The sequence below is a fragment of the Paracerasibacillus soli genome (assembly GCF_042432965.1).
GTDB lineage: Bacteria > Bacillota > Bacilli > Bacillales > Amphibacillaceae > Paracerasibacillus > Paracerasibacillus soli.
Window position 1 is genome coordinate 66,690 of sequence record NZ_JBHLWL010000016.1, and the last position, 43,431, is coordinate 110,120.

At 38.1% G+C, this 43,431-nt stretch carries 42 protein-coding genes, 2 tRNA genes and 1 other annotated feature (1 of these 45 cut by a window edge); of the genes, 15 read left to right on the plus strand and 29 right to left on the minus strand.

Features of this window, described 5'->3' with window-relative positions:
* The 10 genes from ACFFIS_RS04750 to ACFFIS_RS04795 form a co-directional block, all read right to left on the minus strand.
* Positions 1–338 carry the 5' portion of a hypothetical protein gene (locus tag ACFFIS_RS04750; RefSeq protein WP_390186367.1) on the minus strand. It extends 160 nt beyond the left edge of the window, so only the first 338 of its 498 coding nucleotides appear in the window; its start codon is at positions 336–338; its stop codon lies beyond the left edge, outside the window.
* Positions 256–474 carry a hypothetical protein gene (locus ACFFIS_RS04755; protein WP_320380822.1) on the minus strand — a complete coding sequence of 73 codons (219 nt, stop codon included), beginning with the start codon at positions 472–474 and terminating at the stop codon, positions 256–258. The genes ACFFIS_RS04750 and ACFFIS_RS04755 overlap by 83 nt, the downstream gene beginning before the upstream one ends.
* 165 nt (positions 475–639) lie before the next feature.
* Positions 640–963 carry a hypothetical protein gene (locus ACFFIS_RS04760; protein WP_390186369.1) on the minus strand — a complete coding sequence of 108 codons (324 nt, stop codon included), beginning with the start codon at positions 961–963 and terminating at the stop codon, positions 640–642.
* A gap of 571 nt (positions 964–1,534) precedes the next feature.
* Positions 1,535–2,167, minus strand: a complete 633-nt coding sequence (locus ACFFIS_RS04765) for an HNH endonuclease (protein ID WP_320380820.1) — start codon at positions 2,165–2,167, stop codon at positions 1,535–1,537.
* Between the two features lie 22 nt (positions 2,168–2,189).
* On the minus strand, positions 2,190–2,321 hold the full coding sequence (locus tag ACFFIS_RS04770) for a hypothetical protein (RefSeq protein ID WP_320380818.1): 132 nt from the start codon (positions 2,319–2,321) through the stop codon (positions 2,190–2,192).
* 202 nt (positions 2,322–2,523) lie between these two features.
* Positions 2,524–2,739, minus strand: a complete 216-nt coding sequence (locus ACFFIS_RS04775; RefSeq protein ID WP_320380816.1) for a helix-turn-helix domain-containing protein — start codon at positions 2,737–2,739, stop codon at positions 2,524–2,526.
* Positions 2,736–3,545 carry a hypothetical protein gene (locus tag ACFFIS_RS04780; protein ID WP_390186373.1) on the minus strand — a complete coding sequence of 270 codons (810 nt, stop codon included), beginning with the start codon at positions 3,543–3,545 and terminating at the stop codon, positions 2,736–2,738. Before ACFFIS_RS04780 ends, ACFFIS_RS04775 begins: the two co-directional genes overlap by 4 nt.
* Positions 3,546–3,587: 42 nt before the next feature.
* Positions 3,588–5,465, minus strand: a complete 1,878-nt coding sequence (locus tag ACFFIS_RS04785) for a hypothetical protein (protein ID WP_390186374.1) — start codon at positions 5,463–5,465, stop codon at positions 3,588–3,590.
* Between the two features lie 940 nt (positions 5,466–6,405).
* The gene (locus ACFFIS_RS04790) at positions 6,406–6,687 is read right to left on the minus strand and encodes a hypothetical protein (protein WP_320380811.1); all 282 of its coding nucleotides are present in this window, start codon (positions 6,685–6,687) and stop codon (positions 6,406–6,408) included.
* A 175-nt stretch (positions 6,688–6,862) separates the two neighbouring features.
* Complete coding sequence (locus ACFFIS_RS04795) at positions 6,863–7,111, minus strand: hypothetical protein (RefSeq protein ID WP_320380810.1); 249 nt, start codon at positions 7,109–7,111, stop codon at positions 6,863–6,865.
* Positions 7,112–7,253: 142 nt separating this feature from the next.
* Here ACFFIS_RS04795 and ACFFIS_RS04800 point away from each other — a divergent pair, with 142 nt between their 5' ends.
* Entirely contained in the window at positions 7,254–7,487 is a 234-nt protein-coding gene (locus ACFFIS_RS04800; protein ID WP_320380809.1) for a helix-turn-helix domain-containing protein, read from the plus strand.
* Positions 7,488–7,680: 193 nt separating this feature from the next.
* On the opposite strand, the gene ACFFIS_RS04805 is transcribed toward ACFFIS_RS04800, so the two are convergent.
* From ACFFIS_RS04805 to ACFFIS_RS04825, 5 genes are all read right to left on the minus strand, one after another.
* Positions 7,681–8,220: a DUF3102 domain-containing protein gene (locus ACFFIS_RS04805; RefSeq protein ID WP_390186407.1), complete on the minus strand. Its 540-nt coding sequence runs from the start codon at positions 8,218–8,220 to the stop codon at positions 7,681–7,683.
* 272 nt (positions 8,221–8,492) lie between these two features.
* Positions 8,493–9,083: a recombinase family protein gene (locus tag ACFFIS_RS04810; protein ID WP_390186377.1), complete on the minus strand. Its 591-nt coding sequence runs from the start codon at positions 9,081–9,083 to the stop codon at positions 8,493–8,495.
* Between the two features lie 593 nt (positions 9,084–9,676).
* A complete protein-coding gene (locus tag ACFFIS_RS04815; RefSeq protein WP_320380807.1) occupies positions 9,677–10,438 on the minus strand; it encodes a helix-turn-helix domain-containing protein in 762 nt (253 codons plus the stop codon).
* Between the two features lie 164 nt (positions 10,439–10,602).
* On the minus strand, positions 10,603–11,622 hold the full coding sequence (locus ACFFIS_RS04820) for a tyrosine-type recombinase/integrase (protein WP_320380806.1): 1,020 nt from the start codon (positions 11,620–11,622) through the stop codon (positions 10,603–10,605).
* A gap of 143 nt (positions 11,623–11,765) precedes the next feature.
* Positions 11,766–11,838, minus strand: a tRNA-Arg gene (locus ACFFIS_RS04825).
* A 217-nt stretch (positions 11,839–12,055) separates the two neighbouring features.
* Here ACFFIS_RS04825 and ACFFIS_RS04830 point away from each other — a divergent pair.
* Positions 12,056–12,703: a deoxynucleoside kinase gene (locus ACFFIS_RS04830; RefSeq protein ID WP_320381512.1), complete on the plus strand. Its 648-nt coding sequence runs from the start codon at positions 12,056–12,058 to the stop codon at positions 12,701–12,703.
* Positions 12,704–12,735: 32 nt separating this feature from the next.
* The gene (locus ACFFIS_RS04835; RefSeq protein ID WP_320380805.1) at positions 12,736–13,425 is read left to right on the plus strand and encodes a deoxynucleoside kinase; all 690 of its coding nucleotides are present in this window, start codon (positions 12,736–12,738) and stop codon (positions 13,423–13,425) included.
* A 272-nt stretch (positions 13,426–13,697) separates the two neighbouring features.
* Here ACFFIS_RS04835 and ACFFIS_RS04840 read toward each other — a convergent pair.
* The 4 genes from ACFFIS_RS04840 to guaB all read right to left on the minus strand — a co-directional run bounded on the left by ACFFIS_RS04840 (position 13,698) and on the right by guaB (position 18,714).
* Positions 13,698–13,790, minus strand: a tRNA-Ser gene (locus ACFFIS_RS04840).
* Between the two features lie 135 nt (positions 13,791–13,925).
* The gene (gene serS, locus ACFFIS_RS04845) at positions 13,926–15,200 is read right to left on the minus strand and encodes a serine--tRNA ligase (protein WP_320380804.1); all 1,275 of its coding nucleotides are present in this window, start codon (positions 15,198–15,200) and stop codon (positions 13,926–13,928) included.
* 223 nt (positions 15,201–15,423) lie between these two features.
* Positions 15,424–15,645: a binding site (T-box leader), on the minus strand.
* Between the two features lie 51 nt (positions 15,646–15,696).
* Positions 15,697–17,025 carry a serine hydrolase gene (locus ACFFIS_RS04850; RefSeq protein ID WP_320380803.1) on the minus strand — a complete coding sequence of 443 codons (1,329 nt, stop codon included), beginning with the start codon at positions 17,023–17,025 and terminating at the stop codon, positions 15,697–15,699.
* A 213-nt stretch (positions 17,026–17,238) separates the two neighbouring features.
* The gene (gene guaB / locus ACFFIS_RS04855; protein ID WP_320380802.1) at positions 17,239–18,714 is read right to left on the minus strand and encodes an IMP dehydrogenase; all 1,476 of its coding nucleotides are present in this window, start codon (positions 18,712–18,714) and stop codon (positions 17,239–17,241) included.
* 178 nt (positions 18,715–18,892) lie between these two features.
* On the opposite strand from guaB, the gene ACFFIS_RS04860 reads away from it, so the two are divergent.
* Positions 18,893–19,843, plus strand: a complete 951-nt coding sequence (locus tag ACFFIS_RS04860) for a YaaC family protein (RefSeq protein WP_390186380.1) — start codon at positions 18,893–18,895, stop codon at positions 19,841–19,843.
* On the opposite strand, the gene ACFFIS_RS04865 is transcribed toward ACFFIS_RS04860, so the two are convergent.
* The 8 genes from ACFFIS_RS04865 to dnaA form a co-directional block, all read right to left on the minus strand.
* Positions 19,840–20,934 carry an HD-GYP domain-containing protein gene (locus ACFFIS_RS04865; protein ID WP_390186381.1) on the minus strand — a complete coding sequence of 365 codons (1,095 nt, stop codon included), beginning with the start codon at positions 20,932–20,934 and terminating at the stop codon, positions 19,840–19,842. The genes ACFFIS_RS04860 and ACFFIS_RS04865 overlap by 4 nt on opposite strands.
* 126 nt (positions 20,935–21,060) lie before the next feature.
* Complete coding sequence (gene gyrA, locus ACFFIS_RS04870) at positions 21,061–23,601, minus strand: DNA gyrase subunit A (protein ID WP_390186383.1); 2,541 nt, start codon at positions 23,599–23,601, stop codon at positions 21,061–21,063.
* A 54-nt stretch (positions 23,602–23,655) separates the two neighbouring features.
* Positions 23,656–25,578 (minus strand): DNA topoisomerase (ATP-hydrolyzing) subunit B, encoded by a 1,923-nt coding sequence (gene gyrB, locus ACFFIS_RS04875; RefSeq protein ID WP_390186409.1) that lies wholly within the window; start codon positions 25,576–25,578, stop codon positions 23,656–23,658.
* A 30-nt stretch (positions 25,579–25,608) separates the two neighbouring features.
* Positions 25,609–25,887: an extracellular matrix regulator RemB gene (gene remB, locus ACFFIS_RS04880; protein WP_320380797.1), complete on the minus strand. Its 279-nt coding sequence runs from the start codon at positions 25,885–25,887 to the stop codon at positions 25,609–25,611.
* A gap of 50 nt (positions 25,888–25,937) precedes the next feature.
* Positions 25,938–27,050, minus strand: coding sequence for a DNA replication/repair protein RecF (gene recF / locus ACFFIS_RS04885; RefSeq protein WP_390186384.1), 1,113 nt, complete (start codon positions 27,048–27,050; stop codon positions 25,938–25,940).
* Between the two features lie 57 nt (positions 27,051–27,107).
* Positions 27,108–27,326 (minus strand): S4 domain-containing protein YaaA, encoded by a 219-nt coding sequence (gene yaaA, locus ACFFIS_RS04890; RefSeq protein WP_320380796.1) that lies wholly within the window; start codon positions 27,324–27,326, stop codon positions 27,108–27,110.
* Between the two features lie 266 nt (positions 27,327–27,592).
* A complete protein-coding gene (gene dnaN / locus ACFFIS_RS04895; RefSeq protein ID WP_390186386.1) occupies positions 27,593–28,726 on the minus strand; it encodes a DNA polymerase III subunit beta in 1,134 nt (377 codons plus the stop codon).
* Positions 28,727–28,912: 186 nt separating this feature from the next.
* Positions 28,913–30,256 carry a chromosomal replication initiator protein DnaA gene (gene dnaA, locus ACFFIS_RS04900; RefSeq protein ID WP_512700591.1) on the minus strand — a complete coding sequence of 448 codons (1,344 nt, stop codon included), beginning with the start codon at positions 30,254–30,256 and terminating at the stop codon, positions 28,913–28,915.
* 768 nt (positions 30,257–31,024) lie between these two features.
* On the opposite strand from dnaA, the gene rpmH reads away from it, so the two are divergent.
* From rpmH to ACFFIS_RS04925, 5 genes are all read left to right on the plus strand, one after another.
* Positions 31,025–31,159 carry a 50S ribosomal protein L34 gene (rpmH, locus tag ACFFIS_RS04905; protein WP_320380795.1) on the plus strand — a complete coding sequence of 45 codons (135 nt, stop codon included), beginning with the start codon at positions 31,025–31,027 and terminating at the stop codon, positions 31,157–31,159.
* Positions 31,160–31,273: 114 nt separating this feature from the next.
* On the plus strand, positions 31,274–31,618 hold the full coding sequence (gene rnpA, locus ACFFIS_RS04910) for a ribonuclease P protein component (protein WP_320381510.1): 345 nt from the start codon (positions 31,274–31,276) through the stop codon (positions 31,616–31,618).
* 97 nt (positions 31,619–31,715) lie between these two features.
* On the plus strand, positions 31,716–32,492 hold the full coding sequence (gene spoIIIJ / locus ACFFIS_RS04915) for a YidC family membrane integrase SpoIIIJ (protein ID WP_320380794.1): 777 nt from the start codon (positions 31,716–31,718) through the stop codon (positions 32,490–32,492).
* The gene (gene jag, locus ACFFIS_RS04920; protein WP_320380793.1) at positions 32,489–33,109 is read left to right on the plus strand and encodes an RNA-binding cell elongation regulator Jag/EloR; all 621 of its coding nucleotides are present in this window, start codon (positions 32,489–32,491) and stop codon (positions 33,107–33,109) included. The genes spoIIIJ and jag overlap by 4 nt, the downstream gene beginning before the upstream one ends.
* A 320-nt stretch (positions 33,110–33,429) precedes the next feature.
* On the plus strand, positions 33,430–33,591 hold the full coding sequence (locus ACFFIS_RS04925; RefSeq protein ID WP_320380792.1) for a YozQ family protein: 162 nt from the start codon (positions 33,430–33,432) through the stop codon (positions 33,589–33,591).
* A gap of 24 nt (positions 33,592–33,615) precedes the next feature.
* Here the strand turns inward: ACFFIS_RS04925 and ACFFIS_RS04930 are convergent, their stop codons facing one another.
* Together ACFFIS_RS04930 and ACFFIS_RS04935 are read right to left on the minus strand one after the other, a co-directional pair.
* Positions 33,616–34,497, minus strand: a complete 882-nt coding sequence (locus ACFFIS_RS04930; RefSeq protein WP_320380791.1) for a sensor histidine kinase — start codon at positions 34,495–34,497, stop codon at positions 33,616–33,618.
* Positions 34,498–34,512: 15 nt separating this feature from the next.
* The gene (locus tag ACFFIS_RS04935; RefSeq protein WP_320380790.1) at positions 34,513–35,214 is read right to left on the minus strand and encodes a LytR/AlgR family response regulator transcription factor; all 702 of its coding nucleotides are present in this window, start codon (positions 35,212–35,214) and stop codon (positions 34,513–34,515) included.
* 176 nt (positions 35,215–35,390) lie between these two features.
* Here ACFFIS_RS04935 and ACFFIS_RS04940 point away from each other — a divergent pair, with 176 nt between their 5' ends.
* The 6 genes from ACFFIS_RS04940 to noc all read left to right on the plus strand — a co-directional run bounded on the left by ACFFIS_RS04940 (position 35,391) and on the right by noc (position 43,314).
* A complete protein-coding gene (locus ACFFIS_RS04940; RefSeq protein WP_390186391.1) occupies positions 35,391–36,137 on the plus strand; it encodes an ABC transporter ATP-binding protein in 747 nt (248 codons plus the stop codon).
* On the plus strand, positions 36,130–37,296 hold the full coding sequence (locus ACFFIS_RS04945; RefSeq protein WP_390186394.1) for an ABC transporter permease: 1,167 nt from the start codon (positions 36,130–36,132) through the stop codon (positions 37,294–37,296). The genes ACFFIS_RS04940 and ACFFIS_RS04945 overlap by 8 nt, the downstream gene beginning before the upstream one ends.
* A gap of 456 nt (positions 37,297–37,752) precedes the next feature.
* On the plus strand, positions 37,753–39,129 hold the full coding sequence (mnmE, locus tag ACFFIS_RS04950) for a tRNA uridine-5-carboxymethylaminomethyl(34) synthesis GTPase MnmE (RefSeq protein WP_390186396.1): 1,377 nt from the start codon (positions 37,753–37,755) through the stop codon (positions 39,127–39,129).
* Positions 39,130–39,204: 75 nt separating this feature from the next.
* Entirely contained in the window at positions 39,205–41,106 is a 1,902-nt protein-coding gene (mnmG, locus tag ACFFIS_RS04955) for a tRNA uridine-5-carboxymethylaminomethyl(34) synthesis enzyme MnmG (protein ID WP_390186398.1), read from the plus strand.
* A 97-nt stretch (positions 41,107–41,203) separates the two neighbouring features.
* Positions 41,204–41,920 (plus strand): 16S rRNA (guanine(527)-N(7))-methyltransferase RsmG, encoded by a 717-nt coding sequence (gene rsmG / locus ACFFIS_RS04960; RefSeq protein ID WP_390186401.1) that lies wholly within the window; start codon positions 41,204–41,206, stop codon positions 41,918–41,920.
* Between the two features lie 554 nt (positions 41,921–42,474).
* Positions 42,475–43,314 carry a nucleoid occlusion protein gene (gene noc / locus ACFFIS_RS04965; protein WP_320380786.1) on the plus strand — a complete coding sequence of 280 codons (840 nt, stop codon included), beginning with the start codon at positions 42,475–42,477 and terminating at the stop codon, positions 43,312–43,314.
* The last annotated feature ends 117 nt before the right edge of the window (positions 43,315–43,431 follow it).

The window sequence follows — 43,431 nt, forward strand, 5'->3', positions numbered from 1 at the left end:
GCTTTAATCTCCGCGTCTGTTTCGCCTTCGACGTGCGATAGATAGCGTTCTATCTGCGCGTCTGTATAATTCACCGCTCGCATTTCCTGCCGCTTTTTATCCGCGATGCTATCCGCTCGATATTGCGCGAGTTTGTCGTCCAGCGCTTCAATTTTCGTCTGATAATGCGCGATTTCCCGCTCGACTTCGAGTTCTTCCTCCGAATATATTTCTTCCTCGGCCGTTTCTTGCTCGGTCTGCTCGACTTCCTCCGTTTTATCCTTTTGTCCGTCTGCTAAATCGTTGTAGAGTCGTTCGGTATCCGTCTGTTTCGTCTGCTGCTCGTTCATTTCTAGCAATATCGCTCATCTCCTTTTCAAATTGCATTATAAATAATTCGAGTTCCAATTCTTTAATACGCTCGTTTAGTTTGTTTACGCGAGTACTAATCAATTGCGATACTTCCTCGCGTGTGAATAGACGCTCTTTAGTCATCGCCCCACACCCGCTCGCCCGGAAATATTCTTAATCGAGGCGGCCGCTCTCTCTCGATGGGTATGCCGTGCTTGTTCCGCGGAAGTTTATCCGTCCAATGCCTGCGCGGCTTGCGTCGTCTTTGTTTGCGTTTATTGTTTTTATTAATCGTAAATCATCCTTTCATTATCCTATTTTATATACGTCAACATTTTCTGTAACTACGATACCGCCTCGCGTAATGTAGCGTGGATTCTCGTAGGTGAATCGCCGAATATCCGGCTGCAATTCCCTTGCGACTTGCTCCGCCTTTGCCTTGCCGCCGCTAGTTCCGCGGGCGATTGGCTCGAACATCATCGTCGCTAATATCCAATTATCGTGGGTATCGTATATGATATAAGCCGTTTTCATCGGGAAAATATCGAAGCGTTTGCCGCTGATTCGCGTTCGCTTATATAGTTGACCGTTTGCGTCTTGTTCAATACAATATACGCCCGAATATCGAATCAACTTTGCTTTCCCGCTTTGTATCGCGCGTATACGCTAGATAGTCCGTATTTTTTAATAGATTCGTCGCTCATCTCGGTCAGCTTATATAAAAATATATCACCATGTTTATAACCTCGCTTATCCTTAGGCGGTTTAATTCGCGTTACACCCGGCTCGACTTCCGCTCTTTTTAGCCTAGGATATTCCTCTGCCGCTTTTTTAGCGTGATAGTTATTCCGAAACTTGCTTATTGCGATTACCTCCCCTTTTCAGTTAAAATATCGTACCGTACGGGCGTCTTTTATGACTTTAAATAGTCCGCTAGTATAATAGGTATCTAACGTAACAAAACGCCTATAAACCGCCTGTATGACGCCTTTTTATTTATCGAAGTATATCCGTATCTGCCCCGCTGATGCTGTGCCGGTAGCCTCGATTATACGGCCTTCGTCGTCCTCGTATGTTCTTACGTCGTGCGCTCGTTCAACTATGCGCCTAATATGCGGCGGGTAGGTTGAGTAAATGCGCCAAAGTCTGTCGATAGGATCATAGTTGTATATCGTTTCTTGTTCTTCTCGGGAATAATAAGACATTAGCTCGCTCTCCTCGACATAAATCGCTTGTTAGTCTCTTGTCGAATTGTTTCTAGCAGTTCTTTATCGTCAAACAACCCGCTCATATCCTCGTGTGCGTACTTGATATAGTCGAGCAAAAAGCTATTGATAACCTCTTGAGTAGGCTGTCCACTCGTTAAGGATATAAAATACGTAAGCATCGCGAAGTTTTCGTCCCCTATTTCTGCTCTTTTACGAAGATAAAACTCAAAAAACGGCTTATCAGATTTAGATAGGTTACAAGAAGCGCATGCGAGTACAAGGTTGCTAATATGATGACTGCCGCCCGCGCTCGTCGCTATTACATGATCTACGTGATGACTACGCCCAGCTTCATCTTCGGATTTGCCGCAATAAATACACTTTCCGTCAAACGCGGCGAATATTCCTCGTAATTGTCGTAAAGTAACTTTTAAAGGCTGCCCGTCCTGCTCCGCGCGATATTTAAGCCTGGCGTATAACGTACGTGCCTTATCGTTTAAACCGGACTTACACGCCTTGCAGCGCGTTGTTATTCCGCCCTTCACTCGCTTGTCTACCTCGAATAAGTCTAGCGCTTTTTCTTCGTTACATAATCGGCATATTCTCGTTTCAATCTTTTTATTCTCCATCTCTCATTCGCTCCCTCGATTTTTATAATTCAAGTTGTTGCATTAGCTCTTTTAATACCGTTCTAATCTCGCTGTTTACGTGCGTTTTTCCTGCTCGCTGGACCTCTGCTAAAGCTCGCAATGCTTCAATTAATTCTGCTGTTCTATCGCTCATTGCTCACTCACTCTCCTTTAAAGCTTCGATTTCTTTCAAATTATCCAACGCTAAACAAGCGCTAAGATATAAAGCAATAGCTATTATTATTACAATCATTCGCTCGCTCACTCCCTCAATTTATTTCCCCGCTTGACTTCTCGCACGGGTTGACGTATTATTAAAATTGGGTAATACTACACAATAATTCTGAGTATAAAAATTAAACAGATAAGGATTGTTGCCTACGTTGATACTCGATAAACTCTCCCGTGACCTCAAATCGATGAGCTAGTTTAGCTCTAATATTTGCGGATACGTCACGTTTTCCGTTTTCCAAGTCACTAACTGTCGCCAAAGAGACGCCTAACCACTCCGCGTATTCGCGCATCGTCATATTTTTGTATCTTCTAATGTCGGCAAATGTTTGGTTATTCATGATATTTTATCCTCCTTTTTAATTTGTTCACTTTTAGCCCTAAAAAATAACGGGCTTACTTTAATTTCTGAACTATCCCTCTTAATAGTAACGGGTTTATAATGTCGGATTACCTGCGTTTCTGCATCGATTTCTTTGTTTTGTTTATAATGCGCGATGTCGTTCATATCTTCTCGTGCCCGATCACGCTTTCCTCCGCACTCTTCTTTATATTTGAACCTGGCAAACATTCCCGCGCTTTCTTCCATATCGAACGCAATCTCATATTTCTCGTAGTTTTTTTGACTCGTATCCTCTCGAATATCCTTATAAGCGTATGGGGGCAAATACGTTCCTGTCTTTTTAAATCGTATCTTCGCGTTGGCCTCCATGCTTCTACACGTGCTTTTCGGACAATACCATTGATTCTTCCGCGTCGGCTTAAATACGTTCTCGCAAAAACGATACTTGCATTTCCGGTAACGCTTCGCATATGCCTGCGCCTCATCTGCCGTAAACAGTCCACGTTCATACTTCGTAAGTATATCGTCAAATAAATCGGGCTTAGTATAGTACGCGCGTTCTACGTGTTGTCGCTCTAGTTCCTCCCAATCTTCGCGAGTATACGTTTTCCACTCCTCACGCTCGATATTTTCGGCAACGAATGCCCAGGTATCCGCTAATATATCAATTTCATTTTTACTCGGAGTATTTTCCGCCAAATATGCGTCTGTGTCTTGTCGTAGCTGCTCGACGTCTACCCTGCGCGCGCGACGATGCTTCATTCTTAATTTATATAACGTCATTTTTTTGTTTTGTTGTTTCATTCCCCATATCCCCTTTTAGTTGAATTTTGGTTGATAGTCTTTTCAATCCTTTTGATAGAATGTTTTTTCTCTAGTTATCCCGTACTTTTTCATAGCTGCTCTAAACTTTGGCGTATCTACTTGGCGTCTAAACGTGCGCGAGCTTATATCTAACTCTTTATAAATAGTCGATTGCTTTACGCGCTCGCCTCGGTCCATCCCGGCAAAGTAGTCGATAATCTCATCAATAGCCGTCTTTTTACCCGTCAATTTTTCGATAGGCTCATACTTTTCAAACTTAGCAAGCGGGTAATGGTCGCGAACAATGTCAACCATCTCTTTATCGCGATTAAACAAGTAAATCGTAACCATATCCGGCTTTCTTCCTGCCCGAAGTCTATTAGTCTCTTGTACGAGATTAATAGCGATGTCAGTCTTTTTATACGCCTCTGTATATTCGTCCTTGAATGTTAAGCCCTCCGAAGTCGAGATATGACCACGTTTCAACTGCATTCCCAACCTATCGCCTACTACCGCCTGCGAAGCGGTTGTATAGTAACTTGTCCCCTTGAATAACGTACCGATATAAATAGCGTTATTACATTCGACATAATCGTTACTCCCCCGCCCACCGTCGAAATGTTTAACCATTGCTTTCCCCTCGGCAATTTCCTCACTCAATTCTTCCGTTATTTGCTCGACATTTTCCTTGTACGTAACGACTAGCGTTTTATCGCTCTCATGTTCCGTTATGATTCGCTTAGCCATTTCGATAACACGCTCAACGCTTTGCGCGGATTGCCTAAGGGCTGTTCTCGATAAGTTATAACTGTCGCATACTCGAAATAGCACGTTACTATAATCGAGTTCATCCTGCGGCTTTACGACGTAGAAATCATCGCTTAAATATTCCGGGTCAGTTGCGCCCGTGCCATCGAGAATATACGTATTAAACAACGTGTATTTATAGTGAATCGTATGCGTATTCGTTACAATGCCGATTCCGTTATACTCACTGTACTCTCCGCCTGTATTAATGACGCGCTCGACCGCCCGCAGCGTAGCCATCTGCTCATGCCCGTAAGCCTCCGCGAAATCCCTAACAAGTCTAACCGGCATTTTAAAACGTCTATCGACCGCCGGAAATGCTCCCGCCTCAATCTCCTGTCCTTCTAATTTCGCTCGAACCTCCTCCACTATCTGCCGAACGCGATTATAGTAAGACTTTAGTTTTCCTTTGTTATCGCGACTAATCTCTAAAACATCGCTCATAAACTCGTTCAAATTACGCGCTGATAAAGTATGCGATAATACTAGCGACGGCTTTTCGTCTATTAATAGTAATGACCGGCGCTGCAATTTGCCTGCATCCGTTTCAAACGACGTAAAACTTTCGAGATTATCCCGTAGTGACTGACGTTCTAGCTGTTTCGTAGTCATTAGTAGTACGTTGTATTCTCGTTGATTGACGAATTGATCCTCGTAATCTAGCCGACTATGTACCTCTTTATCGTAGCCCTCGATTAAATAAGCTCGTTTTATCCCGCAGGCTTCGTTTATCTCATCGCGTAACTCCTTTAAATCGTCTAGCCTTTCCTTGACAACTACCGCGCCGAACGTGTCCGGAAAGTTAGCACACATTACACGAAGAAACATCGACATCATAGCCGACTTGCCGAACGCAGGCGGTGCGGCGATAATAACGGGCTTGTCGATACGTCTATCCCGTAGCCATGTGTTAAATGTCATCGTCGCAAACTCCGATTGACTAGGCGTAATATTATGTGCGTTATATACGGAAGTTAGTTCGTTTTTCCATTCGTTAGTAATCGCGGCTGCTAACGGCTGGATAAACCTCGCTTCCTGCGTACCTACTTCGATAAAGTCTACGATTCCCTTTTCCTGCCTAAACTTCGTCGATACTCGATTAAACTTATCCATTCTCCATATCCCCTTTTAGTTGAATTTTGGTTGAAATGTTTACGGATTAATACCGCGTTATTCCGTTATCTATAAAAAGCGGACATATCGCTATATAAGGTCTATATAGTAAAGTGTCCACTTTTTTATATAGAAGCGTTCGAGTTATGCGGTTTGTGCATAATCTCGATATGTTTTAAGGTTTTAAAAGGCGCGCTAATACGTTAAATACTTAAAAAGATACCGAATCGAGCTATCGCTCTCTCGGGTCTATGTAATAACAAATACTAATATCGAATATTAAAGATCTCCGAAAATTAATAGTAATAACGGTGTCGGCGCCCTCTCTTGTTATAGATATTCGGCGGTCTTTCTTTCTCGAATAAGGCGATAAATCCCGCGCCACTAATCCGTAGACATTCGCATAATATCCCTAAATGCCGCATCAAACTCGGGCGTATTCTCGAACTTAACGACGACCTTGCCTTCGTATTTGCGCGATGTAGCCAGGTCAACGACTGGAAAGCCTCGGTTAATTAGTTCGCGAGCTACTCGGAAACTTAGTACATTACGTATCTCCAACTACTCCCACCCCTTCTTTTCTATCGTTTTTCTTACAAATAAAAAAAATTATAAGCGAACAAGCCCGCGAGCCTGCCGCTTTATCATTAACGACTTTCCCCTCTCATATTAAGAGAGGAACTAAACGCCCTTTTCACAGTACCCCTACGGGTATATTTCGATATTTCTTTCAAATTAGTTCACAATTCGGACACAATTGACGGTATTTGCGATGCCTCTACTTATATATTCGCCTCAAAAACGCAAGTGGGGAGTTTTTCGCGGAATTAATCGAATAAAAAAGAGAAGCGAATATTCTCGCTCCCCTTTTCCGACTGTTGGCGCAGTCGATTTATATTTTAATAGCTTAGTCGGCTCGTCCTTATTATAAATCCGTTTACTATAATTTATTTTTCTGTATTACGTTTAATAATTCGATTGCCGTCGCGTCCCCTATCCGTTCAAATATTTCCGCAACTTCCGGCGTCCACAGAAATTCTATTTCACCTATGCCTGCGAACTCTAGCGCAGCCTGCCCGCTGTTGAATAGTATTAACGTAACCCCTTCCGAGATTCTAGCTTCCTTGCGCTCCGTTATATCGCCGAAGCGATCGATTTCTCTGTTAATCGGATAATCCGTTAACTGCCCCGTCAAATTAAAGTCCTCAATCGTTTTATACATATTAATTACGCCCCTTTTCGATTTGTTTGATTCATGTTATAATATCGATTATTAGCTTGGTTATTGCTCGCGGGCCTGTTGGCGCAGTCCCGCGGGCTTTTCGTTTTATACTCCGCGATGCCTCTTGCGATGAATAGCATCGCTATGTAAGCGATTATGAACGCCTGCAAACTAATCATGATATCGCCTCTCTGACATATTCGATCATAAACTCCTCGTCGCTCATATCCCAATAGTTATTAATACATTTCTCCGCGATAGGCTCGGGCAAGCCGTGCATTCCAACGAAGAACTCGCGAAATAGGATTAACCTAATTTTTCGTAATTCCGAAGCGTATTCGTCAAATAACGCCTCATCGACGGCATCAATCCTCTCATCTACTAGAAGCCCATCATATTCGGCTAGTGCTTGTAATGCTGTCATACTATAACCTCCTTTTTTGATTACGTTTAACGTAACTAACACTTATTATAATTACTCTAAACGTAATTGTCAACCGTATATTTACGTTTTCCGTAATTTAATGATAAACTCAACGTAGAGTATATTGGGGAGGTAATATAAAATGAATAAAATTATCGTAATTAGATTAAAGGAAGTTTTAACGGAACGCGGGCTAGAACAAAAACAACTAGCGGAAATGACGGGTTTGACCGAACGTACTATTAGTGAGTTAGTAAATAACAAAACGTTACGCTACCCTAAGAGTGCCTTAGAGAGTATCATTAATGCACTAGATATTACGGATATAAACGATATAATAACATTAGTAGATAAAAATAATTCGGAGGTTATTTAAAATGTCAAAATTCAATATCGATGCAATCAAGCCTGCAAATCAATTAGGCAAAGTGAATATCGAGGGTTTTATGAACAGTTCTCTATACAAAATAACGATCGATCAAAGAACACACGCAGTAGATACTATCTATGTCGATAATAAAATCGCATATGCTGACAAGGGTATTGTACTAGAAAAACCGATAGCGAAATCAATTAGCGATGAGGATATGCGCGTAATACTTGAAATGATAACCACGCAAGTGCGTACTATCGAGAGTAAATAAAAAAGCGGAATGGTCCGGCTCCTTCTCCGCCAGCTTCTCGTTCTCCTTTTCGAGCCGTTCCCTTTCCGACCGCTCTGCCTTCAACTGTCGTTTGAGCTCGCGCAACTCCCGAACGGTCATATCCTCGGGCTTCTTCGTCGTGCCGTCGCCTATATCGTGTTCGACTTCGCGCTGCTCGGGCGGTAGCGTAGCTATTTGGTAAAGCGCTTCGATTCCGATATTATGCGACGTCGCATATTTTGAATCCGTAAACTCACTCGCTATCTTCATAAGCCTTGTCGCTAATGTGCGGTCAATTCTAACTGATTCGAGCCACTTACTGAACTCCCCGTGCGCCAAGTCGTTCTCCTTAACGTGTTTCAACCTTCGTCCTATCTCGAAAATGGCTTCGCCTGCTACGCGCTGATAGGCGTTGATTTCTGCGGTGATTACGTTTTGATTATCGTTTAATTGCGCGAGAAATATCGGCTCGTCTGCGGCTGGCTAACGTTGATATGACGCAATCGGACTATGCCAAACGAATGTCCGGGGCGGAAGGGCAGTCGGTATAGCAACTGGCAGTGTGAACGGAAGGGATCGCCTAGCCCCTCGACTTTAAAATTTCGGCGGAAAATAATTTGATATATCGATTTAACCAAAGTGAAAAATTTTTGTCCGCAATTTAGACCCACCAGGGGACGAAGCCACTCGCCGACCACCCCGGGGGCCTTCACGAAAATAAAAAAAAGACGAGCGCCTTATTTCGCGCCCGCCTTCTTCTCGCTTTCTTCGTTGATTATTTTATATATTGTACTGCGTCCGATGCCGTATTCATTCGCGATGTCTTTTGCGCTTTCTCCGGCTTCAAATAACGCTTTTACTTGTCGCTTAATCTTGTCGTCTATTGCCGGTCGTCCGCCCGTCCTTCCTCGGCGCCTAGCTGCGTCTAATCCTGCGCGCGTACGCTCGCTTATGATGTCGCGCTCGAACTCGGCGAATACCGCGAGCATGCCGAACATAGCCTTGCCTATTGACGTCGTAGTATCGAGTTTATCCGATAAGCTAACGAACTCAACTTCTCGATTATTCATTTCGTCAGTTAATTCGTAAAGTTCTTTAGTCGAGCGAGCTAAGCGGTCTAGCTTATATACCGCGAATACGTCGCCCCTCGTCATAGCCTTCATAGCCCCGTCTAGCTGCGGCCGTACTCTGCGCGATGATACCTTATCTACGTATAGCACTAGCGCCTTGCCCTGCGCCTCTGCATAGCGTTCTAGCGCGTCCACCTGCATAGCCTCGTCTTGTCCGTCCGTGCTTACACGCACATACCCGATTATTCTATTCGTCATAATTACCGATTCCCCTTCCGTCTACTTCCCATACGTTTAATATAATTCCAAGTATAGACGAGTAAATAGACGAATGCAAGCGAAACGATCGGCTATAAACGTTAATTGCTCGCTAGTCCGTAAAGTGTACATAAAACAATCGTTAAATAGACACGTGTTTATAGCGGAGGGCGTCCGCAACGCTATTCCGCATATATACGTTTTGGGTACTAATAACTTATTTATATAGGGGAGTAGCGTATATCTAGCGGATTAGACGATCGGATATAGGCGCAAGCTAACCCCGTGAGTTATCGGAGGGCGTCCGCGGTGAACGCAAAGGCTGATATTCGGCGATTATAAAGCGTTAGAGGGGTCGCGCGCAAACCCCTTGCGGCTCGTGTTTGTTGCGAATAGTTAGCGCTATTTTACCGAGTAATACCGAGTATAAAACGGCTCTAATCGTGCATTAGCGAGCAATCCCAAGCCCGCATCACATTTCGGCATAATTCCGCCTATATTCGTAGTGTCAAGTAAAAGTACCTTACACCTACGCATTCCGCGCTATTACAATTCGCATATTCTAGCGCTCGGCATGCGCCGGTATTCGGCGATTATCCTAAACGCAACATTTTCGCATTAATCTGTCGACTAATCTCCGCGCTCAATCGCTCCCATGCCACGTATAACAATCCGCGCATGCTGCGAACCTTGCCCGATTTATGCAGCCTTACGACGTTATAGAAGGCGTCTATATAGCGCTCTGCATACGTTTCTAGCGGTATACGGCGGTCAATACGGGCCTTTGCTCGCAATAGTATGCCGTATGTATCGTATAAGGCTTGACCGTCGAAAAACGGCTCTAATGCGCTATAAATGGGCGCAGGAATAGCGTTCTTTAGTCCGCGTTTGATAATATTATCGGCGGAAGGTTTCGGCTGCTCTGCCGTCTCTTTATATGTATTATTTGTATTAGCTTTAGCGGATGTTTTTATGCCGTGACTTGCTGCCGTGTCTGGCTCGGCGTTTGCCGGCTTTATTACGATAATATTAGTCGATTGCCTGCGGTCGCCTTTTATGCGCTTAGTTTCGTGCTGCTCGATGATTCCTAGCGCTTCTAAACGATTGCATGCTCGAATAGCCGTCCGCCTGCTCTTATAGCCGGCTTGCTCCGCGATCTTCTGCTTCGATAGATAGCATACGCCCTTATACTTGCAGGCATAGCGACTGATTGCGTCGAGTATGTCGCGCTCGGTCTGCGATAGTTCATGCGCCTGCTTATGCGCCTTTATAGATTCGTTCATTTCTTCGACGGATTCAAACGACTGTAACGCCTTATATGTCGACTCTGTTTGCGATAAATATTCCTTGTTCATTTTCGATAAGCCTCCCCGATTAGAAGGCGACAACGGAATGTATGTTCTATTTTATGAGCGTGCTTAAATAATCCTTGACCGTCCGCTCATTTTTCGATATGCTTTAAGTATTCGGTGTGCATATCGGAGACGTATTCGCGTTTCCGTTGTGCCTTTTTTATTGTTTATTTTCGATATTTAATACGTCGCCTAGCGATTGGGCTAAACTCCGCATGCTTTGTCTTTAAATCTTCGTCGGTTAGTTGGATGTATTTTCTCGTAGTCGATATATCCGCATGGCCTGCGATTCTCTGAAGCGTGAATATATCCCCACCGTTCATAATGTAATCGCGGCAAAACTGATGCCGTAGCCCATGCGCACTTATTGACTTATCTATTCCCGACCGTTCTTTATAGATGTGCAAACGCCGTCTAAAGCTACTAGGCGAATACCTCTCACCGAAATTTGATACGAATATATAAGTCGTCTCGAAGTTCGCCTTTACTTCCGTTATAAGCTCCATTAACATGCGAAGCACTTGGTTCGATAACGGTAAAATGCGCGGCTTTCTGTTTTTCGTCTTACTCCCCGGCAAATAGATTGCGCGGCTTTTAAAATTGACGTCCTCCATCTCTAACGCAAACATTTCGGACGACCTTATACCTGTATCGAGAATTAAGAACATACTAACTAAATCGCGAAACTGCGCGTATAGTCGTATATCCGGCACGCTCAATAAACGATTAACTTCCTCGTCGGTCAAAGGCTCGAATGTATCTTCGTCAACTCGCATTAACTTAATTGCTTGCGCTGGATTCTTGTCGATAATCTCCTCTGTGTGTAGCGTATTAAAAAACGCTTTTAGTAATCGAATACGAATATTGACCGTATATGGAGATAATCCTATTTCGCCTGTCTTTTTATTCGTGTGTTTGGTCGATAAATAAATCACATATTCGCGGATCATTCCGGTTGAAATATCAGTTATCCGCTTTACACCCGGGTTATGCACGCCTAGCCACTCGATAAATAATCCGAATAGACTACGATATTCACTCAATGTCCGAGGTCTTAGCCCCTCCGCTTGCTTAGTCGAGTAAACGAAGTCTAATGCGTCATGTAATGATAAATCGACGCTATTATTTGCTGATAATGACGGCGCAGACCTTGTCCGAATAATCGGCTTTCCCTTCCGCTTAGACAACGCAAAAAAGCCCCCTTCCATTCGATTATGAACGGAAAGGGGCGTAACTAAATCACCCGCAAACTATGCGATTAGACTGTGTGCTTACCGTAATGGCTTTACGGATAAATCAACGCCCTAAATAGCGTCGTATCAACGTTTAACGCCCCCGGCAGGATTCGAACCTGCGACACACGGTTTAGGAAACCGATGCTCTATCCCCTGAGCTACGGAGGCATATAATAAATAAATTACTTATTTATTTCATCATCTTTGGCCATTATTCTTCGCCAAAAAACAACATTATTATTATACATGAAAATGCAATATCTTAAAAGTAGAAAAAAATGCTACCCTTTTGCCAACCCTTTCATAATTTTTATCATGGTACATCCTTCCTATATGTGATAAAATTAAAACCATCTGTTTACTGTTAGTAGAATTGGAGGATAAGATTATGGAAGTTCCTTTTATCGCCATTGAAGGGCCGATAGGAGTAGGTAAAACATCGCTTGCCAATAAGCTTGCTACTCATTTTGGCTTTCATCTCTTAGAAGAAATTGTCGAGGAAAACCCATTTCTTGGAAAGTTTTACGATAATATTGAGGAGTGGAGCTTTCAAACAGAAATGTTTTTCTTATGTAATCGATATAAACAATTAGAAGATATTCAAACGAAATATTTACAAGTAAATAAACCGGTTATCGCGGATTATCATATATCGAAAAACATGATTTTTGCAAAACGTACATTGCAAGAAGAGCAATTTGAAAAATATGAGCAAATTTATCATATCTTAACAAAGGATATGCCAGTTCCAAACATGATGATATATATTCATGCGAGCTTAGATACGATTCTAAAAAGAATTCGACTACGTGGCCGTGAAATTGAGCAAAACATTAAGGCTACTTACCTTGCTCAGTTATCTCAGGATTATGAGCAGTTTATGAATGAATTTGAAAAAATTCATCCAAACATTCCTGTTGTTCGTATTGATGGTGATCAATTTGACTTTGTTTCCAATCAGGAAGATTTAGAAACAATTATTGAAATGGTACGTACTGAATTACACCGTGTCACGTTAAATACTGCAAATTAACAATACACCTACTCATAGGAGGACATAAAGTCATGAATCTTAGAGAAAAGTATAACATACCTGGTGATAGTATTATTACAATCGCAGGTACAGTTGGGGTTGGTAAGTCAACTATGACAAAAGCACTTGCCTCAGCATTAAATTTTAAAACATCATTTGAAAAAGTTGACACAAATCCGTACTTAGAAAATTTCTATCAAGATTTCGAACGTTGGAGTTTTCACTTACAAATATACTTTCTAGCTGAGCGATTTAAAGAACAAAAGAAGATCTTTGAATATGGTGGTGGCTTCATTCAAGACCGATCTATATATGAAGATACTGGTATTTTTGCAAAAATGCACTATGACAATGGTACGATGTCTGAGGCTGATTATGAAACATACACGAACCTTTTTGAAGCAATGGTCATGACGCCATATTTTCCACATCCTGACTTACTTATTTATTTAGAAGGTAGCTTAGAAGATGTGCTAGATCGCATTCAATTACGTGGTCGTGATATGGAAAAGACCACGCCAATCTCGTATTGGGAAGAAATGTATCATCGTTATGAAAATTGGATTAACAGCTTTAACTCATGCCCTATCTTACGAATTAATATTGCAGAATATGATCTACTTCAAAAGGACTGTTCAATTGAACCGATTATAGCAAAAATTTCCCGTTCCATTGAGCACTCAAGAAAATGGAAGTCCAAACAATTAATCAATGTAAAATAATGCTGTTCATGCAATTTAAAAGGCCGTATGAAATCAAGTATCCTAATCTTGACTTCATACGGCTTTTTTTAAAGCTTGTTTATATTTTTTTAAAAGGCTGTTTTAGACATTTCGCTGCTGAATCGTTAATTTCCATCGTAACAAAAAGGCTATCGTAATGTTACGACGAAGTTTAGTTCACGTAGATTTAAAGCAATACAAAAAGGTAAAAAATAAAGCCACTCTATGAGCAGCTTTATCTTATCTCCAAAAATTTATGCGCTTTTTTAAAATGGAGGAGGTAGAGGGATTCGAACCCCCGCGGGCTATTACACCCCTGTCGGTTTTCAAGACCGATCCCTTCAGCCGGACTTGGGTATACCTCCGTGACAACATTTAATAATATATCATGGTTTATATTACAAAGTCAACTTGTTTCCCAAAGAAGCACAATTCAATATTTTTGTGAAACTAAGGGACGCTTCCTAACTATATTTTAGCTAAAAAGCGTCCTTTCATTACTACTTTATGATGCTCTTTCCGCCCATATACGGACGAAGTACTTCAGGGATTACAATTGATCCATCTGCTTGCTGGTAATTTTCTAAAATCGCTGCAACAGTACGTCCAACTGCTAAACCAGATCCATTTAATGTGTGGACAAATTCAGGCTTTCCTTTAGGCCCACGACGAAAGCGAATATTTGCTCTTCTAGCTTGGTAATCTTCAAAATTTGAACAAGAAGAAATTTCACGGTACGTATTTTGATTTGGTATCCATACTTCAATATCATATTTCTTCGCAGCAGTAAAGCCAAGATCGCCCGTACACATACTCAATACACGATACGGTAACTTTAATAATTGTAATACCTTTTCAGCGTGTCCCGTTAATGTCTCTAACGTTGCATATGAATCTTCAGGTTTCACAAAATGAACAAGCTCTACTTTATTAAATTGATGTTGACGAATGAGTCCCCGAGTATCGCGTCCAGCTGATCCTGCCTCTGAGCGGAAACAACCACTATAAGCACAATATTTTCTAGGTAAGTTTTCTTCCTTTAAAATCTCATCGCGATAATAATTTGTAACCGGAACTTCTGCGGTTGGAATTAAAAAGTAATCCCAATCTGCTAATTTAAATGCATCCTCCTCAAATTTTGGTAGTTGACCTGTTCCAGTCATGCTTGCTCGATTCACAATATACGGTGGTAGCATTTCTTCATAACCATGCTCATCTGCGTGCAAATCCATCATAAAGTTAATTAATGCACGTTCTAGTCTTGCGCCTAATCCGGTATAAAATGTGAAGCGACTTCCCGTAACTTTTGCTGCCCTTTCAAAGTCAATCATATTCAAATCTGTCGCTAAATCCCAATGTGCCTTTACATCAAAGTCAAACTGAGGAACCTCTCCCCATTTACGTACTTCAACGTTATCATCCTCATCCTCACCGATAGGTACACTTTCATGTGGTATATTTGGGATAGATAACATTATATGGTGGAGGTCATCTTCAATTTCACGTAATTGGTGATCAATCTCTGAGATTTGATCGCCTACCTCACGCATTTCCTTAATAACAGACTCTGCATCTTTTCCTTCCTTTTTAAGGATAGGAATTTGTTTCGATGCTTCATTTCGCTTCGCCTTTAATGTTTCTGTTTCATTAATTAATTGGCGGCGCCTTTTATCCAAATCTCCAAACCGTGATAAATCAGATAAATCCTCACCACGATGTTGCAATTTCGCTTGAACTTCTTCAAAGTTGCTTCTTAAATATTTCATGTCTAACATATACTTTTCCTCCTATCGTTATTTTACTTTCATCAATCATTTGGCTGTATGACCGCATGCTGTCCCCGCAGAAGTTCATCATGGGCCTGTAAAAGGTGTAGTGTGTTTCTTTTAGATCATTCTTCTAATCCTTCTAGACATTAGTACTTAGGTCTAACACAACACATCTTCTTGATAAATGCAGCCTTTATTTAAATACAAAAAAACCCCCATCCCTGTATATAACAGGGACGAGAGTTGTATTCCCGCGTTGCCACCCTAATTGAAGATACGTTACGAGTATCTTCCGGCTTCATCGCATAACGGTGCGTCACCGGGTTTACTTACTTTGATTTTCCGTAAACCAGTTCAAGGATGGATTCATAGTAACCATTCACCGATTTCCACCAACCATCGGCTCTCTATAGAAAGATTCACTATTACTAGTTCCTATCATAACCTTTTGCATTTAATTACTACTATCATACGCAAATTTTGAGCTACTTGCAAATATTAATTAGAACCAGCCTTTTACCATATCTACAATAGATGAAAAGATATTTACAAAGAAATCACCAATTGCCCCTAAAGTAAGCATAAACCAATTATTTTTTTCAACTGATTTTGTTGCGACAAGGTCTACTTGATGTTTTCCTTTTTCAGTAATGTAACCAAGATCTTTACCATCATAGACAAGTTCTGCTGTTCCAACTTTTTCGCCTTTTTTAACAGGTGCTACAATATTACCTTCTTTATCAAGCTTCTTTTTATCGAATTGATAAGAAATACTATATTTCTCATCTTCTCCCTTTTTAATTGGGATTTTAAATGCATCACTAAGTGCAACATCTACTGTTTTGCTTTTCCCTTTTGATACATTCAACGTAGATTTACCTTTCAATTGGTAATCAGCTGGAAATAGTGTTTTTTCTTCAAAGTTCGCAAAACCATAATCCATTAATTTCATTGTTTCCTTAAAACGGGCATCTTCACTTTTTGTCTTCATTACAACAGAAATAAGACGTTTTCCATTACGTTTAGCGGTTCCTGTAAAACAATAGCCAGCTAAATCTGTATATCCTGTTTTTAAACCGTCAATACCTTCATAATAGTATTGTTTAAAATTCACACTGTTATGTGGCAACATCCAGTTCCAATTATCGATTGTTTTATCGTCAAATGTTGTTTGTGGAATGCTGGAAATATCTAATGCATGTGGAAAATCTTTAATTAAATGAAATGCAAGTAATGCTGCAGAGCGAGCTGATAATAAATTTGTTCCATCTGGTTCTGTTCCTTCAGGGTAATCTTTCCCTAATGAAGTATTTTCTAATCCAGTGGCATTTACAAATTTAAAATCAGGTAACCCCATTTCTTTACCTTTATCATTCATCATTTTAACAAATTCACCTTCAGAACCAGCTACTAGTTCTGCCAGTGCAATGGTTGTTGCATTATCTGAGTTAATTGCCATTGCATTATATAAATCTTCAACTACGTAGTCTTTGTCTTGCACAAGACCAATACCTGAAAAGGCATTGTTAGCTGAAATCTTATACGCGTAATCACTAATTTGTGTTGGTGTATCCCAACTAATTTTACCAGAAGCTATCGCTTCTAAAACGAGATATTCAGTCATCATTTTTGTCATACTAGCTGGTGGTAGTGCTTCATCTGCATTTTTTGCTAGTAATACTTTACCTGTTTCCGCATCAACTAAAATAGCTGATTCTGCTGCTAATTTTACGTTTGCTTGCGCGTGCGCTACATTTGGATGATGTTGGAAAATTGTCAGCATCATCGCAACAACTAATACGAGTGATAGTTTCTTATATAAAGGTTTCAATTGTTTTTACCCCACTTTATGTTAAATATCATCATTTATTCTATTTCTCACTTGTTCATTTAAGTGTAATTTTAAATAACACAGGTTTTCCACATTGTCATCAAAAAGAGAGTTGCCTTAGTTATTTTACCACAAAGGCAAGAAAAAAAATAGATAGGCTACATCACCTATCTATAAAAAAAAGATAATAATCAGCCTCGTAATGTGCGTCTTTTATTGCTGTACAGAATAATTAGGTGCTTCTTTTGTTATTTGTACATCATGTGGATGACTCTCACGTAATCCAGCATTTGTAATGCGGACAAATTGTGCGTCATTTTTTAAATCCTTTACTGTCTTTGTACCACAATAACCCATACCTGCGCGTAAACCACCAATTAGTTGGTGAACAATATCTGCGATTGGGCCCTTATAAGCAACTCGTCCTTCAATTCCCTCAGGAACAAGTTTTTTTGCATCGTCCGTATCTTGGAAATAACGATCTTTTGAACCTGCCTTCATGGCACCAACAGAGCCCATACCACGGTATACTTTATATCTTCTACCTTGATAAATTTCAGTCTCACCTGGGCTTTCAGATGTTCCAGCAAACATACTACCAAGCATCACAGCATTTCCACCAGCAGCAAGTGCTTTTACAATGTCACCTGAGTATTTAATGCCACCATCAGCGATAATCGGTATGCCATGTTTCTCTGCCTCTTGCGCACAGTCAAAAACAGCTGTTACTTGTGGGACACCAACGCCTGCAACAACACGAGTTGTACAAATAGAACCTGGACCTATTCCAACCTTTACAATTGTTGCCCCCGCTTCAATCAGTGCCTTTGTAGCTTCCGCTGTTGCTACATTACCGGCAATAATATCGAGCTCAGGGAACTTTTGACGAACAAGTTTTACTTGCTCAAGCACACCTTTAGAATGTCCATGTGCTGTATCAATCACGATAACATCAACACCTGCTTCAACTAACTTTTCGATACGTTGCATGGCATCACCAGTGACACCAACTGCCGCACCTACCAATAGTCTCCCTTGGGCATCTTTTGCGGCATCTGGGAATTCTATTACCTTTTCAATATCTTTTATTGTAATAAGCCCTTTTAATATGTTTTGTTCATCAACAAGTGGGAGCTTTTCAATCTTATGCTGTTGCAATATTTTTTCTGCCTCTTGCAATGTCGTTCCAACAGGGGCAGTGATTAAATCTTTACTTGTCATTACCTCATGAATTGGTATAGAAAAGTCTCGAATAAACCGCATATCACGGTTTGTGATAATACCAACAAGTTGTTGTTCATCAACAGAATTTACAATAGGAACACCTGAAATGCGATATTTACTCATGAGATGTTCAGCATCATACACCTGATGGTCCGGTGTTAAGTAAAATGGATTTGTGATAACGCCACTTTCAGAACGTTTTACTCTGTCAACTTGTTCCGCTTGTTCCTCAATCGACATATTTTTATGGATTATTCCTAATCCACCTTGTCGTGCCATAGCAATTGCCATTTCAGCTTCCGTAACAGTATCCATACCAGCACTAATCAATGGTACATGTAGGTTTAGTTTTGGAGATAACTGGGTATGTACAGATACATCTCTTGGTAATACTTCAGATTTAGCCGGAATTAACAAAACATCATCAAATGTTAAACCTTCTTTTATAAACTTATCGTTACGCATGGGAATCCTCCTATTTCATGATTCAATATTCATAAATTCTTCTATTTTTGACAAACCTATACACGAATTGTCTATTCTAATTAGAATACGTGAAACGACCTCTTTTTTCAATACACACGTATTAAAGAAAAGGAATACTACAGTTGCAAATCTTACGAATATTTGAGGCGATGTATGAATGAATATACAAGCTATTAAAAGTCTATATACTTACTTAGAATCCCAACAAACTGCGCAACAGTTTTTACATCATTGCTACCAAAAGCTGCCCGATGTTGATGCAGATGTCAAAAGCTATGAAAATTGTACAACGTTTATGTATTATTTGCGTCATGGGAAGTTATTTTACGAAAGTGGCCAAGTGCAACATATTGCTTTAAAGCCAATTTTACTTTTTTACGGTATGGCCCATTTATTAAAAGCATGTTTAATAACAAAACGTCCGGATTATCCCGAGTCCACAACAATATTAGCACACGGTGTCTCGACAAGAAAACGAAAAAAACGTGATTACAATTTTCTACAAGACGAAGTAAAGTTACAACACAATGGACTCTTTCGTTACTTTTCAGAGCATCTTTTTCAGGTTACAACATTTCCCTTTGAAAAGATACAGATGGAAAGCTTACTAAAACTTATTCCCGAATTAACAACATTATTTCACTTCCATCAAGATGAAAGTATGGTTCATGTAGGGAAGATGGGAGATGACACTTTACGGTTCCCTACATCACTTTTAGACCAATATCACTTAACTGAAAAGGCATTTATTCAACGAATTAAACCTTACCTAGGCGTAATGATTAATCAAACAAGTGATAAAAAATCAATGATATTGCAGCTCAAGCAACCTTTGAGAGACTTTAAAGGCCCCTTTTTCTTTAATCTTCATGAACAAATATATTTCCCTGCAAATCGGGATCATTTTATCCCGTTACATGAAGTGATGATCCATTACTTACTTCTATACAACTTAAGTATGCTCAGTCGATATGAAGCAGAATGGTGGGGCGATTTAATTGTTACTAAATCTGATAGTGACTATCCTTTTATTGAGCAGTTTTTAGAAACGACTGCAAAAAAGATTCCTATCCTTTTAGGTCGGGAACTTTTTTTGATGCTTGATTAAGATATTACCTTTTCAATATAAATGGTTGGTTGCTCTTTTAACGAAATAATTTCCTTTGTTTCCTCTAACGCAATCATAGGGCGAGTCGGATATTGCTGATCAATAAAAATAATTTTTCCAATCGCACCATTTGATAATTTAACCTTTTCTCCTATTGAGAGGTTTGTTATATATGTAAGCAAGGTCCATACAATAGCCGGGTCATATTTTGCATATTTAGCTTGCTCAAGCGTTCTTGCAACAGAAAGGGTTGGCTGTTTTTCCGTATGTATGCGATTACAAGCCATTGCGTGATATGTATCGCATACTGCAATAATTCTTGCATAAGGATGTATTTGCTCTCCTTTTAATCGCAATGGATAACCGCTTCCATCTGTTCGTTCATGATGTTGTAAAACTGCTAATTTTACACCTTCTGTTATGAATGGTAAATCTTTAATAAACTGATAAGAATATGTTGGGTGTTTCTCCATTTCCATTCTTTCTTCCAACGTTAATGATGCTGCCTTATTATAAGTGCTCTCAGTAATCTTTGCCATTCCAATATCTGATAAGAGACCTGCAAGTCCAACTTGAAGCCATTTTTGCTTTGTATAGCCCATTTTCATTGCAACATATGCTGATAGAACAGAGACAGCGACACTATGATGAAATAGATATTCCTTTTTCGTCGCATATTGATATAAAGTTGGTATGGCGGACTCTTCACTTTCAACTTGTTTCAACAATGGCATAATGAGCTCTCGTACAGCATGGAAATCAGGTATATTATAATTTTGCCATGATATAAAGTACTTTTTATACTGTGCTACTACTTCCATATAATGTTCATGGAAGGCTGTAGTAGGAAGTGATTCTTTAGACTTACTTTCTTCCTGCTTCACATGATTAGAGGCATGGACATTTACTTTATTTTCCACCTGTGCATCATGATATTCAACTTGTACTTCCTCTATCAAAAACTTTTTCAATATCTTAATATGTAAGTCAGTTAATATTGTACCTTGCTTCATAATCGGATCGTTTGTTTTCCCCTTTACATCATGTAATAACGTGTAACCAGGTGTTAATTGAGATGGATGAACGCGCATAAACTCTCCCCCCATTGCTTATTATAATTTATTGGTATAGGTATAAAGAACTAGTTTTAGACGATAAATAAAAACCTCACTCCTCCCTGTCTGTTGGAGAAGGTGAGGTTTTTATTGATTCATCCATTAATCTTCTTGTGTTTCATCCTCTGTTGACGCTTGCTCTTGTTGATCATGCGTTTGTTCATCTTCAGGTGAATGGGTAGAATCCACTTCACTTTCTTCTGGTTCTTCCACTTCCTTTTCAACCTTTGCAACAGTGGCTACTTCTTCATCGTCTTGTAAACGTATCAAGCGTACACCTTGTGTATTACGCCCTGTTTGTGAGATTTCCTCAACCGGGATACGAATTAAGACACCACCAATTGTAATGAGCATAATATCCTCATCACCATTTACAGCTTTTACAGTTACGACATGCCCTGTATCCTCATTCAATTTACATGTAAAGATTCCTTTACCGCCACGATTTGTAAGACGATACTGATCTTCCGGTGTTCGTTTCCCTACACCTTTATTCGTAACGTGCAAGATTTGCATATCTTTTTCTACAATATCCATAGAGATTACTTCATCATCGCCCCGTAAGGAAATGGCTCTTACCCCTGCAGCAGTTCTCCCCATTGATCTCACTTGTTCTTCCTTAAAGCGAATAAGGTATCCAAGCTTCGTACCAATCATCATATCCTTTTGGCCATCCGTTAGGCGAACAGCAATTAACTCATCACCTTCACGCAAACCTAAGGCAATCAATCCGCCACGGCGAATATTTGCAAACTGTGATAACTCTGTACGTTTGGACAATCCATGCTTCGTTGTGAAGAAGAAGAACGAGTCATCCGTAAACTCACTAACAGAAATAACCGCATTGACCCATTCGCCTTGTTCAACCTGTAAAATATTGATGATTGGAATTCCCTTTGCAGTTCGGCTAAACTCCGGAATTTCATAACCTTTTAAGCGATACACCTTTCCTTTATTTGTAAAAAATAGGATTGTATCATGTGTTGAGGTCGGAACAAGCTGTTCTACAAAGTCGTCATCATGGGTTCCCATTCCTTGAATACCACGTCCGCCTCTACGTTGCGTACGATATGTGGAAGCCGGAAGTCGTTTAATATATCCGCGATGCGTCAATGTGATGACAATATTTTCCTCAGGGATTAATTCTTCATCTTCAAAGAAGTCAACTCCACCAAGTACAATTTCAGTTCTACGTGGGTCACCAAATTTCTCCTTGATTTCAATAAGTTCTTCCCGAATAATTTCTAATACTTTTTCTTCATTTGCCAAAACTTCTTTTAGTTCCGCAATAAGCTTAATTAAATCATTGTATTCATTTTCAATTTTATCACGTTCTAATCCTGTAAGGCGTTGCAAACGCATATCTAAAATAGCCTGTGCTTGCTTTTCACTTAGATTAAAGCGTTCTATTAAACCATTTCTTGCGATTTCTGCCGTTTTTGAATTACGGATTAATGAAATTACTTCATCGAGATGGTCCAGTGCAATACGCAAACCTTCTAAAATATGTGCACGCGCCTCAGCACGGCGTAATTCAAATGCTGTTCGACGTTTAATAATAATAATTTGATGGTCTAAGTAATATTGAAGACTTTGTTTAATATTTAGAACTTTAGGTTGCCCATCAACTAGTGCGAGCATATTAATACCAAATGTTGTTTGTAAAGCAGTATATTTATACAAATTATTTAAAACAACATTTGCATTTGCATCACGGCGCACTTCCATTACAATCCGCATTCCTTCACGGTCTGATTCATCGCGTAAATCTGTAATACCTTCAATACGCTTTTCGCGAACATGCTCTGCAATTTTTTCAATTAACTTCGCTTTATTCACTTGGTACGGTAATTCCGTAACAATGATTCGTTCTCTACCACTCTTTTGTTCCTCAACTTCTACCTTAGCTCGGAGCGTAATGGATCCTCTACCTGTTTCATAGGCTTTACGGATTCCGCTTCTCCCCAAAATTAATCCAGCAGTTGGAAAGTCTGGGCCATATAAATGGTTTTCCATAATTTCCTCAATCGTTATATCTGGATTTTCACTTATAGCTAATACCGCATTTATTGTTTCATTTAAGTTATGAGGAGGAATATTCGTTGCCATCCCAACCGCGATACCGTGTGCACCATTCACTAATAAATTTGGGAAACGTGATGGGAATACGACCGGTTCTCGCTCTGAGCCGTCATAGTTATCCTGATAGTCTATCGTATCTTTATTAATATCACGTAATAATTCCATTGAGATTTTTGACATTCTAGCTTCTGTATAACGCATAGCAGCAGCTGAATCACCATCAACAGACCCAAAGTTACCATGTCCATCTACAAGCATATAACGATAACTAAAATCTTGTGCCATACGGACCATCGCATCATAAACTGCAGAATCACCGTGTGGGTGATACTTACCAATTACTTCCCCTACAATACGGGCTGATTTTTTATATGCCTTATCAGCGTGCATACCTAAATCATTCATTGCATATAATATTCTTCGATGAACCGGTTTTAAACCATCACGTACATCTGGCAAAGCACGAGACACAATAACACTCATTGCATAATCCAAAAATGACGTACGTATTTCTTGGCTAATATTCACCTCTTGAACATTAGGACGTTGTTGATCTTCCATAAATTAAACCTCCTGTTTAGAAAAGCTGACACACCTGATGAAATTTCATCATCATTAAACATCTAAGTTTTTCACATATTGAGCATTTTCCTCGATAAAGTTACGGCGTGGTTCTACCTTATCTCCCATTAATATATCGAATGTATGATCAGCATCAATTGCATCTACTAATTCCACCTGTAACAACGTTCTTGTCTCCGGTGCCATCGTTGTATCCCATAGTTGTTCTGCATTCATCTCCCCAAGACCTTTATAGCGTTGGAGTCCTGGTTTTGGCGCTGCAGGCAACTGCGCTAAAATCTCATCTAATTGTTTATCATCATATGCATAACGTGCAGTTTTACCTTGTTGTACTTTATAAAGTGGTGGCTGCGCAATATAAATATATCCGTTTTCAATGAGTGGTCGCATAAAACGATAGAAAAAGGTTAGTAACAACGTACGGATATGTGCACCATCAACATCTGCATCCGTCATAATAATAACTTTATGATAACGTGCTTTTTCAATATCAAATTCCTCACCGATTCCAGTACCTAAAGCTGTTATAATCGTACGGATCTCTTCGTTAGACAAAATGCGGTCAAGCCGTGCTTTCTCTACGTTAAGTATTTTTCCTCTTAATGGTAAGATTGCTTGGAAATGACGGTCTCTACCCTGTTTTGCAGAACCACCTGCTGAGTCACCCTCAACAATATACAATTCACTTATTTTTGCATCTCTTGAGGAACAGTCTGCTAATTTCCCTGGTAGACTAGATACTTCTAATGCACTTTTTCTACGTGTTAAATCACGAGCCTTCTTAGCTGCTTCACGGGCCCTAGAAGCCATCATTCCTTTTTCAACAATTATTTTTCCAATCGTTGGATTTTCAAATAGGTACTTTGAAAAAGCCTCACTGAAAGCAGCATCTGTCACCGTACGCACTTCACTATTACCAAGTTTTGTTTTAGTTTGTCCTTCAAATTGTGGGTCTGGATGTTTAATAGACACAATAGCTGTTAATCCTTCACGTACATCGTCACCAGATAAATTAGTCTCATTTTCCTTCAACAAGTTACTCTTTCTAGCATAATCATTGATGACGCGTGTTAAGGCTGCTTTAAAACCAGACTCGTGTGTTCCACCCTCATGTGTACTTATATTATTCGCAAAGGAATAGATGCTACTTGCAAAGCCTGCGTTATATTGTAAAGCAATATCGACTGTAATTTCCTGTTCGATATTTTCCATAAAAAACGGCTCATGCAATACTTCTTTTGCACGGTTAATATATTTTACATACTCACTAATTCCGCCTTCATAATGGTATATTACTTCTTCTTCACTACCAGGACGTTTATCTTGTAACGTAATACGAATACCTTTATTTAAAAATGCTAATTCACGCAAACGTTGACTTAAAATATCAAAATTATATGTTGTTGTTTCTGTAAAAATCTCTGGGTCAGGCCGGAAATGAGTAGTTGTACCGTTATAATCCGTCTCATCGATTACTTTCAATTCACTTGCTACAATGCCTCGTTCAAAACCGATATAATAAATTTTACCGTCACGATGAACATAAACATCTAAATTAGTAGAAAGCGCATTTACAACAGAAGCACCTACACCATGCAGACCACCAGAGACCTTGTAACTACCGCCTCCGAATTTTCCACCAGCGTGTAATACCGTCATAATAACTTCAACGGCTGGTTTACCCGTTTTCTTTTGAATATCTACGGGGATACCACGTCCATTATCTTTAACCGTAATACTATTATCCTCTTCGATTATCACGCGAATATGATCACAGTATCCTGCTAAGGCTTCGTCTATACTGTTATCTACAATTTCCCAAACTAAGTGATGCAGTCCACGTTCACTCGTTGAACCGATGTACATACCCGGTCTTTTTCTTACCGCCTCTAGTCCTTCTAATACTTGAATCTGATCGGCATTATACGATTCTTCATTGATGATTTTTTCTTCCATTGCCATTTTCCCACATCCATTTCTAAACAATTATCCGATTTCTAGTTCATCTGAATAATCTTCAAGTTTACTTATAGTTGAAATCATCGTTGCGCGTTTCTTTAAGGTTGAAACAGATAACGTACTAAAGAAAATATAATCTGTCGTAATGACAACAGATTTTGCCTGTTCTTTATTTCCAATTACTTTAGATTCATTTCCCTTAATCATCTCTTCCATAATGCTTGAGGATAGAATGACTTGGTAATCAATAATGGAAATAATACTGTCTGACCGAATGACGTTGCCACTTCCTATATGAATAAACATCCTTTTTCCCCCTAAGTGACGTTGTGTTCAGTACTTACTTTGATTGATTTTTAATAATGGACTTTCCCATCTTCCACACGATATATATCAGCTTGACTTATCGTTTCGTGATGTATACCGTCAATGCTTGTCGTTGTAACAAAAGTTTGTACGCGATCTTGAATTGTATTTAATAAATGGGATTGTCGATAGTCATCGAGTTCACTCAATACATCATCTAGTAACAAAATAGGATATTCTCCAATCTCATTGCGAATTAACTCTATTTCTGCAAGCTTTATAGATAATGCAGTTGTACGTTGCTGACCTTGAGATCCATAGGTTTGAACATCCATTCCATTCACATAAAAAATGAGATCATCTCGATGTGGACCTACTAATGTATTACCACGTTCAATCTCCTTATCTTCAATTTCCCTAAACTTTTCCATGTATATATGTTCTATTTTCTCCCTATTTGCATCTTCTAATACTTCAATCGATGCAGAATACTTGATTTCAAGTTGTTCTAACTTTCTACTGATACCATAATGAATAGGCGCTGCCCAGCTTCTTAATAGATCAAGAAAACGAAATCTTCGTTCCAATATTTCACCAGCATGGGAAACGAGCTGTTCTGTCAATATGTGTAACATTGTAACGTCCTTAGTCTGTTTCCGTTGCATTTGTTTCAATAGATAGTTTCGCTGCTTTAAAATCTTTTGGTATTGGCCTAAGTGGTATACATATTTCGGTTGGATTTGACCTAGTTCCATATCAATGAACTTTCTACGGTTTTGAGGCGAGCCTTTTACTAAAGAGAGATCTTCTGGTGCAAACATCACAACGTTTAACACACCAATATAATCACTCAGTCTTCTTTGTTCAAGGTGATTTAATTTAGCCTTTTTTCCTTTTGATGAGATGATAATGTCAAGAGGGATAGTTTGATTACGTTTGCGAACTCTACCTGAAACTTTTGCAAATTCCTTATCCCATTTGATAAGTTCCTTTTCCTTTGTAGTCCGATGGGATTTAGTGAACGCTAACAAATAGATGGCTTCCATTAGGTTTGTTTTCCCCTGGGCATTTTCTCCAATAAAGACATTCACTTTATCGCTAAATGATATCGTCAATTCATCATAATTTCGATAGTACTTTAAATTTAGTTTTTCAATCAGCATCGATATTCCTCATTTATACTAAATATAACAGAATATATTGAAACTACGCCGTATCACTCATTCTCCTACAACAATAAATGTATCTCCATTTTCAAGTTCAATCACATCTTGTGGATAAAGTTTTCTTCCACGACGATGCTCCACTTCTCCGTTCACTTTCACACCTTGTTCTTGGAGATATACTTTAATCATACCACCGGATTCGAGAATGTTTGCTAATTTTAAAAATTGACCAAGCGTAATGTATTCCGTTTTTATTCCAATTTGTTCTTGCATTTTATCACATCACTTTTAAATATCGTTAAAAAGCCTTATATACTATTTTACTAAAGATTTCACGTTTAGGGAAGGATTCACCCTTTATTTCATGAAAAACGTCCTAAAATGCTTTAAAATTTGTTTTAGGACGTTTTTTCTGTTGCAGATTTGGTTTTTAATTGATTTTTTTGCTTCATTTTTGTTATTTAAATTTATAAGTACTCGTGTCACTTATTACTTAAAGGTGCATTTCATTAAAAAAATCAGCATGAAAGCTGACTTTTTTAATAAGTACGTACTGGTAAAATTAATTGTAAAATGTTTTCACCGTTTACTGGTTGAATAATAAACGGACGCATAGCACCAGTAAATTCAATTATAATATCTTCTGATTCAATTACTTTTAAAGCATCTAACATATATTTAGAACTAAAGGATATTTTTAACTCTTCACCCTCTATCTTATGAACAGATACTTCTTCTGATACGTGTCCAACTTCAGGAGAATTACTTGATATCTCCAAGAAATTATTTGATTCTGTTGTTAATTTTACAACATTATTTCTTTCCTCACGTGCTAGTAATGAGGCACGATCAATCGCCTGGATTAAATCCTTTGTTTTAGCTTGAATAATTGTTTTGCTTTGTGTTGGAATTAATCGTGATGTTTCGGGATAATTTCCATCTAGCAATCTCGATAAAAAGTTTATATGTTTTGTGCGAAATAAAATTTGATTCTCAGTAACACTTACTTCTACTGTTTCCTCTGCATCATCTAGAATTCTATTTAACTCATTAAGACTTTTACCTGGTATTACGATATTCGAAAACTCTAGATTCGTATCAATTGGAACTGCGCGAGAGGCTAAACGGTGACTATCTGTTGCAGTAAAGTTTAAACCCTTTTCTTTCAAGTTCACATTAACACCAGTTAATATCGGTCTTGTTTCCATCGTTGAAACAGCAAATACAGTTTGTTTAATCATGTTTTTTAATAGATCAATCGGAACTTCAAAACTATCATCTGTTTGTAATTTTGGAAGTAAAGGATATTCTTCTGCATCTTGGCCATTTAGTTTAAATTCTGCTCTTCCTGATTTAATTGTAACTTGATGTAAATGGTCTACCTCAAATTCAACCGTCTTTTCAGGCAATTTACGAACAATGTCTGGAAAATAACGTGCATGAAGCACAATGCTGCCAGGTTCAAGTTGTTCAATATAAACATTTCCGTCTTCCTCGACTGGTATATAAGATTCGATAGAAATATCAGAATCAGAACCAGTTAATGTGATGCCGTGTGTATGAGCTTCAATTTTCATCCCAGTTAATATCGGAATTGCCGTTCTTGGGGATATAGCTTTCATAACATCTTGTACACTTGCGATTAGCTGATCGCGTTGAATGACAAATTTCAATGTTATCCCTCCTGAATATATCATGTATATATTTATATTTTATTTATAAAAAGATAATAATAAAAGTAATAATACGTGTGATTATGTGGATAAGTCCAGTTTAGCTTTATTTTTCTAGGTTATCCCCATGTGGATAATGTGTGCATAAGCAAATAAAGTTATGAAGTGTATCCCCATGTGGAAAAGTTATAGTTCATGTAAGACTTCTTTTAATTCTTCAATTGTTTTTTGAAAAAGTGTATCGGCTTCAACCATTTTTGAAATTTTATCATAAGCATGTAATACAGTCGTATGATCTCTTCCACCAAATTCCTCGCCAATTTTAGGTAAAGAGGCATCGGTTAATTCTCTAGAAAGGTACATCGCAATTTGTCGTGGAAAGGCAATAGCTTTCGTTCGTTTCTTCGCGATAAACTCATCAATTTTTACATTGTACTTTTCGCCAACTGTTTGCATAATCTTTTCGATTGTAATGACTTTCGGTTTGCTACTAGGAATAATGTCTTTTAAAGCATCGGCAGCCAAAGAAGCATCAATATCACGATTTACAAGTGAAGAATAAGCAACAACTCGGATGAGTGCTCCCTCTAATTCACGAATATTTGTATCAATTTGGTTTGCAATATACATCATGACTTCATTGGGAATATCTAAACCTTCTGCTTTCGCCTTTTTATTTAAGATTGCAATTCTCGTTTCTAAATCAGGTGGCGTTATATCCGTAATGAGGCCCCATTCAAATCGAGAACGAAGACGATCCTCTAATGTCGGAATCTCTTTTGGCGGACGATCACTAGAAATAATGATTTGTTTATTTGCTTCGTGCAATGCATTAAACGTATGAAAAAATTCCTCTTGTGTTGACTCTTTGCCGGCAATAAATTGAATATCATCGACTAGTAGAATATCAACATTTCGGTATTTATTACGAAATTCACTCGTTTTATTTTCCATAATGGCGTTAATAAATTCATTCGTAAATTTTTCAGAAGTTAAATATACAACACGTGCATTTTGGTTATGCTCTTGAACATAATGGCCTATAGCATGCATTAAATGTGTTTTACCTAGTCCAACACCACCATAAATAAAAAGTGGGTTATATGCCTTTGCAGGTGCTTCAGCGACAGCTAAAGATGCTGCATGAGCAAAACGATTACCAGATCCAATGACAAATGTATCAAAAACATATTTAGGATTTAACATTGTTTTTGGTTGGGGAGATTGCTTAGTTACCTTTGATTGTTTCCTTTGCGGTTGTTCCGTGTCTTCCTTTTTGTTCATCTCTGGGATAACAAAGCGGATCGTTAATAAGGCACCAGTTACTTCTTCCACGATACTCGCAATTAAATCTGTATATTGCTCTTCTAACCAGTCTCTAGCAAACTCATTCGGAGCAGAAATGGTCAATGTTTTTCCCTCTAGAGCTACGGCCATCGTATGATTTAACCATGTTTCAAAACTAGGTTTACTCACTTTATCTTTTATTCTATCTAATACCGCTTCCCAAAGATCTCCGATGTTTTCCAAACTGGTTTCACTCCTTTCATATCATAAAAGCAGTTTTCTCATAACTATCTTTTCTTTATACTCTTGTCATAAATTTATGTTTCCTTACATAGCGTTAATAGAGATTAAAAAAGATAGGCTCTAACATGCATAGATGAAAAAGCCTCTCCCTATTTTTATTAAAAGATGGAAAGGCAGCCCGCTAACGTATAAAATTATCATCAGTATCCACACATATGTTGATAAGTCTTTGAACAGGGATGTGAATAAATGTCCACAGTTTATCCACATCTTGTGTATAACTATATTATTAGTAAAAAGTTTACACAGATTAAAACACAATAATCATACCAAATAATTCATGGATTTGCAATGTCTTTTCGACAGTTATCCACAATATCTACTCCTTGTAGACAAAAACTATGCACAGTACTATATTTTGTGATTAAGTTGTCGATAATGAATGTGGATATAAAATATAAAAAAAATGTTGTGAACAAGAAATGTGGATAGAATAATGAATATGGTGTATAAGTAGTTCGTTTATTTTTTCGTTTAATTTGGGAAAAAAATGTGTACATCGAGCGGGTAGATTTCCTAGTTTGAAATTTATTCTTTCCTATACAGTGGCGATATGTATGATGAGAAAAAGAGGAACTGTTCTGTTAGTAAAATATTTTTAAGAGTAAGTTGACAGCATCGTGATATATTCAGTATAATTACAAAGACTGTCAACCGCTTTTTTATTTTGGATTTTTTATGAGATCCCTCAGGGAGGTGCAATAATAGATGAAAAGAACATATCAACCAAGTAACCGTAAAAGAAAAAAAGTCCACGGCTTTCGTGCACGTATGAGTACTAAGAATGGTCGTAAAGTGTTAGCACGTAGACGTCGTAAAGGAAGAAAAGTATTATCTGCATAGACCACTGAACCTTTCAGTGGTCTTTTTTTCAAAATACATATTAATGGAAACCGTTGATATCATGAGGGATGAAACGTTAGTAGACTGATGTTTGTTGACTTGAAGGTGATGGCATTGAAAAAGGAATATCGTGTAAAAGATAATAAGGATTTTCAAACTATATTTAAACATGGAAAGTCATTTGCTAACAGACAACTTGTTTTATATTATTTGCATAAACCAAATCAGGAACATTTTCGTATTGGTTTATCTGTAGGAAAGAAACTAGGAAATGCGGTATTACGCAATCAAATAAAGCGATATTTACGTCAAGCATTTCATGAATTAGAAAAAGATGTGAAACAGGAATATGATTTTATTGTGATTGCAAGAACCCCCACAAGGGAAATGGGGCTCCGTGATTTCAAAAAAAGTTTATCGCACTTATTGTCTAAAGAACGATTACTCCATAAGAGATAGTTTTATATAGAATAATATGTAACTTTCATATAGAATAGCCATATATATGATGCTTGTTAGATTGTAATTTGAGATGGGTTTGTAAGGAGGAGAAGGTTTGCGTAAGAAATGGTTACTTTTTATCGTATTAATTGGTTTAATTGTCTTTTTATCGGGTTGTACATCTTCCGTTCAGAATCTTACACCGATAACGGCAGAAAGTACGGGATTTTGGAATAAATATTTTGTTTATCCATTTTCTGCATTGCTTACTTTTTTTGCAGATTTAATGAACAGTTATGGAATGTCAATTATTGTTGTAACAGTCATTATTCGTTTAATTTTGTTACCACTTAACGTGAAACAAATTAGAAGTTCTAAAGCGATGCAAGATATTCAACCTGAATTGAAAGAAATACAAAAGAAATACAGTTCAAAAGATGCAAATACGCAACAAAAATTACAACAAGAGACGATGGCTTTATTCCAAAAGCATGGTGTAAATCCACTTGCAGGATGTTTACCACTCTTAGTTCAAATGCCGATACTAATTGGGATGTATCAAGCAATTATGAGAACAGAAGCAATTCGTCAAGGGGAATTTTTATGGTTTCAAATGGGTTCACCGGATCCATACTTTATTTTGCCAATTATTGCGGCAGGGGCAACTTTCCTACAACAAAAATTAATGATGTCAGGTAATCCGGCTGCAAATAACCCACAAATGACCTTAATGTTGTATATGATGCCAATTATGATTGGTGTATTTGCTATCATGTTCCCAGCAGCTTTGGCATTATATTGGGTAGTAGGTAATGTCTTTATGGTTGCACAGACATTGTTCATTCGTAAACCGATGATGAAGGATGCAAGTACTGGAGGAGACAAAAAGTGAGACAAATAACTGCTAGTGGACAAACAGTTGAAGAAGCAGTCCAAACAGCTTTAGAGCAGTTAAGCACAACAAGGGACCAAGTTGAAGTAGAGATTGTCGATGAAGGTAAAAGGGGAATTTTAGGTGTATTTGGCTCAAAGCCGGCAATTGTAAAAGTTATTTTAATGAAAAATATGGTTGCTGAAACAGAAAATTACTTAAAAACTGTAACACGTCATATGGGTGTGGATGTAGAAATTACAACTACTGTGCATGATAACCATGTAACATATGAATTAAATAGTGATAAAATTGCACTTTTAATCGGAAAACGTGGACAAACCTTAAATGCGATTCAATATTTGGCACATCTTGCGATCAATAAAGATGGTAGGAAGTATTATACTGTGATAGTTGATGCAGAAGGTTATCGTGCGCGTAGAAAAGAAACATTGGAGATTTTAGCGGAACGAATGGCTGATCGAGCAAGACGTACAAATAGTAAAGTTGCGTTAGAACCAATGCCAGCGTTTGAGCGGAAAATCATTCATACATCGTTACAAAATGTGAAAGATGTAGAAACATATTCAGATGGTAATGAACCACATCGTCATATTGTAATTAAGCCAAATAAATAATGAAATTGTTAAAAGTCCAAGGAGTTTACAAAAATTCCCTGGATTTTTTTGTGTCTGAAGGGGGAGGATAAGGTGTGATATATTTTCTAGAAGGTAGCTTTTGTAAAGGTGTGTTGTTACACATATACTTCAAATGTTTAGTAACTGATAATTCTTCTTGTCCATCGCTACGAAAAGACATTGCGCTTTCCGTGAGGGGCTGAATCCGTGCCGGCAGAAAGTAAGCTGGCGACTAGTTCACAGTTTACACCAACTATGGTCTGTAGAAGCTGTATAAGTTGGACCTTCTAGAAAAGGACTCGGAAAGGAGTAAGTCTATCATGTATGATGAAAATAAAAAGGTTGGCGAAGTGATTTATCACCCGAAAGATAAAAAATCAAAGGGAGCTGTAATACAAGGATTGGCAGAAACACATGAGCAGGCAACAGATGCATATACAGAGGGAACAGTGGGTGGAGACATCCATAATAGTGATGCATAATTCGTAGGACGGGTTCCTCCCGTCCTATTCATTATTCTTCAAGTCGATGATTTTCACTTTCAATGTAAATATGTTGTCAATAAGAGAAAAGTCTAATGACCCATGGTATTTTTCTACCAAGTAGTTAATACGTTGTGATCCAAGTCCTTCGTGATGCATTCCCTTTGTAGAAAATGCCTTTTTCGTGTATAACGTGTCCAATAAAGTCCCGGGTAGTGGAAGGCTATGGTTTTTACAAATCATAATAAAAAAGCCACTTTGTTTGCGACAGCTAATATGAATTTCCCCCTGTTTCGCTGTCAGTTGTTGATAATCCACACTTGCTTCAAGCGCGTTTATCAATATATTACTTAATAATGATAAAACATCATAGTCGGGGATTGGAAGTTTTGAAAAGGCATCTTGAATGGAATAGTTGATTTTAATTTGCCTGCTCTCCGCTTTCTCTTTGAAAGTGTAAAGGAATGCTGCAAGCGTATTACTCTCGCCTTTAATAAGCTCATTTGTATCGTTATATTTAGTCTGAACAACGTCTTTTAAAAGTTGACGGTCATTTTGAAGTGTCTGAAAATATTGATGGAAGTCATGCCTCTGCTGGCGTAATTCATGTAATAATGTTGTCTGAGCAATAAAGTCCGCTTCTATTTTTGTTAACTTTTCCATATGTTTCTTACGTAATGCGTTTACAAATAGGGTTGTAGCAATAAGTTGTATAAATAACCCACCTATTAATATAGGTGTACGGGTGAAAATTGCTGTAAGTGCCCATAGAATTTGCAAACCAATGGTAAGGAGTAAGATGAAAACAGGATAGCGTAGCCGTTTGTATGTAAAAATAGTTAAAGCTAAAGCAAATAAAATGAGTCCACAACCCCAAAATGGAAATATCTCCGAAAATCCACCCATCTAAAACATCCTTTTTTAAAAATAATACTTTTGTATGTAGTCCATTTGTTCTCTCGTTACCATTGCTTTACAATTTGTACCATCAAAAGTTACACGATAAGACCTTTTTGTGTAAATTGAAAAGCTGTTAACATAGTGGAGATTTATTATAAAAGATCGGTGTGAACGAATGAAGTTATTCTCACGTAAACTTGCCTCACACTCATTCATCGTTAAATAAGCCTCATAGACTCCTTTTATCGTATGAATGGATGTTGTTCTACCAGTTCGTTCAATGAAAATAATATCCCTTTTCATAATCACATCAATATGACCTTTACGCTTAATAATAAATCTACCAATAAGATTTACAGCTTGTTGTTTATTACGAAAGCGATCCAATGATTGCATCAATCTTTCTTTCGTATATGGCTTCATAATGTAATCATGAACATCTAATTCAAAGGCATGAACAGCATAGCCGCTTTTAGCCGTAATAAAGATGACTGTTATTAATAATGCCTGTGTTTGGATAAAGTCAGCTAATTCATATCCAGAAATACCTGGCATCTCGATATCCGCAATGAGTAAGTCTATTTCGCCCTTCTGGATTTCATTATAGGCTACTGTTGCATCAGTAGTAGAAAAGGATATTTCTATATCTGGAATAATCGATAAGATGAATGCCAACTTTTCAAGATCAATGATTCGATCATCCACAATTCCTACTTTAATCATATTTCTATCCCTTCGTATTACAAACTTTTATAATCTTCCATATCATTATACTAAATTAAATCATCCAAATGAACCATTCGCGACAGAAAAGGTATCCTTTACGACATGATGGTAGTTATAAATTGATAGCTATTTATAATGCAATATAAGGATACAAAATAAGGGGTGTGAACAATATGATAAAACTTACGGATGTATCTAAGCAGTTTAAGGATAAAAGGCAATTAGTAAAAGCAATCGATTATGTATCTTTAGATGTGAAAGAAGGGCATGTTGTAGGATTGATTGGTGAAAATGGTGCAGGAAAGACGACATTATTGCGAATGTTATGTACGTTAATTAGGCCAGATGAGGGGGAAATTACAGTAAATGGTAAGGATATTTTTGAACAGCAGGAATCGTACAGATCTTCGTTGGGGGTTTTATTTGGGGCGGAGACAGGTTTATATAATCGGTTAACTGCACGAGAAAATCTAGAGTATTTTGCAAGTCTCTATAATATGTCAAATCATGACACGAAAAACCGGATTGATATGTTGGCGAAGCGATTTGGCATGCGTAAATATCTTGACCGTAGGGTGGAGGGATTTTCAAAGGGGATGAAGCAAAAAGTAGCCATTTCACGAACACTTATTCATAATCCAAGCATCGTTTTATTTGATGAGCCAACGACTGGGCTTGATATTACATCATCTAATGTTTTTCGCGAGTTCATTTTCCAGTTAAAAGAAGAAGGCAAAACAATTATTTTCTCTACGCACATGATGGATGAGGTAGAGCAACTTTGTGATGATCTTATCATGATGCATAAAGGGCAAGTCGTCTATGAAGGGGAACTTGAGACTTTATTTGCTAATGAAAATAGCCGGGATTTAAATTACCTATTTACCTCAAAAATTGTGAGGGGGGATTTATATGTTTAAGCGCATTTTATCAAAAGAATTACGTGATATCTTACGTGATAGACGCAGTATTACATTATTAATTGTCGTCCCATTAATATTAATGACTGGTCTTACCTTTTTTTATGATAAGTTGCTAGCTGCTCCAAATGAAGGTAATTTTGAGATAGCGGTAAATAAAGAGGTAGGCGATTCGTTTATCGAGCAATTACAAGCTTACTTTCCGGGCGTAACGATTGAAAAACAGACCGATTTACAAGAAAAGGTAAAAAATAAGGAAGTACAAATCGGGATACAGGTAGATAAAGATTGGCAAGAAAAAATAGGGGGTCAGACCCCAGTATCAATTAAGCTAATTTATGATCCAGGAAGTCAAACATCCTCAGAAGTTATACCTTATATTGAAGCGGCTATTGGCCAGTGGGAGTCTGCCATCTTGAAGGATAGGCTTCAACAAGCTAATATGGATCCGGAAATTGTTGACGTATTCGCGACAGAAGAAGTTCCATTAAAAGATAAAGATAATGCGGTAGCATCCTTTATGCTAGCAATATTAATCCCGATTTTAATTCCAATTGCTATTGCTAATGGTGCGTATCCATCAGCAACTGAACTCTTTGCAGGTGAGAAAGAAAAGAAAACGATGGAAGCATTGCTTATTACACCTGTTAAACCAATAAAAATTTTATTAGCCAAATGGGCGGCGATTTCATTGATTGGGATATTTACTGGTTTGTTATGTATTGCAGTTTTAATCATTGAAATTAATTTTACAACTAACCTAAAGGCTGGTTTTGAAGCAGTAGGAGATCCAATTCAATTTATTGCCATGAGTACAGGGTTAATTATTATGTTTTCCATTATGATATCAGCTCTACTAATGATTTTAAGCATGTTGGCAAATTCCGTCAAAGAGGCAGGGTATTATATGGGCCCTGTCATGGGATCATTGTCCATACCCGTTATAGTTATATTTTTAATAAGCGAATCGTTAAACACCTGGCTCTATTTAATACCAGTATTAAACCTATTCTTGTTTGTAAGAGATACATTTAGCGGACAGCTAACATCACTTGCATTTGTGATAGCTATGTTAAGCTATGTACTAGTTATTATTATCTTATTTCCAATTGCGAAGCGGATGTTTGAAAATCACCGTTTAATGTTAGGCAATTCATAAAGACTTCACCATAGAAAAAAATGCTGTGGACTAAAAACAATAGCATGCAATACTTGAATTTCCACTTATTCACATGTTGATAAGTGGAAATTTTTATTTTATAATTATCTTCTTGTGGATAAGTTTATTTTTATATGAAAATGTGGTATTCTATTAAATTAGTGACGAAGTGTGGATAAATAAGAAAAGCGAAAGCACCCGTTTAGCAACGTACAAATTGCGCCCTGCCAAGCAGGGTGGGTCAGCGTTGTCACGCAAAGTGACGGTTTTAGCTGATCTTCCTTTTCCTCGAGATAAATTGTTTGCTAGTTGCTGGGTGTTTGAGCTAGACAGTGAAAAGCGAAAGCACCCGTAATTAACGTTTGCGGGTTGTGAAAGTGTAGTAGTAGTATTTATAAACTAATATTTTTATATAAATAAATGTAGGAGTAAGAAATTTATAAGGAGGTGGCAGAGATGGAGACAGATACAATTGTTGCAATATCAACGCCAATTGGTGAGGGAGCAATTTCAATTGTGAGACTAAGTGGGCCAGAGGCGATAAAAATTGCTGATTCATTGTTTACTGGCAAAAGTCTGTATGATGTAGCATCACATACGATTCATTATGGGAAAATTGTAGATACAGAAACAAATGAAATTGCGGATGAAGTGATGGTCTCTGTCATGCGTGCACCGAAAACATTCACGCGAGAAGATGTCGTAGAAATAAACTGCCATGGCGGATTAGTGGCAGTAAATCGTATTTTAGAATTAACCTTAGCAAATGGTGCACGACTTGCAGATCCTGGTGAATTTACAAAGCGTGCTTTTTTAAATGGGCGTATAGATTTATCGCAAGCTGAAGCAGTAATGGATTTAATCCGTGCCAAGACAGATAAGGCAATGAATGTCGCGTTAGGACAAATGGACGGTAGATTGTCCCGTTTAATTCAAAAGTATCGACAGGAGTTATTAGAAACAATTGCCCATGTAGAGGTAAATATTGATTACCCAGAGTATGACGATGTAGAGGAAATGTCACATGAATTGATGCGGGAAAAGACAAAAGAAGTTCATGATCATATCGAGGAGTTATTACGTGTAGCTAAACAGGGTAAAATATTAAGAGAAGGATTATCGACCGCGATTATTGGTAGGCCAAACGTCGGAAAGTCTTCCTTGTTGAACGCACTTGTACAAGAAAACAAAGCGATTGTAACAGATGTGCCAGGCACAACACGTGATGTCATTGAGGAATATGTTAACGTCAGAGGCGTTCCATTAAAATTGGTGGATACGGCAGGTATTAGGGAGACGGAAGACCTCGTTGAAAAAATTGGGGTAGAACGTTCCCGAAAGGTTTTACAAGAAGCGGATTTAATTTTATTCGTGTTAAATTATAATGAACCTTTAACAGAAGATGATAAGCAGCTATTTGAGGCAATTACAGGCTTGCAATATATTGTTATCATAAATAAAACTGATTTGAAGCAACAACTAGATTTAGATGAAGTAAATATGCTTGCGGAGGGTCGCACATTGATCACTACTTCGCTTATTGAAGATAAAGGTATTGAAGAGTTAGAAACAGCTATTGCAAATACGTTCTTCGCAGGGGAAATAGAGTCAGGTGATATGACATATGTTTCTAATGCCCGCCATATCCAGTTGTTAAAACAAGCAAAGCAAGCATTGGAAGATGCGACGACAAGTTTAGAAATGGGTATGCCATTAGATATTGTACAAATAGATGTGACACGTACGTGGGAATTTTTAGGTGAAATAGTGGGAGACACGGCAAGTGATGCATTAATTGACCAATTGTTTTCTCAATTTTGCCTTGGAAAGTAGAAAGGAATAGCAGTAGCTATGTAAAAATATAGTGCTGCTAAAAATAGACAATGATAATGAAAGGAATGAAGGAATATGGGTTATCATGCAGGACATTATGATGTCATTGTTATCGGTGCAGGGCACGCTGGTTGTGAAGCGGGGCTTGCTGCAGCAAGAATGGGTGCAAAAACGTTAATGTTAACCTTAAATTTGGATATGATTGCCTACATGCCATGTAACCCATCTATAGGTGGTCCCGCCAAAGGGATTGTCGTTCGAGAAATAGATGCACTTGGTGGTGTAATGGGGAAAGTAATCGATAAATCATATATTCAAATGCGAATGTTAAATACGCGAAAGGGCCCAGCTGTTCAAGCGTTGCGAGCACAGGCAGATAAGCCAATTTATATAAAAGAAATGAAAAAGCTAATTGAAACTGAAGAGAATATTACGCTACGTCAAGGAATGGTGGATGAATTAATAGTTGAAGATGGTATTTGTAAGGGTGTTGTGACGGAAACACATGCAGAATATCGTGCAGAAGCTGTCATTGTAACAACAGGGACATTCATGCGTGGAAAAGTGTTGATGGGCGATTTGGAATATGAAAGTGGACCAAACAACCAACGTCCTTCTGTAAAACTATCAGAAAACCTTGAAAAACTAGGATTTGATCTTGTTCGTTTTAAAACAGGTACACCTCCACGTGTAAATAGTCATACCATTGATTATTCAAAAGCTGAGGAACAACCAGGTGATGAAAAGCCTCAAGGATTCTCATATGAAACGACAGAATTTATTACAGATCAAATTCCGTGTTGGTTAACGCACACAAATGAATTTACGCATAAAATAATTAATGAAAATTTAGGTTTATCTGCGATGTATTCAGGTGCTAAACGGGGTACAGGGCCACGCTATTGCCCATCTATTGAAGACAAGATAGTGCGATTCCATGATAAGCCACGCCATCAAGTATTTTTGGAGCCAGAAGGCCGTGACACGGAAGAAGTATACGTACAAGGACTATCTACTTCATTACCAGAATCGGTACAGCATGAAATTGTCCATTCTGTACCAGGACTTGAAAAGGCTGAAATTATGCGTCCGGGATATGCGATTGAATATGATGCGGTTGTACCAACACAATTATGGCCAACATTAGAAACAAAGGAAATTCCAGGTTTATATACTGCAGGTCAAATTAATGGTACATCTGGTTATGAAGAAGCTGCTGCCCAAGGTATTATGGCTGGAATTAATGCTGCGGCTAAGATATTTGGAAAAGATCCAGTTATTTTAGACCGTTCTCAAGCGTATATCGGGGTATTGATTGACGATTTGATTACAAAGGGAACTGCAGAGCCATATCGTTTACTAACCTCCCGAGCAGAATATCGTTTATTATTGCGTCATGATAATGCTGATTTACGTTTAACGGATATTGGTTATGAATTAGGTTTAATTTCTGATGAACGTTATGCAAACTTTCAAATGAAAAAGCAGCAAATTGAAGCGGAAAAGAAACGACTTTATAAGATGATTATAAAGCCAACTGAACAAGTACAAAATATGCTCTCATCCGTAAATGGAACGCCGTTAAAAGATGCGATAAGAGCACTTGATTTATTAAAACGTCCTGAAGTTTCATATGCATTATTGGAAACAGTCATCGATAATGTTGAGGATTTACCAACTGACGTAAAAGAACAAGTAGAAATTCAAGTGAAGTATGAAGGTTATATTAAAAAAGCAACGGAACAAGTAAGTCGCATGTTGAAAATGGAAGATAAAAAGATTCCAGAGAACATTGATTATGATGTGATTAGTGGACTTGCTACGGAAGCAAAACAAAAGCTGAAAGAAATCCGCCCATTATCAGTTGGGCAAGCATCCCGTATTTCAGGGGTAAATCCTTCTGATGTCTCTATATTACTTGTATATATCGAACATGGACGGATTGCAAAAGTAGGGAATGAACCGATGGAAATATGATGATATGAAAAAGCCGACTTTTTGTCGGCTTTTTCTACAAATGAAAGATATCTTGGTGCTTATGTTTTATGAATTATACATAAAAAGGAGAAAGAAAATGACCCCAGAACAATTTGCTAGTGAACTTGAAAAGAAAGGCATTGATTTACAAGAAAATCAATTACAGCAGTTTGCTACCTATTTTAAAGTATTAGTAGAATGGAACGAAAAGATGAATCTTACTGCATTGACTTCTCAAACAGATGTTTATTTAAAGCACTTTTACGATTCCATATCGGCAGCATTTTATGTGGACCTCTCGAAAGTAGATAGTATATGTGATGTTGGAGCAGGAGCGGGGTTTCCAAGTATTCCTTTAAAAATATGCTATCCACATTTACATATTACGATTGTAGATTCGCTAAAAAAGCGTATTGGCTTTTTAAACCACTTGGCGAGTGAGTTAGATTTACAACATGTATCTTTTTATCATGATCGAGCTGAAATATTCGGTCGGAACAAACTTCATCGTGAAAAGTATGATATTGTAACTGCACGAGCAGTCGCAAGGATGTCTGTGCTAACAGAATTATGTATGCCATTATGTAAAAAGGGAGGTAAGTTTGTTGCAATGAAAGGTGCACAAGCCGATGATGAAATTGATAAGGGGACACGTGCCATTACCCTTTTAGGTGGAGAGCTGAAAGAAACACATACATTTACTTTACCTTTTGAACAAGGGGAACGCTCGATTATTGTCGTAGATAAGGTAAAGGAGACGCCGAAAAAATTCCCACGAAAACCAGGTACACCGAATAAGGAGCCAATTGAATAAAGGTAGCTAGCTGTGTGTGGATACTAGATAAAGTGTTTGTCATAGTAACTAAGTCACAGTTTGAACGATATGAGGGTAACAAAGCAAGACAAGTAGGGGATGGAAAAATCCTTTCACTACTAAAAATCTAAACGATTGTTCAGTAGATTTTTAAATGAATGCGGAATGGAAAGACATCATCATGAAATGAACTGTAAACGTTTTGTCGCGAAAACTTAAAAGTTATGGTAAAATAACATCAAAACTATTAATCTAATCCATATAAACATCGAATCTTTTGAATAGTTAACAAAAAATGTTCCACGTGAAACATTTCTGTATTCGTTCATCGGACAGGCCAATTAAACATGGTGCTGTATACGAGCGAACCGTTATATTGGATAGTTTCGTTTTAACTAACATCTAGTGGAAATGGTATGATAAAACGCAAAGGTTAGTGATGAGCTACTTACTTATATGTAAACGATAGCTTGTATAACAACGACTCCACTGCATGAAGTTATGCTTGATATAGATATATATGATAAAATTTATAATAAAGGTGGTGTCATTACGTGTTACCTTTTAATCGGATTTTTGGGATTGGTGAGAAGGAAGATGAAGAGATAAATCTTCAACCAGATGAAGTAATCCAACTACCTGTTGATCAAATTCAGCCAAATAGATATCAACCCCGTCATTTATTCAATGAGGAGAAAATCGCGGAGTTAGCACAAACGATACATACGCATGGTATGATTCAACCAATTATTGTACGTAAAATAGCGGATGATAATTATGAGTTAATTGCAGGGGAGCGCCGTTGGCGAGCTGTGCAACTTTTAGAATGGGAAACAGTACCTGTTATTATTCGTGAAATGAATGATACACAAATTGCCTCTGTAGCCCTAATAGAAAATTTACAGCGTGAAGAACTAACGGTGATTGAAGAGGCAATAGCTTATGTGAAATTACTAGAACTACATCAAATTACACAAGAGGCACTAGCACAACGTTTAGGAAAAAGCCAATCAACAGTTGCCAACAAAATAAGGTTATTAAAATTACCCGAGGAAGTTCAAGAGGCTTTACTCAGTAAGCAAATAACGGAGAGACATGCCCGGGCTTTAATTAAGCTAAAAGATGAAGAAAAGATTATTAATGTCTTGCATATGATAATCGAACATGATTTAAATGTGAAGCAAACGGAAGAAAAGGTTGATAGTATCAATCAACCAAAGGAAAGGCCACAAAGAAAAAGGCCAACGTTTAAAGGAATAAATAAAGATGTTCGGATCGCAATGAATACGATTCGTCAATCTTTAAGTATGGTTACTGATACAGGAATTGCAGTAGAAGCAAATGAAGAAGAACTTGATGATTATTATCAAATTACAATTAAAATACCTAAATAGAACTCATATTTAATAATACCGGCTCTTTGTCAAATAGTGTTGGTGGCTGAATTAAGGTCGCTAAAATATTAATGATTCGGGATCTGTTTATCCTGCCACTTAAGCGGCAGGATAAAC

What these genes read in the sequence shown, in the direction of transcription:
- ACFFIS_RS04755 (WP_320380822.1), bottom strand. Translation starts at nt 474, where the DNA reads ATGACTAAAGAGCGTCTATTCACACGCGAGGAAGTATCGCAATTGATT.
- ACFFIS_RS04765 (WP_320380820.1), bottom strand. Translation starts at nt 2,167, where the DNA reads ATGGAGAATAAAAAGATTGAAACGAGAATATGCCGATTATGTAACGAA.
- ACFFIS_RS04770 (WP_320380818.1), bottom strand. Translation starts at nt 2,321, where the DNA reads ATGAGCGATAGAACAGCAGAATTAATTGAAGCATTGCGAGCTTTAGCA.
- ACFFIS_RS04775 (WP_320380816.1), bottom strand. Translation starts at nt 2,739, where the DNA reads ATGAATAACCAAACATTTGCCGACATTAGAAGATACAAAAATATGACG.
- ACFFIS_RS04780 (WP_390186373.1), bottom strand. Translation starts at nt 3,545, where the DNA reads ATGAAACAACAAAACAAAAAAATGACGTTATATAAATTAAGAATGAAG.
- ACFFIS_RS04785 (WP_390186374.1), bottom strand. Translation starts at nt 5,465, where the DNA reads ATGGATAAGTTTAATCGAGTATCGACGAAGTTTAGGCAGGAAAAGGGA.
- ACFFIS_RS04790 (WP_320380811.1), bottom strand. Translation starts at nt 6,687, where the DNA reads ATGTATAAAACGATTGAGGACTTTAATTTGACGGGGCAGTTAACGGAT.
- ACFFIS_RS04795 (WP_320380810.1), bottom strand. Translation starts at nt 7,111, where the DNA reads ATGACAGCATTACAAGCACTAGCCGAATATGATGGGCTTCTAGTAGAT.
- ACFFIS_RS04800 (WP_320380809.1), top strand. Translation starts at nt 7,254, where the DNA reads ATGAATAAAATTATCGTAATTAGATTAAAGGAAGTTTTAACGGAACGC.
- ACFFIS_RS04810 (WP_390186377.1), bottom strand. Translation starts at nt 9,083, where the DNA reads ATGACGAATAGAATAATCGGGTATGTGCGTGTAAGCACGGACGGACAA.
- ACFFIS_RS04815 (WP_320380807.1), bottom strand. Translation starts at nt 10,438, where the DNA reads ATGAACAAGGAATATTTATCGCAAACAGAGTCGACATATAAGGCGTTA.
- ACFFIS_RS04835 (WP_320380805.1), top strand. Translation starts at nt 12,736, where the DNA reads ATGAATCTTAGAGAAAAGTATAACATACCTGGTGATAGTATTATTACA.
- serS (WP_320380804.1), bottom strand. Translation starts at nt 15,200, where the DNA reads ATGTTAGACATGAAATATTTAAGAAGCAACTTTGAAGAAGTTCAAGCG.
- guaB (WP_320380802.1), bottom strand. Translation starts at nt 18,714, where the DNA reads ATGCGTAACGATAAGTTTATAAAAGAAGGTTTAACATTTGATGATGTT.
- ACFFIS_RS04860 (WP_390186380.1), top strand. Translation starts at nt 18,893, where the DNA reads ATGAATATACAAGCTATTAAAAGTCTATATACTTACTTAGAATCCCAA.
- ACFFIS_RS04865 (WP_390186381.1), bottom strand. Translation starts at nt 20,934, where the DNA reads ATGCGCGTTCATCCATCTCAATTAACACCTGGTTACACGTTATTACAT.
- gyrA (WP_390186383.1), bottom strand. Translation starts at nt 23,601, where the DNA reads ATGGAAGATCAACAACGTCCTAATGTTCAAGAGGTGAATATTAGCCAA.
- gyrB (WP_390186409.1), bottom strand. Translation starts at nt 25,578, where the DNA reads ATGGAAGAAAAAATCATCAATGAAGAATCGTATAATGCCGATCAGATT.
- remB (WP_320380797.1), bottom strand. Translation starts at nt 25,887, where the DNA reads ATGTTTATTCATATAGGAAGTGGCAACGTCATTCGGTCAGACAGTATT.
- recF (WP_390186384.1), bottom strand. Translation starts at nt 27,050, where the DNA reads ATGCTGATTGAAAAACTAAATTTAAAGTACTATCGAAATTATGATGAA.
- yaaA (WP_320380796.1), bottom strand. Translation starts at nt 27,326, where the DNA reads ATGCAAGAACAAATTGGAATAAAAACGGAATACATTACGCTTGGTCAA.
- rpmH (WP_320380795.1), top strand. Translation starts at nt 31,025, where the DNA reads ATGAAAAGAACATATCAACCAAGTAACCGTAAAAGAAAAAAAGTCCAC.
- ACFFIS_RS04925 (WP_320380792.1), top strand. Translation starts at nt 33,430, where the DNA reads ATGTATGATGAAAATAAAAAGGTTGGCGAAGTGATTTATCACCCGAAA.
- ACFFIS_RS04930 (WP_320380791.1), bottom strand. Translation starts at nt 34,497, where the DNA reads ATGGGTGGATTTTCGGAGATATTTCCATTTTGGGGTTGTGGACTCATT.
- ACFFIS_RS04935 (WP_320380790.1), bottom strand. Translation starts at nt 35,214, where the DNA reads ATGATTAAAGTAGGAATTGTGGATGATCGAATCATTGATCTTGAAAAG.
- ACFFIS_RS04940 (WP_390186391.1), top strand. Translation starts at nt 35,391, where the DNA reads ATGATAAAACTTACGGATGTATCTAAGCAGTTTAAGGATAAAAGGCAA.
- ACFFIS_RS04945 (WP_390186394.1), top strand. Translation starts at nt 36,130, where the DNA reads ATGTTTAAGCGCATTTTATCAAAAGAATTACGTGATATCTTACGTGAT.
- mnmE (WP_390186396.1), top strand. Translation starts at nt 37,753, where the DNA reads ATGGAGACAGATACAATTGTTGCAATATCAACGCCAATTGGTGAGGGA.
- mnmG (WP_390186398.1), top strand. Translation starts at nt 39,205, where the DNA reads ATGGGTTATCATGCAGGACATTATGATGTCATTGTTATCGGTGCAGGG.
- rsmG (WP_390186401.1), top strand. Translation starts at nt 41,204, where the DNA reads ATGACCCCAGAACAATTTGCTAGTGAACTTGAAAAGAAAGGCATTGAT.